Origin of the sequence: Allokutzneria sp. NRRL B-24872 (genome assembly GCF_002155965.1) — a bacterium.
Classification (GTDB): domain Bacteria; phylum Actinomycetota; class Actinomycetes; order Mycobacteriales; family Pseudonocardiaceae; genus Allokutzneria.
The window spans coordinates 1-55733 of the sequence record NZ_MUMH01000069.1; the positions used below are offsets into that span (position 1 = coordinate 1).

Sequence of the window (55733 nt, forward strand, 5' to 3'; positions counted from 1 at the left end):
CGAGGGCGCGCCCTCGGCGTCCAGCTCGTGCCCGAGCAGGCCGAGCAGGGCCAGCGCGACCGCGCACTCCAACGCGTGCGAGGAGGACAACCCGGCACCCGCGGGCACGTCACCCGCGATGACCAGGTCCGCCCCGCCCACGGCGCCGATGTCGAAACCCTGGCGGCGCAGCGCCCACGCGACGCCGCTCGGGTACGCGGGCCAGCCGGTCACCGAGCCTGGCTCCAGGTCCGCGACCGCGACCGGCTCGGCGGGCTGGGCCCTGCCGTTGTCGGAGATCGTGGTGACCGCGAACAGCCCGTCCGCACGCGGCGCGGCGGCGACCGCGATCCGGTGCGGCAGCGCGAACGGCAGCACGAAACCGTCGTTGTAGTCGGTGTGCTCGCCGATCAGGTTCACCCGGCCGGGAGCCGACCACACGCCCAGCGGCGCGCGGCCGTAGTGGGCCAGGAAGGCCTTCGCCGCGCGGTGGGCCTGACTCACCGGAGGCGGACCAGCACCGCGTGGGCGATGTCCACGGTCAGCTCCGCCGAACCGTGCTCCCCGCGCACCGTGAGCGTCTTGTTCGCTCCCGACGCGAGCACCTCGACGTCCTTGCCCGGCACCACGCCCGCGTTCTTCAGCTCGGCCATCAGGTCCGGGTCCGGCTGCACGTGCTCGGCGATCCGGCAGATCTCCACCCGGCCGCCGCCCTGCTTGGCCACGTCGTTGAGCCTGCGCAGGTCGCGCTCCACCGGAGGGGCGGGCTCGCCGACCCCGAGCTTGTCCAGCCCGGGGATGGGGTTGCCGTACGGGGAGGTCGTGGGGTTGCCGAGCAGCTTGACGAGCTTGCGCTCGACCGCCTCGCTCATCACGTGCTCCCAGCGGCACGCCTCGGCGTGCACGTGCTCCCACTCCAGGCCGATGACGTCGACCAGCAGGCGCTCGGCGAGCCGGTGCTTGCGCATCACCGAGATGGCGCGGGCGCGGCCGGACTCGGTCAGCTCGAGGTGCCGGTCACCGGCCACCACGAGCAGGCCGTCGCGCTCCATCCTGGCGACCGTCTGGCTCACCGTGGGACCGCTCTGCTCCAGGCGCTCGGCGATTCGGGCGCGCAGTGGGACCACGCCCTCCTCTTCGAGTTCGTAGATGGTGCGGAGGTACATCTCCGTCGTGTCGATGAGGTCGTTCACACCGCTCCCCTTCGTCCACCGCGATGTTAGTCCTAGTGGCTGACATCGAACGTGGGCGGCCGCTGTGCCCATCCGCGGTGAGCGTGCAGTATGGGCGCGTGTCGCCCTTGATCACACCCGCCCAGCTCGCCGCGGCGCGCGCCACCGAGCCCGGCCCCGTCGTCCTGGATGTCCGCTGGCGCCTCGTCGGACCACCAGGACGCGAAGACTACGACCAGGGCCACCTGCCCGGCGCGGTCTTCGTCGACCTCGACCGCGAACTGGCCGCGGAGCCAGGCGCTGGCGGACGCCATCCGCTGCCCGAACCGGACGCGCTCCAAGCCGTGCTGCGCGCGGCTGGCGTCACCGCTGACCGCGACGTCATCGCCTACGACGCCGGAGACGGCTCGGTCGCCGCGCGCGCGTGGTGGCTGCTGCGGTGGGCGGGACACAGGCGCGCCGCGGTGCTCGACGGCGGGTTCGCCGCGTGGAGCGCGGAGCAGCGGCCGGTCACCACGGAGGTGCCGGTCCCCGTTCCGGGTGACTTCGTGGTCAAGCCCGGCTCCATGCCGGTGCTCGACGCCGGGCAGGCCGCCGAGCTGGCCAGGGCGGGCACGCTGCTCGACGCCCGCGCGCCGGAGCGCTACCGCGGCGACGTCGAACCGATCGACCCGGCAGCCGGGCACGTGCCCGGCGCCCGCAACGCGCCGTTCTCCCGGCACCTCGGCGAGGACGGGCGGTGGCTGTCCACCAGCGAGCTGGCGCAGCGGTTCTCCGAGTTGGGCGTGCGGCCCGGCGAGCCGGTCGGCGCGTACTGCGGCTCGGGCGTGACCGCCTCCTCGGTGGTGCTCGCACTGGAGGCCGCGCGGCTCACCAGCCAGGAGCGCCCGGCGGCCCTGTACGCGGGGTCCTGGTCGCACTGGTGCACCGACCCGGAGCGGCCGGTGGCCACCGGGCCGAACCCGTGAGTTCGCCGGTCCCGTTACCGGAGCCGGTGCCCTTGCCGGACCCGGCTCCGTCTTCCGGCTCGGGTCCTGCGTCGGGCTCCGTTTCCGTGTCTGGCGCGGGTTCGGTGACCGGCTCGGTTTCCTTGTCGGGCAAGCAGAACCGGCGTCCGCTCGGAGTCGCCGACCTGGTGTTCTTCGTGGTGGCCGCCTCCGCCCCGCTGACCGTGGCGGCGGGCGGCGTGCCGCAGGTCTACGCGGCGACCGGAGTGCTCGGCCTGCCGGTGCTGTACCTGGTGCTGGCGGTCGTGCTCGCGGTGTTCTCCGCCGGGTACGCGGCGATGAGCAGGCACATCGTCGACGCGGGCGCGTTCTCCGCCTACGTCGCCGAAGGCCTCGGTGCTCGCGTGGGAACGGGTGCGGCGACCGTGGCGCTGATCGCCTACAACTCGATGCAGGTCAGCCTCTACGGCCTGTTCGGGGTGGCGGCTTCCGGGCTGCTCGCCAAGCAGGCCGGCTGGACCGTGCCGTGGTGGGCGTGCGCCCTGGTGGCGATGGCGCTCGTCGCGGTGCTGGGCTACCTGCGGGTCGACCTCAACGCCCGCGTGCTCGCCGTGCTCCTGCTCGTGGAGACGGTCGCCGTGGTGATCTTCGACGTGGCGGAGCTGGGCACGGGCGGCTCCGAGGCGGTCCAGGTGCTGAGTCCCGCCGCGGTGGCGACCGGGGCCGCGGGCGCGGCGTTGTGCTTCATGATGGGCAGCTTCGTCGGCTTCGAGTCGGCGGCGATCTACGGCGAGGAGTGCCGCGACCCCAGGCGCACGGTCGCGCGAGCCACCTACATCTCCGTGGCGTTCATCGGCGTCGGCTACGCGGTCACCGCGTGGGCCTTCGCAGCGGGCACCGGCGTGAGCGGCCTCATCGGAGCTTCGACGGAGCACGGGCCGGAGCTGTTCTTCGTGCTGGCCGAGCGGAGCGTCGGCACGTGGTTCGTCGACCTCACGCGGGTCTTCTACGTGACGAGCCTGTTCGCGGCCCTGCTGTCCTTCCACAACGTGGTGGCGCGCTACTTCCTCGCCATGGGGCGCAAGGGAGTTCTGCCCCGCGCGCTGGGCAGGACGCATCCGCGCCACGGTTCGCCGCACATCGGGTCGCTGGCGCAGAGCGGCTTGGCGCTGCTCGTGGTCGGCGGGTTCGCGCTCACCGGGATGGACCCGATCACCACGTTGTTCACCTGGTTGACCAACGTGGGCTCGCTCGGCGTGATCTTTCTGCTGACGCTCACCTCGTTGGCGATCACCGTCTTCTTCGGGAAGCGGCCTCGCGAGCGCTGGTGGTCTCAGCGGGTGGCGCCCGCGCTGGGCACGCTGCTCCTAGGCGTGATCCTGGTGCTGTCGATCAGCCAGTTCGACGTCCTGCTCGGCTTGTAGCCTGCGGATTGTGCCCGCACTCCGTTCGCCCTGGCCGTTGCGCGGTCGGGCCGCCGACATCGCCGTCACCGGTGGTGTCGCGCTGCTCGTGGTCGGCGGCGCGGTGGGAGGGCAGATCGCTTCGCGTGATCCGGTCGGGCCGGGCGTGCGGGGCTGGCTGCTGATAGCGGCCGGGTGCGGGGCGCTGTGGTTCCGCAGACGGCATCCGGTGGCGGTGGTGCTTCTGACGCTCGCCGTCGCGGGTGGGTTCTACCTGTCGACCAGCGCTAGCAGTCCGCTGCTGCTGACGTTCGTGGTCGCCTTGTACACGGCTTCGGCCGAAGGGCACGTGGTGGCTTCGGTGCTCGTCGTGGTCCTCACGTTGGTCGCCGTGGGCTTGGGAGAGCTGGTTTCGCCGACGCGGCACATCGACAACCTCGCGTTGTTCATGCTCGCGGGGTGGCTCGTCGCGGTGATCGCGGTCGGCGGCGTGAAGCGCAACCGGCAGGCGTACCTGGCCGCGACCGAAGCGCGCGCGGCGGAGGCGGAGCGGAGCCGGGAGGAGGAAGCGCGGCGGCGGGCGAGCGAGGAGCGCCTGCGCATCGCCAGGGAACTGCACGACGCGCTCGGCCACAACCTGTCGATGATCCACGTGCAGGCCAGCGCCGCGCTGCACGGCGCAGACCCGGCGCGTGAGCACCAAGCGCTCGAAGTGATCAAGCAGGCGAGCAAGGAAGGGCTCCGCGAACTGCGCACCACGCTCGGCGTGCTCCGTCAGGTCGACGAGGTCGGGCTGGCACGGCTCGGCGAACTGGCCGAGCGCGCGCGGGGGAGTGGGCTCAGCGTCAGCGTGGAGGTCGACGGGACGGAGCGCCCGGTGCCGCCACAGGTCGACCTGGCCGCATACCGGATCGTGCAGGAGGCGCTGACCAATGTGGCCAGGCACGCGAACGCCAGCTCGGTAGCGGTCCGCGTGCACCACAGCGAAAGCGTTGTGCGCGTGGAGATCCAGGACGACGGCACAGGGGGAGCGGTGGCTCCGGGCAACGGCATCCGCGGCATGGCAGAACGCGCGCGCCTGCTCGGCGGAGAGTTCAGCGCAGAGGCGATGGAGGGCGGATTCCTCGTCACCGCAACGCTTCCAGTGGGGGAGAACGCATGATCCGCGTGGTGCTGGCCGATGATCAGACGCTGGTGCGAGCCGGATTCCGGTCGATCCTGGACGGCGAGCCCGACATCAGCGTGGTGGGCGAAGCGGCGGACGGGGCCGAAGCGGTGCGCCTGACCCGCGAGCTGGCGCCGGACGTGGTGCTCATGGACATCCGCATGCCGGAGGTGGACGGCCTTGAGGCCACCCGGCGCATCGTCGCCGCTGACGAGCAGGCCAGGGTGATCATCCTGACCACCTTCGACCTGGACGACTACGTGTACGGGGCGCTGCGCTCCGGGGCGAGCGGGTTCCTGGTCAAGGACACCGAGCCGATGGAGCTGATCCACGGCATCCGCGTGGTGGCGCGCGGAGACGCGCTGCTCGCGCCGTCGGTGACGCGCAGGCTCATCGCGGAGTTCGCCACGCGCGTGGTCAAGCCCGCGCCGAACCCCCGCCTGGCGGCGCTGACCGAACGCGAGCGCGAGGTGACGACCCTCGTCGCGGCGGGCCTGTCCAACGACGAGATCGCCGCGCGCCTGGTCCTGAGCCCGGCGACCGCCAAGACCCACGTCAGCCGGATCATGACGAAACTGGCGGTTCGCGACCGCGCGCAGCTGGTGGTGCTGGCCTACGAGACGGGCATGGTCACCCCGGGGTGGACACAACCCCGGTAGTACGGGAACGCCCCTACGGGACAACCGCGGCGGTAGCGCGGATGTCCACTGTGGCCGGACGATCGAGATCTCCTTACCCCGCAAGCTTCATCGAGGAAGCGAAGGGGGATGCGGTGCCGAAACGATCTCGCCAGCTGCTGGTCTGGCTGCACGTCATCACCTCGGTCGGCTGGATGGGCCTGACCCTGGTGCTGTTCGCCCTGTTCACCTTCGGGTTGAGCACGGAAACGCCCGGGATGCGGGACAGCGCGGACGCCATGGCGCACCTGCTGGACAAGCAGGTCCTCGCGCACCTGGCCAACGCGTCGGCGTTCACCGGCTTCATGCTGTCGGCGCTGACGCAGTGGGGGTACTTCCGGCACTGGTGGGTGCTGGTCAAGTTCGTGATCACCGTGGTGCAGCTGGCGCTCGGCATCTTCGTGCTCGTCCCGGTCGTCGCGGGGATCAACGTCGCGGCCACCGCGCTGATGTGCTCGGCGATCGCGTTCCAGGCGTGGCTGTCGGTGGCCAAGCCGGGCAAGCGCACGCCGTGGACCCCGACGGGGAAGGTGCCGACCGGCCCCGCGTGGATGTTCGGGGTGGCGCTCGTCGTGCCGGTGATCGACTTCGCCGTGGGCTTCGGCCTCTTCGGGCACCCGATGCCGGTGGTGTCCCTGCTCGTCGTCGTCGGCTACGCCATGAGGCATAAGCCAAAGGATCTCAAGATCGTTTCGCGGCAAAGATGACCTTCGCTCGCGATCGGCGGATGCAATCCGTTGTGCGAGGTGGTGGCTTCGCGGTCGGCTTTTCGCGGGGGTAGTTTGCCCGTATGGGTGAGCGCGTCGCGGTGGTGTGGGACGAGAGTTTCCTCGGGTACGACCTCGGTGGAGACCACCCGCTGAACCCCGTCCGCCTCGACCTCACGATGCGCCTGGCCACCGAACTCGGCGTGCTCGACGGGGTGGAGCTGGTGAAGCCGCGACCGGCCACCGACGACGAGATCGAGCTGGTGCACGACCCGAGCTACCTCGCGGCGGTCCAGGCGGCGCCGTACTCCGGCTGGGACGTCGGTCACGGCCTCGGCACCGCCGACAACCCGGTCTTCGACCGCATGCACGAGGCCTCCGCCCTGGTGGCGGGCGGCTCGCTGGCCGCGGCCGAGCTGATCGCCTCCGGAGCGGTGGACCGCGCGGTCAACATCGGTGGCGGTCTGCACCACGCCATGGCCTCGCACGCGGCCGGGTTCTGCGTCTACAACGACTGCTCGATCGCCATCGCCTGGTTGCTGGAGAACGGTTTCGAGCGGATCGCCTACATCGACGTCGACGTGCACCACGGGGACGGCGTGCAGGCGTCCTTCTACGGGGACCCGCGCGTGCTCACGGTCTCCGTGCACCAGCACCCGATGACGCTGTGGCCCGGCACCGGCTACCCCCGCGAGCTGGGCACGGGCGGCGCGGAGGGCACCTCGGTCAACCTCGCGCTGCCACCCGGCACGAAGGACCCCGGCTGGCTGAGAGCCTTCGAGGCCGTCGTTCCCGCGGCGCTCGCCGCCTTCCGGCCCCAGGTTCTGGTGACGCAGTGCGGCGCGGACACCCACCGCGAGGACCCGCTGGCGGACCTTTCGCTCTCCGTCGACGGACACCGCGCCACCTACCAAAGGCTGCGTGAGCTGGCCGAACAGCACGCGGGCGGCAAATGGCTGGCCCTGGGCGGCGGTGGGTATTCGCTCTTCCGGGTGGTTCCGCGCTCGTGGACGCACCTGCTCGCTACGGTGGTCGACCGCGACCTGGACCCCGACACCACCGTCCCCGCCGGATGGATGGCCCACACCGCTCCCCTCGCGCCGGGCACCGCGTTGCCGACCTCGCTCTCCGACGGCGGCGACACCGCGTTCGCGCGCTGGGACGGCACGGCCGAAACCCAGCTCGACAACGCGATCGTGGCCACCAGGCGCGCTGTCTTCCCGCTCATCGGCCTCGACCCCGACGACCCGCGCGACTGACCAGGAGAAGTCCACAGTGGACACGAAAACCAGTGACCCGCACGACTTCCCCCGGCACTGGGAAGCCGATGTCGTGCTCTCCGACGGCGGAACGGTGCGGCTGCGCCCGATCGTGCCCTCCGACGCCGAGGAGCTGCTGGCCTTCCACAGCCGGATGAGCGAGCGCACCCGCTACCTGCGCTACTTCGGCCCGTACCCGCGCATCCCCCCGCGCGACCTCGAACGCTTCACCACCGTCGACCACCGCGACCGGGTGGCGCTGGTGGCCCAGCTCGGCGACGACATCGTGGCGGTCGGCCGCTTCGACCGGCTGCCCGGGCGCTACGTCGCCGAGGTCGCCTTCGTCGTCGAGGACGCCCACCAGGGCCGCGGCCTCGGCTCGATCCTGCTGGAGCACCTCGCCGCCGCGGCCAAGGAGACCGGGCTGCGCGGCTTCGTCGCCGAGGTCCTCGCGGAGAACGGCCAGATGGTGCGGGTCTTCCGCGACGCGGGCTACTCCATCTCCCGCGAGATCGAGGAGGGCGTGCTGCACCTGGAGTTCGCCATCGACCCGACCGAGCGCTCCATCGAGGTCGCCCACGCCCGCGAGCAGGCCGCCGAGGCGCGCAGCATGCACAACGTGCTGCACCCGCGCTCCATCGCGGTGATCGGCGCCTCCACCGACCGCGCCAAGATCGGCCACGCGGCGCTGCGCAACCTGCTCTACGCCGACTTCGCCGGGCCGGTCTACCCGGTCAACGCCGAGTACCGCTCGGTCAGCGGGGTCCGCGCCTACGCCTCGGTGCTCGACATCCCCGACGACGTCGACCTCGCCGTGGTCGCCGTGCCCTCCACCTCGGTCGAGGGCGTGCTCGACGACTGCCTGGCCAAGGGCGTCAAGGCGCTGGTGATCGTCAGCTCGGGCTTCGCCGAGACCGGGCCGAAGGGTGCTGAGCTGCAACGCAGGCTCGCCACGGAGGCCCGCGCGCACGGCATGCGCGTCGTCGGCCCCAACGCGCTCGGCGTGATCAACACCGATCCCGGCGTCCGGATGAACGCCACCCTGGCACCGAGCCCGCCGGAACGCGGCCGCACGGGCTTCTTCTGCCAGTCCGGCGCGCTCGGCACCGCGATCCTGGCCGCCGCGACCGAACGCGGCCTCGGCCTGTCCACCTTCGTCTCCGCGGGCAACCGCGCGGACGTCTCCGGCAACGACCTGCTCCAGTACTGGGAGACCGACCCGTCCACCGACGTGGTGCTGCTCTACCTGGAGTCCTTCGGCAACCCGCGCAAGTTCGCCCGCGTCGCGCGCAGGCTCGGCCGCACCAAGCCGATCATCGTGGTGAAGTCCGGCAGGCACGCCGTGCGGCCCGGGCTCGCCGCGACCTCGGTCAGCGTGGACGAGACCAGCGTGCAGGCGCTCTTCGAACAGGCGGGCGTGATCAGGGTCGAGTCGCTGGCCCAGCTCTTCGACACCGCGCTGCTGATGGAGTACCAGCCGCTGCCGCGCGGCCAGCGGATCGTGGTGGTCGGCAACTCCTCGGCGCTGGGCACGCTGGCCGCCGACGCCGCGCTGGCCAACGGCCTCGAACTCGCGGGCGACCCGGTGGACGTCGGCCCCGGCGCCGAGCCGGAGATCTTCGCTGCGGCCATCGGCGAGGCGGTGCGGCGCTCCGACGTGGACGCGCTCATCGTCGTGTTCGTCCCGCCCGTCGCCGTGCCGGGCACCGCATACGCCAGGGCGCTGCGCGAAGCGGTGGCCGGTGTCGGAAAGCCGATCGTGTCAACGTTCCTGGCCGTGGAGGGCATCCCGGCGGAGCTGGCGGTGGAGGGCGGACGCGGCTCGATCCCGTCCTACCCGAGCCCGGAGCGCGCGGCGCTCGCGCTGGCCCGCGCCGCGCGGTACGGCCGCTGGCGCCGTTCACCGCAGGGCAGTGTCGTGCGCCCCAAGGGAATCGCGACCGACCAGGCGCGGCTGCTGGTGGAGGAGTGGTTGGGCGAGGCGGAGGAGCGCGTGCTCACCGACGCGGAGACGCTGCGCCTGCTCTACTGCTACGACATCTCGATCGTGCCGTACAAGCTCGTCTCGGACATCCACGAGGCGGTGGCCGCGGCGGACGAGCTGGGCTACCCGGTGGTGCTGAAGACCATCAGCGAACCGTTGCGGCACAGGGCCGATCTCCTCGGCGTGCGGCTCGACCTCGACGGTCCGGCCTCGGTGCGCGGTGGGTACTCGGCGCTGCACGAGGCATCCGGTGTGGACGACGTGTACGTGCAGCGGATGGCGCCGCGCGGGGTCTCGTGCGTGATAGGGCTCCAGGACGATCCGTCCTTCGGCACCCTGGTGTCCTTCGGGCTCTCCGGCGTGGTGAACGACCTGCTCGGCGACCGCGCCTACCGAGCGGTGCCGCTGACCGACGTGGACGTGGCCGACATCGTGCTCGCGCCCAAGGCCGCCCCGCTGCTCACCGGCTACCGGGGGACCGAGCCGGTGGACCTGAAAGCCTTGCAGGACCTGGTGTTGCGGGTGGCGACGCTGGCCGAGGACCTGCCGGAGGTGCGCTCGCTGACCCTGGAGCCGGTGCTGGCCTCGGCCAAGGGCGCCTTCGTCAGCAGCGCCCGGATCACCCTCGGCCCGCCCCCCTCGCGCGGCGACACGGGGCCGCGTCGCCTGCGCTGAGGGGGCTGGCTCGGCGTGATCAGGCCCCGGTGCGGACCTCGGTCACGCCGATCGGGCCGGTGATCGCGGCGGGCCACGCGGTCGCCACGCGCTCGGAGCTGTTCGGCAGCGTCAACTGGAGCTTGGTGGCGGGCTGGCGGTCACCCTCCAGCCGGGTGCGCACGATCACGTGCGCCGGGGTGCCGGGGGAGACGGTCACGGCGGGACCGGTGGCGGGCTCGCCGGCCTCGCGGTCGAAGGCCAGCGCGGCGCCCTTGGCGTCGGAGAAGACCAGGTTGGTCGGGGCGCCCTGGAGCGTGCAGGTGGCGCCGGTGGAGGCGAACTCGACCCGCCAGTGCGCCTTGCCGAAGCCGGAGTCGCTGTAACTGGCGGTGACGGCCAGGTCCTTCGCGCCGCACTGCGCCGCCCCGATCGGGGAAGCCTGGGCGGGCGCGGCCAGCGCCAGGGCGCCGCCGAGAACGGTGGCGACGGCCGCTGCGGACACCAGGCCGCGGCGAGTGGTGGAAGACATGGGGTGCTCCTTCTCGTCAGGTAGGGGCTGTTCAAGCCCCTGATCAAGACGACGGAACAGCGCGATTAGTTGCACCAGGTGGGCCAGGTCACCTGGACCGAACGGCCTAGTTCGGCGGCCGAATGGCCGTCACGCAGCGCTTATAGAGATCTTTTCTGCGGCCTCTATGGAGTGGTTTCAGGGCACGGTGAATCGCCCCAGGCGACGCGGAGCTTGTCGCAGATCTCACCGAGCTGCTCCACCTCGCGCGCGCTGAGCGGGTCGAAGACGAGCTTGCGGACCTCGCTCACGTGCCCGGGGGCCGCCGCGACCAGGCTGGCCATGCCCTCGTCGGTCAGCTCGGCGAGCTGGCCGCGCTTGTCGGTCGGGCACGACTTCCGGCGCACCCAGCCGAGCTTCTCCAGCTTCGACACCGCGTGCGAGAGCCGGCTGCGCGAGTACTCCGACTGCTCGGCCAGCTCGCTCATCCGCAGCTCGCGACCGGGCGTCTCGGAGAGCCGGACCAGGATCTCGTAGTAGGTCAGCGGAATCCCGGTGTCGCGCTGGAGCTGGCGGTCCAGCTGCTCGTTGAGCCTGCCCATCACGGAGACCAACGCCCGCCACGTGTTTTGTTCGCCGGCGTCCAGCCACCGCGTGTCGCTCATGGGGACCATCCTACCCGTCATGGTTGAACTCTCAACCAAAGTGGGCTAGTGTCTTGTTGAGAGTTCAACTACGAACGGTTCGACGACGAGAAGGACGACGCCATGAGCACCGCACTCCAGATCCCCGGTTACGTCGCTGGCACCTGGGCCGTTGACCCGGTGCACTCCAGCGTCGAGTTCAGCGTGCGGCACATGATGGTGAGCAAGGTGCGCGGCCGCTTCACCGAGTTCTCCGGCTCGCTGGTCACCGCGGAGAACCCGCTGGAATCCACCGTCACCGCCGCGATCGACCTCACCTCGATCAACACCAACAACGACCAGCGCGACGCGCACATCCGCTCGAAGGACTTCTTCGACGTCGAGACCTTCCCGGAGATGACCTACCGCTCCACCGGCGTGCGCGCCGACGGCGAGGACTTCGTGGTCTCCGGTGAGCTGACCCTGCACGGCGTGACCCGCGAGGTGCCGCTGAAGCTGGAGCTCAACGGCTTCGGCCCGGACGCCTACGGCGGTACCCGCGCCGGTTTCTCCGCGACCGCGACCATCAGCCGCAACGACTTCGGCATCGACATCGCCATGCCGATGGACGGCGGCGGCGTCGTGGTCGGCGACAAGGTGCAGATCTTCCTGGAGATCCAGGCCGTGCTCCAGCAGGGGTGATCACGGTTCGGCACGGCGAAGCCCCGCGCGAGCCGCGCGGGGCTTACGCTTGTCCGAGATCCGTGCGCCGGATGGGGTGATCAGATGGCCTTCACCGCCGACTTCCTCGCCCGTCTCAAGGAATGTGTCCTCGGAACCGGCCCCGTCGAACTGGCGAGGCCCGACGCCGTCGCCGAGTTCGCCGACTACCTCAGCCACCTCCCCGAGACCGACCGCAGGCTCCGCTACCTCACCACCGTGGACGAGGTGTCCTCGGTGTTCTGGAACAGCGAGGAGATCTGGTCGGAACTGGTGCCCGACTTCGGCGTCGAGGACCGCGACTGCGAAGCCCTGCTCGACAGCCTCGTCGACGCGACCATCGCCGCCGAGGTCGACTCCATCGAGCTGGGCCTGCAAGACCCCGGCTGAGCCCGCGCGCGGGCTCATGCCGCATTGGTTACAACTTCCCGCGCTGGTGGGCCGGGGTGGCAGGCTGTGGGCGTGGTGAGCGTCGTCGCGTTCGGAGTGGCCTGGTGGCTCGGGTTGTACCTGGTCGCAAGAGGGTCGAAGAAGCCTGCGTTGGTGCGCGCGGGGCTCGGTCTTGTGGCCTACGCGGCGGCGCTCGCGGTCGAAGCGCTCCTGCCGCACTCGCAATCCCCGGACGTGCTGCGCGAGGTCCAGGGTGTGCTCGTGTGTCTGCCGCCGATCGCGTGGAGCGGGGCCGCGGTGGCGCTGCTGCCGCACCGCTACCGCCGGTGTCGGCGGATCGGGTTGGTGCCGCTGAGCCTGCTGGTGCTCGCGCCGGTGGTGGTCGACGCCGACTGGGCCGGTGTGCTGCGCGCGGTGGGCGTGCTGGTGCCGTTGGCGATCAGCCTCGGACTGCTCGTCAAGCACCGCGACCGGATCAGGCCCGCGCCCGTGCGCGTGACGCTGCTCGTGGTGAGCATGTTCCTGGCTCTCTCCGCCGTGCTCGTGGTGCTGCCGACCTCCTTCCTGCCGTCGTGGCTCGTGGTCGCGGCGATGGGCGCGGACCTGGTGCTGCTCGGCGTGGGCATCGCGGCCTTCGACGCCTTCGACGAGGGGGAGTCGATCGGCGCGGACATGCTCCGGTCGGTGCTCACCGCCGCCGTGATCGCGGCCGTCTTCGGCGGGCAGGTCGGCCTGGCGATGGCGCTGTCCTCCGGCGCGACCCTGCCGTTGACCGCGCTGCTGCTCGGCAGCGTCGCCGCGGCGATCGCCGTCCAGGTGCTCGCGAATCCGCTCCAGGCGTTGCTCGATCGGGTGGCGTTCTCCGACGCGCCCGAACTGCGCCAGGCCCGGGTCGAGTTGCGCGAGGCCGAGGGGGCTTTGCCGCGCCGCGCGAACGATCCGGTTCTCGACGGGATCGACGACGCGGAGTTCGCGAAGCTGACGCGGCGGGCGCTCGGCAATTACGGGGATCTCGGCCGGTTGGTGAGCAGTCCGCTGACGATGTTGCCCGGAATCACGGAGAGCCTGGCCGAGAAGAACCTTCCCGATCAGCCCCTGGAACGCGCCAACGAACTGAAGCGGTTGTTGCTGAACGGCATTGTCCGGCTCAAGCCGAACGAGGGCGATTTCGGCACGAGCGATGAGTGGCGCTACTACAACGCGCTCTATTTCCCGTACGTGCTCGGACTGCGCCCGTACAGCCGCCGTGATCGCAACGACAAGCTCGACGACACCACCAAACGCGCCCTCCAGTGGTTCTCGCGGACCGTTCCGGAACGCACGCTCTACAACTGGCAGAACGCGGCCGCCAAACTGGTCGCGGCCGGGCTGCGCCAGGAAACTCCCAGGTGAGCTGCTGAAACTGGCAGTGGATGGCAGTGCCACGTCTGCTGTTGGCAGTGGTTTCCGGCCTAACTTGGCTCTCGTCGAGACGACGTCACAGCCCAGGAGGACGGACACATGAGCACGATCACCAACACCCGCAAGGACGCTTTCCTTCGCCTCATCATGAAGCTCGACGCGGTGGTGACCGGAGCGAACGGGATCGCCTATCTGCTCGGTGCCGCCCTCATCGGCCCGCTGCTCGGCCTCCCGGCCGGACTGCTCGTTCCCGTCGGGATTTTCCTGACCTGCTACGCGGTCGCCGTGTGGTTCATCGGGACCCGGCCGGAGATCAACGTGAAAGCGGCGTGGGGTGTGGCGCTGGTGAATCTGGTGTGGGTGGTGGACAGCCTCGTCGTCGCGTTCAGCGACTTCTACCCGCTGACCGGTTGGGGCGTGCTGTGGATCGTCGCCCAAGCGGTGGTGGTGGACGCCTTCGCGGTGCTCCAGGTGATCGGATTGCGGAAGATCACCCGCTAAGGTGATCAACTCACGACGGCGGCACCCCGGTCGGGGTGTCGCCGTTCGCCGGGTGGCGCCTCGGTGATCAGGTGATTGCCGGTCTTCGCTCGCCTCAGCGTGTCCACCACCCGGTCGGGTGCGCTATGTGCTTGGGGTACGTCTTTTCGGCCCAGCCGGGTCGACCACCAACCGGGTGACTCCGGTTGACCGGGCGGCCTGGCATCCGTGACAAGGGAGTGACACCATGAACGACGGTCCCAGGATGCGAACGTGCCCGGTCTGTCTGGGCTCGGGTGTCATCCCCGAGGACGACTACGCGACATGTGGGAGATGCGGTGGACTTGGCGAGATCCCCGGGTGAGCTCCACGACGGCGCCGCCTGCCGTCTGTGCGAGGGAACCGGCGACATCGTCTGGACCCAGCCCGTCCCCGTCTCCGGCAGCTACGAGCTCCGCGAGATGCGCCACCCCTGCATCAACGGCTGCTCCGGCTGGTGGCACCCGCGCAGCGCCGAGCAGGACCGCGTGGTCGAGTCCATCAACGCCCCCGCTCTCGAAGCCTGAACGCACGACAAGGGCGCCCCGGCTGACCGGGGCGCCCTTGCTGCGTCCGGGGGACTAGCCCTTGACGCAGACCACCTGGCGCAGCTTCGCGACGACCTCGACCAGGTCCTTCTGGTTCGCGATCACCTCGTTGATGTTCTTGTAGGCGCCCGGGATCTCGTCGACCACGCCGGAGTCCTTGCGGCACTCCACGCCCGCCGTCTGCTCGGCGAGGTCCTGCGCGGTGAAGCGCTTGCGCGCCTGGTTCCGCGACATCCTGCGGCCCGCGCCGTGCGATGCGGAGCAGAACGACTCCGGGTTGCCCAGCCCGCGCACGATGTAGGACCCGGTCCCCATCGAGCCCGGGATGATGCCCATGTCCCCGTGCCCCGCCCTGATCGCGCCCTTGCGGGTCACCAGGACCTCCTCGCCGAAGTGGGTCTCCTCGGCGACGTAGTTGTGGTGGCAGCTGATCGCCTCGTCGAACTTCACGCGCGGGAACTGCTTGCGCACCACGTCGTAGACCAGGCGCATCATCACGGCCCGGTTCCTGCGCGCGTACTCCTGCGCCCAGTACAGGTCGTGGCGGTAGGCCTTCATCTGCGGGGTGTGCGCGAGGAACACCGCGAGGTCGGGGTCGGGCAGCGCCTGGTTGTGCTGGAGGCCGCGCGCGACCTCCATGTGGTGCTGGGCCAGGATGTTGCCGATCCCGCGCGAGCCGGAGTGCAGCATCAGCCAGACCGCGCCGTCCTCGTCGAGGCAGACCTCGATGAAGTGGTTGCCGCCGCCGAGGCTGCCCATCTGCATCAGTGCCCGCTCCGACTGACCGCGCACCGCGGGGGTGAGGTCCTCGAAGCGCGCCCAGAAGCGGTCCCAGCCCGCCTTGTCGTTGTCCGCGTCACCGGCGCGGAAGGCCACGTCGCCGCGGTGCATGCCGAAGCCGACCGGGACCGCCTTCTCGATGCCGGAGCGCAGCCGTCGCAGGTCGTCCGGCAGGTCGGCCGCGCGCAGCGATGTGCGGACCGCGGACATGCCGCAGCCGATGTCCACACCGACAGCCGCGGGCGAGACAGCGTCTCGCATCGCGATGACCGAACCCACCGTTGCGCCCTTGCCGTAGTGCACGTCCGGCATCACCGCGACGTGCTTCACCACCCAGGGCAGAGCCGCGATGTTGTGCAGCTGGCGCATGGCGATGGGTTCGACATCTTCCTCACGGGTCCAGAGGCGGATGTCCGCCTGCTGACCGGGAATCGTCGTAATCGCCATGCGCCACAACGTACTTGGCGCGCAGTGGGGCCGCACGGCATTTACGGAACTACGAGCACACCGTCCTCGCGGCGGGGGATGCCGAGCGGGTTGGCGTCCTGGAGCTCCGGGGGCAGCAGCGCGTCGGGCCACGACTGGTAGGTGACCGGGGCCAGCCAGCGGCGGATGCTCGTCGCACCCACCGACGTGTGCAGTGGGGACGTGGTCGCGGGCCAGGGACCGCCGTGGTGCATCGCCCAGCTCACCGCGACGCCGGTGGGCCACGCGTTGAACACCAACCGCCCGGCGAAGCGACGGATCTCCGCCAGCACGGAGGCGGCGAGGTCGTGATCGTCGGGGTCGGCGTGGACGGTCGCGGTCAGGCTGCCTTCGAGGGTGCGAAGGACCTCCGGCAGGTCGGCCGGATCGTCATAGGTGACAACGATTCCGGCCGGGCCGAAGCACTCCTCGGTCAGCTTCTCCTTGTCGGCGACGAAGTCCTTGAGCGACACCTCGTAGAGCCGGGGCGTGACGGTCCAGCCCCCTTCGGAGTCCGAGCCGGTCGCGACGAGGCGGACCGACGCGTGCGCGGACAGGCTGTCCACAGTGGACTCGTAGGAGTCGCGCATCCGCTCGGTCAGCATCGCGCCTCCGCCGACCCCGCCAACGGCCTCCGCAAGAGCGTCCACAATGGACGAAGGTGCGAACACGAGGCCGGGGTTGGTGCAGAACTGGCCGACGCCCATGGTCAACGACTGCGCGAAACCCGTTGCCAGCTCAGCGGAACGGTTCGTCGCGGCCGAGGGGAGCACGACGACGGGGTTCACGCTGCCCAGCTCGCCGTAGAACGGGATCGGCTCGGGGCGGCCCTGCGCGAGGTCGAACAGCGCGCGCCCGCCGGAGGTGGAGCCGGTGAAGCCGACCGCCTTCACCAGGGGGTGCTGCACGAGCACGCGACCGGCTTCGGTGCCGTAGACGATCCCGAAAACGCCTTGTGGCAGCACGGAAGCGACCACGCGCGCGGTCTCCCGCGAGGTCTGCGGGTGCGCGGAATGCGCCTTCACCACGACGGGGCACCCCGCCGCGAGCGCCGACGCGGTGTCCCCGCCAGCGACGGAGAAGGCGAACGGGAAGTTGCTCGCGGAGAACACCGCGACCACGCCGAGTGGTTGCAGGATGCGGCGCAGGTTGGGGCGCGGCGGGATGATGTCGGGATTCGGCGAGTCGATGGTGGCCTCGCGGTAGCTGCCCTCGGCGAGCACGCTCGCGAACAGCCGCAGCTGGTTGGTGGTGCGTTTCAGCTCAACGGTCAGCCGCGGCACGCCGAGCGCGGTTTCGGTGTCAGCGGTGGAGATCAGCAGCTCGGACTCGGCGTCGAGCGCGTCGGCCAGCCGCTCCAGCACCGCGCCGCGCTCGGCGGAGGCCAGCCCGGACCACGCAGGGAACGCCTGCGTCGCCGCGTCGACGATCTCGCCGACACCGCTGTCCGAAGTGGACGGAATCGGGTCGCCGAAAGCCTTGCCGGTACGGGGTTCGTATCCCTGAACGCCTTGCGTGCTCATCGGCCAGCCTCTTTCCGCGCAGTGTCCATGTCCGGTCCGCACCACGCGCCGCCGACGAAGCGGTGCGGGTCCTCATCGAGCTTGGGCTCGCCGTGCTCGGCGATCAGGTCGGCCGCGTACACCTCGGAGTCGTCCTGCGGGAGGTAGCCGATCGCCTTGGCCTCGTCCAGGCTGAACCACCCGCGCGTGTTGTTCGAGACGCCCCACACCACGCGGTAGCCGGGGTTCGGCGTTGACAGGCACGCCTCGAACAGCCGCGCGCAGTCATCCGGTGACATCCACGTGGACAACATCCTGGTGTCACGCGGTTTCTCGAAGCACGAGCCGATGCGCACGCTGATGACGTCCAAGCCGTAGCGGTCGGCGTAGTGCGACGCGATGGCCTCACCCGCGACCTTGCCGACGCCGTAGTTGGTGTCGGGGCGCGGGAACGCGTAGTCGCCGACCACGCCCACCGAGCGCGGCACGAAACCGACGGCGTGGTTGGAGCTGGCGAAGATCACTCGCCGGACGCCCTGCCTGCGCGCCGCCTCGAAGACGGTGTGCGTGCCGTTGATGTTGACGTCGAGGATGTCCTTCCACGGCGCTTCAAGACTGTGCCCGCCGAGGTGCAGGACCGCGTCGACGCCCTCGCAGGCGCGCTCCATCGCGTCCATGTCGGTGACGGAGGCGCGCACGACCTCCTCCGACTCCGGCTCGTCGGCCGACAGCGCGGCGATGTCCAGCAGGCGCAGCACGCGGCCGGGCTTGGCCAGCCGGGGCCGCATCAGGGTGCCGACCCCACCGGCGGCTCCGGTGAGCAGAATCCGTTCTGACACAGGGAGAAGACCTTCCTAGAGACTGGTGAGACCGGGCTGGCGGAGCAGTTCGCTCAGGGTGCGCGCGGCGTTGAGCAGGGCGCCGATGACCTGGCGCTCGTGCTCGTCGTCCAGGCGCGCGACCGGGACGGAGCAGCTGAGCGCGTCGGTGACCGGGCTGCGGTAGGGCAGTGCCACCGCGAAGCAGCACAGGCCGGGCGTGTTCTCCTCGCGCTCGAAGGCGTAGCCCAGCGAGCGGAACTCGGCCAGCTGCGCCCGCAGCGCGTCCGGGTCGGTCACGGTGTTCGCGGTGAGCGGCGCCATGTCCTTGGGCAGCAAGGACTCCAGCTCCTCGGGCGGGCGCGTGGACAGCACGGCCTTGCCGAGCGCGGTGCTGAACGCGGGCAGCCTGCGGCCGACGCGGGAGACCACGCGCAGGTGGTGCTCGGACTCGCGGCTGGCCAGGTAGACCACGTTCGGCCCGTCCAGCCGCGCGAGGTGCACCGTCTCGTTGATCTCCAGCCGGATCTGCTCCATCAGCCGGATCGCCGTGCGCACAACGGGATCGTGGTCGAGGTAGGAGGTTCCGACGAGCAGCGCGCGCACGCCGATGCCGTAGGTGCCGCGATCGGGGTCGACCTCGATCCAGCCGCGCGCGACCAGCGTCTGCAACAGCATGTACAGGCTGGACTTGGGATAGCTCAGCTCGCGGTGCAGCTCGGTCAGCGTCATCCGGCGGTCGAAGGAGGCCAGCACCTCCAGCAGCTCCACCGTGCGGTCCGCCGACTTCACCGCGGCCGGACGGCTCGGGTTCCCCGCGGCCGATTCGGTCATGACCGCCTCCTCGATTCCCCAGGCGCCGACCTCTTGACAGCGCGTGGCACCGATTCTTACAGTCCTCCCATCTGGTTCACAAGTACGACTCGCGTTCATAACCGTGAACTCAACTGAACTCACCGAGGAGGCGTTGATGTCCGGAATCCGGCGTTCCGCGGCTGTTCTGGCGGCGGCCAGCCTCCTCGTGGCGGGCTGCGGGACCGGTGCGCCGCAAGGCGATCCGAACGCCCCGCTGGAGGTGTGGACGCGCAGCCTCGACGACACCGCGAAGGTCTACGAGAAGATCTTCGCGGACTTCACGGCGAAGACGGGTATCAAGATCGACTACAAGCCCGTCTACAACGACTTCGACAAGCGCATGCAGGAGCGGGCCGCCTCGAAGGACCTGCCGGACCTGGTGGTCACCGACGTCAGCGCGCTCGGCGTCTACCAGTCCCAGGGCATGGCGACCGAGATCGACCGGGCCGGGTTCGCGGGCGGTGCGGACCTGGTCGAACGGGCGTGGGGCAACGCGAAGGGCTCGGACGGCAAGTACTACGGCGTCCCGATCAGCACGCAGGCGCAGGCCACCTTCATCCGCAAGGACTGGCGGGAGAAGCTGGGCAAGCCGGTGCCGACCACGTGGGCCGAGATGGTCGACCTGGCGAAAGCGTTCACCACGGGCGACCCGGACGGCAACGGGCAGGCAGACACCTACGGCATGCTCGTGCCGGGCTCGACGGATCGCGGTTATCTGGCGTGGTGGGCCTCCTCCTACATCTGGCAGGCGGGCGGTGACATCCTCGCCGAGGACGGTGGGAAGTACCGCGTGGCGGTGGACTCGCCGGGAACCGTTGCCGCGGTGGAATGGCTTCGCGGGATGTTCTGCGAGAGCAAGGTAGTGCAGCCCGGCGCGCTCACGACGATCACCAACGACGCGCACACGTTCTTCGAGCAGGGCAAGGCCGGCATCTACCTGACCGGGCCCTACATGATGGGGCGCTTCGACAAGGCGCCCGGCAAGGACAAGTACGAGGTCATCGCCTCGCCCAAGGGCCCAAACGGTTCCGCCGTGCTCGGCGAGGGCGAGAACATGTACCTCATGGCGGGCTCCGCGCGGCCGGCCGACCAGAAGAAGCTCGCCGAGTTCCTGGTCTCGCCGGACGCGCAGAAGGCTGGTATGCAGGGAGTTCCGCGTCCGGTCGTGCGCCTCCCGGTCAACACCAAGGTCGACGTGAACGCGGTCTACAACGACCCCAGGTGGAGCACGGTCGCCAAGGTCTACGCCGACGACGCCCGCCCGTTCCCGAACGTGCCGAACTTCCAGCCCTTCCGGCAGCAGACGGCGGAGACGCTGAACGCGCTCTTCGCCCGCTGCGGCAGCGACGTCCGCGGTGAGCTGGGCAAGCTCGCCGCCAACCTGAACAAGGAACTGAAGGCCCAGGGGATCGCGAAGTGACCACCCTGGCCACCCAAGACGTGGACCCGGCGGCTAGTGGCGGCGGTGCCGTCGGGCTCCACCCCGTGAGGCGGCGGCACCGTCGCCGCCTCACGGGAACCCTTACACCATGGCTTTTCCTGGCCCCCGCACTGCTCATCTTCCTGCTGTTCAAGTACATCCCGATGGCCGAGGGCATCCGGCTGAGCCTGTTCAACGTGCGCCCGTTCCTGGGCGACCTGTGGGTGGGGCTGGACAACTACGTCGCCGTGCTGACCGACGAGCGGTTCCAGTCCGCGTTGGGGCGCACGCTGATCCTGGCCTTCGGGCAGACGATCGGCTCGATGGTCCTCGGGTTCGCGTTGGCGCTGCTGCTGGAAGGCTCCGCGCGGTCGCTGTGGTTCGTGCGCTCGGCGGTGTTCCTGCCCGTGGTGGCGGCGACCGCGGTGGTCGGCGAGATCTGGCGGCTGCTGTACTTCCCGGCCGACGAGGGCTTCCTGAACTCGGTGCTGAGCTGGTTCGGCATTGGGACGCAACCGTTCCTCGACAGCCCGGACACCGCGCTCTGGTCGGTGATGGGCGTCGGCATCTGGAAGGGCGCCCCCTACGACATGGTGATCATCCTGGCCGGTCTGGCCGGGATCGACCGCCAGCTCTACGAGTCCTCCGCGATCGACGGAGCCACGACGCTGCAACGGCTCCGCCACGTCACGCTGCCCGCGCTGCGCCCGGTCATCACGATTCTGCTCACCCTGGCGGCGATTCGCGGCCTTCGGGTGTTCACCGAGGTCTACGTGCTGACAGGTGGCGGCCCCGCCGGTTCGACGGACGTGTGGATGACACGGGTGTTCTCGTTGGGCTTCGAGCGCAACGAAATCGGCGTCGCGTCGGCGGGTTCGGTGATCTTGTTCCTGGTGACCCTGATGCTGACTCTGCTCGTGCAGTACTACCGGCGGCGCAAGGAGGCTGCGTGAGTACGGGAGTCGCCCAGCGCTGCGACACGGCCCTCGGCTGGGGATCGGGTCGCGTCGGCATGGTGGGGCGTGCGGCGATGTGCGTCGCGGCGCTGCTGGTCTTCTGCGGCCCGTTGATCACCGTGTTCTCCGGAGCCTTCGACAACAGCCCCGATCCGACGAAGCTCTCGTTGCTGCCCAACAACCCCTCGACCATCAACTTCGAGGTCGCGGGCGAGCGCGGGATCTGGGGCTACCTGGTCAACTCGCTGGTGATCGCGGGCGGTGGCCTGCTGCTCCAGGTCTCGGTGAGCGTGTTCGCCGCGTACGCACTGGCGCGCAAGAAGTTCCGCGCGCAGGCGCTGGTGATGCTCGCCGTGCTCACCACGATGATGCTCCCGGAGGAGGTCATCGCCATCCCGCTCTCGCTGACCATCGGGCAGCTCGGGCTCAAGGGAACGCTGCTCGGCGTGATCCTTCCTCTGGGCGCGTGGGGTTTCTCCATCTTCGTCATGACGGAGTTCATGAAGGAGATCCCCGTCGAGCTCGAAGAAGCGGCCAAGGTGGACGGCGCCAGCGAACTGCGGATCTTCGCGCAGATCGTCGTCCCGCTGTGCCGCCCCGCGCTCGGCGTGGTCGCGGTGTTCGGCTTCACCATGATCTGGGACCAGTACCTGCTCCCGCTGATCGTGGCCACCGAGCCCGCCGACTACACCCTCACCGTCGCGCTCGCCTCGCTGCGCTCTGACGACCAGGTCGGACCCGGCGTGGTGCTCGCGGGCGCGTTGCTCGCCCTGGTGCCCAGCCTGCTGGTGTACCTGTCCCTTCAGAAATCCTTCCTTCGCGGCATCACCTCCGGTGCGGTGAAGGGATGACTCGCGTGAGGTCTCACATGCAGCTGGATGGAGTGCTGTTCTTCCCGGTGACGCCGTTCACCGGGACCGGCGAGCTGGCCGAGGGGGTGCTGGCCGAGCACGTGAAGCACGGGGTGGACGCGGGCCCCGGCGGCGTCTTCGCGGCCTGCGGCACCGGCGAGTTCCACGCGCTGGAGCCCGAGGAGTACGAGCGCGTCGTCCGCGTCGCGGTTGAGGCAACGGCGGGCAAGGCCCCGGTCTTCGCGGGGGCGGGCGGCCCGCTCCCGTTGGCGCGCAAGTACGCGCAGATCGCCCAGCGCGCCGGTGCTGACGGGCTCTTGCTGCTGCCGCCGTATCTCGTGGGCTCGCCGCCGGACGGGCTCGTGGACTACGTCGAGCAGGTGGCCTCCGCGACCGACCTCCCGCTGATCGTCTACCAGCGCAACAACGCGGTGTTCACGCCGGAAAGCGCTGTGCGGGCGGCGAAACTGCCCACCGTGGTCGGTTTCAAGGACGGGCTCGGCGACCTCGACCAGATGCAGCGCGTCGTGCTCGCGGTCCGCGACGCCGTGCACAAGCCCTTCCAGTTCTTCAACGGCCTGCCCACCGCCGAGATGACCGTGCCCGCCTACCGGGGCATCGGCGTCGAGCTGTACTCGTCGGCGGTCTTCTGCTTCGCGCCGGAGATCTCGCTCGCCTTCTACGACGCGGTCACCTCCGGGAACACCGCGCAGGTCAACGCCTTCCTCGGCGAGTTCTTCCGCCCGCTGGTCGAGCTGCGCGACACCGTGCCCGGCTACGCGGTCTCCCTGGTGAAGGCCGGAGTTCGCTTGCGGGGCCTGGAAGTCGGCTCCGTGCGCGCGCCGCTGGTCGACCCGACGCCGGAGCACGTGCGCGAGCTCGACCGGATCATCGCCAAGGGCCTGGAGCTGCTGTGAAGATCCGCGAGGTCCCCGTCATTCGCGATGTCACTGTCACGCCGATCGCCTTCGCGGACCCGCCACTGCTGAACTCGGCCGGAGTGCACGAGCCCTGGGCGCTGCGCAGCATCGTCGAGGTGATCACCGAGGACGGCGTCTCCGGACTCGGCGAGAGCTACGGCGACCAGGGCCACCTCAACCTGCTCAACGCGGTCGCGCCGCAGCTCGCCGGACTCGACGTTTTCGCGACGAACGCCTTGCGCGCCAAGATCTCCAGCGTGCTCGGCGGGGCCAGCAACTCCGACCGGCACGGCCTCACCGGGCAGATCACCGCAGAGGGCACGGTCGACCGCGTGCTCTCGCCGTTCGAGGTGGCGTGCCTGGACATCCAGGGCAAGATCCTCGGGCGCCCGGTCAGCGACCTGCTCGGCGGCGCGGTCCGGTCCGAAGTCCCTTACAGCGCTTACCTTTTCTACAAGTGGGCTGGTCACCCGGGGGCGGCCGATGACGAGTGGGGCGAGGTGCTCGACCCCGACGGCATCGTCGCCCAGGCGCGCAAGATGATCGACGAGTACGGCTTCGGGTCGATCAAGCTCAAGGGCGGTGTCTTCCCGCCGGAGCAGGAGATCGAGGCCGTCCGTGCGCTGAAGGAAGCCTTCCCGGACCACCCGCTGCGCATCGACCCGAACGCCGCGTGGACACCTGAGACCTCCGTGCGCGTCGCGTCCGAACTGGCCGGGGTCCTGGAGTACTTCGAGGACCCGACGCCCGGCATCCCCGGTATGGCAGAGGTGGCGGCGAAGGCCGGGATTCCCTTGGCCACCAACATGTGCGTCGTGGCGTTCGAACACCTGCCGGAGTCCGTCTCGCTGAACGCGGTGCAGGTCGTCCTGTCCGACCACCACTACTGGGGCGGGCTGAACCGCTCGCGTGAGTTGGCCGCGATCTGTCGCACGTTCGGCATCGGCCTGTCGATGCACTCCAACTCCCACTTGGGAATCAGCCTCGCCGCGATGACCCACCTCGCGGCTGCCACGCCGAATCTGGGCTTCGCCTGCGACACGCACTACCCGTGGAACGCGGCCGACGACGTGGTGAAGCCGGGCGTTCTGTCCTTTGTGGACGGAGCGGTTCCCGTGCCGACAACACCCGGGCTCGGCGTGGAGCTGGACCGCGACAAGCTGGCGCTGCTGCACGAGAACTACCTGAGTTGCGGCATCCGGCAGCGTGACGACACCGGCTACATGCAGCGCTTCGAGCCGGACTATGAGAGGAAGCGACCGCGTTGGTGACGAAGATCCCCTACGCCTACACCTGGGACGTCGTGGGCGATCCGGCCGCAGCCGAGCGCATCGCGAGCCTCGGCGCGGACGCGGTGGCCCTCGCCGCGTCGTATCACACAACGCGGGCCGCGACTCCGTTCCACCCGCAGCGCCGCATGGTCAACGCCGCGCACGCCGCCTGTTACGTCCCCGTCAGGGAGGCGGAGTGGAAGGGACGCTTGACGCCGCCCGCGCCGAGCTGGGCTCCGGGCGATTCTTTCGGCGAGGCAAGGAAAGCACTCCGCTCGGCTGGGCTTCCCGTGCACGCGTGGACGGTCCTGACGCACTCGACGCACCTCGGCTCCGCCAACCCGGATCTCGTGGTGTCCAACGCGTTCGGCGATCTGTACCCGTACGCGCTGTGTCCGTCCAATGAGGACGTTGTCGAGTACTGCGCGACCCTTGTGCGCGAGGTCGTCACGCTCGGCGAGCCGGAGGGTGTGATCCTGGAAGCCTGCGGGCCCTTGGGTTTCTTCCACGGCGGGCACCACGAGAAGACCGACGGTGCGGACTGGGGCAAGGTGCAGCAGCAACTGCTGTCGTTGTGCTTCTGCTCCGGCTGCCTCGCGCGCTACGCCAAGGCCGACATCGACGCCTCGCGGCTGCGCGCCGTCGTCAAGTCCACTGTGGATGGACCGGCGCCGTCCTCGGTGGAGGAGGCCCTGGGTGAGGTCGCCGCGCAAGTCCGCGATGTGCGCACGGGCATCGCGGCCGACCTGAGGTCGTTGCTGGTCAAAGAGATTCGCGCGCTGAGCCCCGATGCTTCGATCTCCATCCACGGCAACCCCGACCCGTGGGCGGCCGGGCCGTTCGCGACGATCGCCCCGGTGCTCAATGAGGAGATCGACACCGTGGTGGTGACCTGCTGGCCCGGCCCCGAGGCGAGCGTTCCCGGCATCGAGGCCGCGCGCGCCATCGCGGGGCCCGATCGCGGACTGGCCGCCTACGTCCTCGCCCTGCCGCCCCGTCCGGCCGACGCGGACACCCTCCGCGCGGAGTTCGAGCACTACCTGGCGGCGGGCGTGGACGAGCTGCACGTCTACCACGCGGGCCTGGCCTCCCCGGCTCGGCTGACCGCGATCCGCGAGGCGTTGAGTTCTCTCTGAGCCTGTGCGGTTGGAGGTCGTCATCGGGGGTAAGCACCTCCGTGAGGCGCACTGACTGAAGGCCCGTTCGTCGAGCCCCCCGAGCTCGGCGGACGGGCCTTCTCCATGTGCGGGACTTGGTATATATCGCAGGGCGATATATGGTGGCGGTGTGGCGTCCGAGACGATGAACGAACAGACGTTCCTGGTGCTGACCGCGCTGGCGGAGGAAACCCTGCACGGCTACGCGATCGTGCGCGCGGTCGGCGAGCTGACCGAGGACCGCGTGCGGTTGCGCGTGGGCACGCTGTACGGCGTGCTGGACCGGCTGGTGGCCTCCGGCCTGGTCGAACACGACCGCGACGAGGTCCACCAGGGCCGGCTGCGGCGCTACTACCGGCTGACCAACGAGGGCGCGCGCGCACTGCACGCGGAGATCGCGCGGCTGGAGAGCAACGCCAGGGCAGCGGCGACGCGCCTGCGGGCGTGGGGTTTCGAGGGAGGACCGGCATGACCGTGCTGGAGCGGCGTTACCGCAGGATGCTCGTGGTCCTGCCGAAGTGGTACCGGGCCGAGCGCGAGGAGGAGATGGTCGCGGCCTTCCTGGAGGACGTGGACCGGGACCCCGACTCCGACCTCCGGCACGACTTCGGTTGGCCGGGCTGGGGCGAGTTCGGCAGCCTCGTCGCGCTGTCCGCGCGAACCCGCTGGCCCGGCCGCACCGGCAGCCCCCGCGCACAGGTCAGGGGCGAGGTCGTCCGCGTGGTCGGGCTGATCGGCCTGCTGCTCGCGTCGGCGTCCGCGCTGAACCAGTGGCTTTCCCGGATCGCACCCGAGCTGTACGCCATCCACTACATCGGCACTGACGGCCGCATGGGCGCCTACCAGGGACCGATCCCGCCCATCTGGGACTGGCGCTTCGTGCTGGACGCCTTCCTGGACGGCACCGCGGTGCTGACGTTGCTCGCCCTGCTCTTCGGCGCTTGGCGCTTGGCGAAGGCCGGTGCGTCGGTCCTGCTGGTGGTGCTCGTCGCGTTCATGGTGCACGACCTGACGGGCTGGGACTCCGTCATCACGTCCGCGTTCCTGTACCACCTGATCTGCGTGCTGTACGCCGTGTGCGTGCTCGTCGGGTTCCACTCCGACGTCGAGCCGGTGAAGCCGAAGTGGTGGCTCGTGGCACTGGTGGGCATCACCGCGCTGTGGATGAGCCTCGGCTGGACGATGTTCTTCGCCTTGGACGTGTACGTGCTGGTCGGCGCGGTCGCCTATCTGGTCGTGCACCAGCGGCGGCTGTGGCGCGCCCCGGCGGCCGTGCTGCTCGCGGTCGCGGCGGTCTGCGCGCTGCTGGCCCTCGAACGGCTCGTGTGGACGCCTCCGTACTTCCTCAGCGACAACGTGTCGTGGGGCTGGCTGGCGTTCACCTGCGCGGAAATCGCCGGGCTGGTCGGGATGGCGGTGTGGCTGCGGGCCCAGGCGGTCAAGGTGCTGCCGCCGGAGACCCGCAGCCCGCTCAGCGTCGCGAGCTGATCAGCCCTCCCGAGGCGTGTACATGGCGCACAGGCGGTCCAGCAGCGGATCGTCGGCCAGCTCCTCCGGCACCCGGGGGGCGCACGAGAGCAGCAGGTGGAAGCCGAGGTCGTCGGCGATCGGCAGCAGCGGGCTCAGCCAGGACAGGCCGACCGGGCCCGAGCCCACGCCGTCGTAGTCGTCGACGACCAGGTACAGGTCGGGCCCGCTCCACCAGCTGCGCTCGCGGACCGCTTCGGCGGGCACCTCAACCGAGGGCAGCCTGTTGCGCAGCAGGGCGTGCAGGTCGCGCAACATCTCCGCGCCCGTCTCCGGGTCGTCCGCGTAGCCGACGAGGTGGTCGCCCAGCTCCTCGGCGGTGTCGCGCAGCTCGCTGCGGTAGTCGAAGAGCAGCACCTTGCTCTGCGTCGCCGGGTGCCGCTGCGTGACCTCGCGCATCAGCGCGCGCAGCAATCCAGTGCGCTCCGGCCCGGCCTCGCCGAACACCGCGAAGTGCGGGTTCTCCGCCGGGTCCCAGGTCACCGTGGCCCGCGTCAGCGGAGCGGGAGGCTCCGGCTCCGGCTCCGGCAGCGGTTCCGGTTCGGGCAGCGGCGGTTCCTCGACGGTGACGGCGGGCTGCGGGGACACCGCGCTGAACCGCGACAGGGTCGCCGCGAGCGTCGGCAGATCGGGGCAGCCCTGGATGCGCGGGCGCGCGACCTGGATGTCGTGACCACCGGCCTCGACGCCCCGCCCCGCCTCGTGCAGCTCCAGGGTCGTGCCCAGCTTGGAGCGCATCTGCCGGTCGATCGCCTGCCAGCTGTCGGTCGCCAGCGCCACGTGCACGCCGTAGAGCGGCCCCGAGTCCACCAGGTGCTCCACCAGCGGGACCAGGTCGGGGAAGCGCTCGCGCAGCTGGGGCCAGCCGTCGATGAGCAGGAACACGTCCGACGGCCAGTCGTCCAGCGGCTCGCCGTGCAGCCTGCGCTGCCGCAGCACCTCGATCGACTCGATGCCCGCCGCGGAGAACAGCGCCTCCCGCGAGCGCAGCACCTGCCCTGCCCGGTACACCAGCTCGGTGACCTGCTCGGGCTCCTCGCCGTTCGCGGCGCCCAGGACGTTGCCCAGCCCGCGCAGCGTGCTCAGCGGCCCAGCACCCGGATCGAGGTCCACCAGCAGGCATCCGACCTGGTCAGCGGGGTGGCGCAAGGCCAGTGAGGCCAGCAGCGCGCACAGCGCCGTCGAGGTGCCCGAGCCCGGCTGCCCGTAGGCGGCCAGGTGCCCGTGCGGCCCCGCGAAGTCGAACAGCAGCGAGTAGTGCGCCAGCGCCCCGGGATCGTCGAGCACGCCGATCGGCGTGGACAGCCGCTCCTGCGGGGAGAAGTGCGTGTGCTTGGCCAGCAACCGCCCGTCGTCGGTGATCACCAGCGGGTAGAGCACGGTGTCCAGGTCGTGCGGGGCGGGCGGGGGCAGCCACGCGGTCGGCGGCGGCGGGCTCCATCCGGCCAGCGTCCTGACCAGCCGCGACGCCGAAGAGCCGCTGGTGAGGGCCTGGAACTCGGTCATCCCGGTCATGCCGGTGCGCAGGAACCCGGTGCCGGGCTCGATCCTGGCCGCGTCGTGCGTGCCGAGCGCGATCCGCGAGGTCTCCTCGTCGGTGGTGCGCAGGGCGATCCGCCACGCCAGGTGGCTGTAGAGGCCGCGGAACTGCTCGGTGTCGATCTCGTTGGTGCTCAGCACCAGGTGCAGCCCGCCGCGCGGACCGGCCTTGGCCGCCCACAGCAGCGTCTCGCGCAGCGCGGGATCGGCCGCCAGCACGTCGTAGCCCGCCACCGCGCAGACGATCGCGGGCAGCTGCGGCAGGTTGTCCCCGGCCTGGATCGCCTCCTGGTAGTCCAGGAACCTCGGGTGGCCGCCGTCCAGCTGGAGCTGGTGCCTGCGGTCCACCTCGCCCTGCAACTGCTCGGTCATCCTGCGCCGCTGCCGCGGGTCGTGCGCCAGGTCGAGCGCGGTGCCGAGCACGTGCGGCAGCCCGGCCACCTCCTCCAGCTCCGGCGCGCCCCGGTGCCCGAGCAGCACGAAGTTCACGGCCTCCGGCGGGTGCGTCAGGGCCAGCCCGAGCAGCACGTCGCGCAGCAGCTCGTCGCGGCCGCTCCCGTCCGCGCCGACGATCAGGCCGTGCGGGCCGAAACCGCCCGCCTCCACCTGCTTCAGGTCCAGCACCACCGGCGCCCCGGCCGGGTCGAGCCCGATCGGCGCGCGCAGCCTGCGGTCGTAGGGGCGCGGCGGCCACGCGGGCTGCGGGTGCAACGCCTCGATCCCCGGCACGCCGAGCATGCGCAACAGCTCGGGAGCGGGACCGGGCGCGGGCGCCTGCGGCTCCGGCGCGGGGTCCCACTGCTGGGGTTCGGCGGCCATGGGGTGATCGCGCATGGGGACGGTCTCGGGGTTCATCGCAGTGCGTCCTCCTCCGCGAGCGGCGGTTGCCAGACGGCGTCGGTGTCGCACGCGGTCTGCACCAGCGTCGAGTTGCCGTCCGGGCCGATGAGCACCGCGCGGCCCGGCGGCAGCGGGCTCGGCGCGACCGGCCCGAACAGCGGGCCTTCCTGCGGGTCACCGGAGAGCAGCACGCCGGTCGCCCCGGCCGCGCGCACGGCGGTGAGGATCGGCCCGGAGTGCGCCTTCGCCGCGCCCGCCGTCGAGCGCGCGAGCACCACGTGCAGCCCGATCCGCCCGCCCTCGGGCAGCAGCGGCAGCAGGGGCAGCAGCGGGTCGTGCGTCGGGCCGCTGAGGTGGTCGTAATCGTCCACGATCAGGAAGATCTCCGGTCCCGCCCAGCCCTGCCCGGTGCCCTCGGCCGCCGCCGTGTCCGCCGCCGCCAGGCGCGCGCTCATCGCGGTGCACAGGTCCTCGACGATCGGTTGCAGCGACTCCGGGTTGGGCGCGAAACCGGCCAGGTGGTTGCCGAGCTTGGTCGGCAGGTCGGCCAGCCCGCCCCGGTGGTCGGTCAGCACGATCCGCGCCGCCCCGGGATCGCAGTTCTCCGCGATGCCCAGCATGAGCAGGCGCAGCAGGTTGGTCCGGCCGCTGCCCGGCTCGCCGTAGATCAGCATGTGCGCGGTGCCGAACGGGTCCAGCGACACCGGCGCCAGCGCCTCGTCGACGCCGATCGGGAACGCCGAGCCCGGCGCGGGCGGCAGCTGCTCCGGGCGCACCAGCGTCGGCATCGGCTCCAGCCTCGGCACGCTCATCCCGGTGCCGAACTGGCTGATCAGCGCGCAGGTCTCGGCGGGCGTCGACGTCCTCGGCAGCACCGGAGCGGCCAGCTGGAAGTGCCTGGGCACCCCGGCGGCGCCGTCCGGTCTCGGGTCGAGCAGCACGCCCCGGCCCGGCACGTCCAGCGGCACCTGCTCGGCCAGCCTCGGCTCCACCAGCGAGCTCTGCGGCTCGTCCAGGCGCAGTTCCAGGCGGGTCGGCACCAGCTCCACCAGCTGCGGGGGCAGGGCGGCCCAGCGGTCGGTGGTGAACACCAGGTGCACGCCGACCAGCGACCCGCGCGTGGCCAGCTTCAGCAACGCCGCCTCGGCGCCCGGGTGCTCGTGCAGCAGGCGCGGCGCGTTGTCGATCACCAGGAAGATCTCGCGGGGCAGCGGGCCCTGCTCGCCGGCCTCCAGCAGCTGCCGGAACCCCGTCGGCGAGTTCACGCCGTTGGCCCGGCACAGCTCCGTGCGCGCACGCGCGATCCTCGTCAGTTCGCCGAGCACGCGGCGCACCAGACCGGCGTCCTCCGGCCCGGACACCGTGGCGGTGTGCGGCAGCCCGTCCAGCTCGGCGAGCGCGCCACCGTCGAAGTCCAGGCAGTAGAACCCGGCCTCGCGAGGGGTGTGGGTGACCGCGAGCGTGGTCAGCAGCGTCAGCAGCGCGGTGCTCGTGCCCGAACCCGACCGCCCGCACAGCGCGAGGTGCCCGCCACCGCGCGCCAGGTCCAGCTCCAGCCGGGGCAGCTCCCCGTCCGGGCCGCTCACGTGGTGGTCCAGCCTGCCGAGCGGCACGCTCATCCGACCCGGCTGCCACTGGTCCGTGGACAGCCCGCGCTCCGGGTCGATCGACAGCCAGCCGACGACCTCGGCCAGCGGCATCGGCCGCAGCGGCGGCGGCCACAGCGCCCTCGGCCGGGGTGGGGCCCAGCTGGCCACTCGGTCGGCCACCGGCTGCACCAGTCCGGACTGGTCAGGGGCCTGGAACAGCACGGTCCCGCCGACCGGGCCGGTCAGCAGGCCCGCACCGGGCGGCAGGCCGTAGGCGTCCTCGGTGCCCAGCAGCATCCGCGATTCGGCCGGGGAGGAGGTGCTGAGCACGATCCGGCAGGACAGGCTGCGCTCCAGCCCGCCGAGCGCGCCGGGGTCCAGCCGCTCGCCGGAGACCAGCAGGTGCATGCCCAGCGCCTCGCCCTGCTCGGCCAGCCGCAGCAGCGCGTCGCGCACTTCGAGGGACTGGCCGACCAGCGCGTCGTAGTGGTCGACGGCGATCACCATCGGCCGCATCGGCTGCTGCTGGGCGGCCTTGCGGGCCTGGTTGTACTCCTCCATGCTGCGCGCGCCCAGCGCCCCCATCCAGCCCAGCCGCTCATCGGCCAGCCAGTGCAGGAACCGCCCCAGCCTGGCGAACAGGCTCGGGTCGATGTCGAAGCGCGCGGGGTGCGGCGGGTACTGGCCGACGACGCCGAGCACCTGCGGCAGCCGCTCCAACCCTCGGAAGGAGCCGCCGAGGTGGTCCACGAGCAGCAGTTCCAGCTGCGCGGGGTGGTGGTGCACGGCGAGGCCGAGCACCAGCGAGCGCAGCAGCTCCGTCTTGCCGGAGCCCGCCGCGCCCACGAGCAGCGCGTGCGGTCCGTTGCCGCCGTGGTGGCTGGGGTTGAGGTCCAGCGTCACCGGGGTGCCGCCGCCGTCGAAGCCGATCGGCACCCGCAGCATCCGCTCGGGCGGGCGCGCCGCCCAGCACCGCTCCGGGTCGAGCTGGTCAACGCCGACCACGGCCTGCTGGCGCGGGGGCTCCGCCTCTGCTGCGCCGGTCATCACAGTCCTCCGGGGAAGGGGCGCCTGCGCTGCCGGGCATCATCCACAGTGGCCAGACGGCCACCCACCCGGATCAGCTTTCGTTGGCATTTCACTGATTTCTGGTTCCGAGCAACCCGGCACCGGGGAGCTACCGTCTCTAGAGCATGAGACGCATTGCAACCGTAGTCGGCACCGGAGCACTGTTGCTCGCCATGGCGGCGTGTGGCTCGGAGGTGGGTTTCGGCGGCCAGCCGTCGAACCAGCCTCCCGCGTCCAGTACTCCTGGTCAGCCGACCTCCGAACCGAACATCGCCATCCCGAAGCCGCCGGAGGGCGGCACCGCGATCGCGGACAAGCAGCTCGATCCGGCCAGCCAGGACATGGACGGCTACAAGCGCCTGGTCTGGACGAAGGACCAGGGCGCCACGGTCGGCACCTACGGCCGCGAAGGCGGCTGCAGCAAGGTCACCGGCGAGGCCGTCGAGCAGACGGACAAGAGCGTCAAGCTCCTGCTGACCGAGACGGTTCCGGCCAAGCCCCAGGCGTGCACGATGGACATGCGCTACCCCCCGGTCGAGGTCAAGTTGGCCAAGCCGCTGGGTGATCGCATGGTCACCGTGGAACAGAAGACCGAGAAGAAGTAATGCCGCGTTGAGGGCGGCGCGACCGGCAGCAGGGGCCGGAAGCGCCGCCTTCCGCATCTCGGTCACTCGCCGAACACCGCGGTCAGCGCGCCGACGGCGACGAGCAGGGTCAGCACGGTGACCAGCGTGTTGGCCCACCGCCACGGCTTCGAGCCGGACCAGAGCACTTCGGTCTCCGGCTCGGCGGGCACGCCCAGCGGCGCGAGGTCGGAGCGCATGGGCGCCACGTGCAGGTCCGTGCTGGACGCGCACACCAGCAGCGCCGCTCTGGCCACAGTGGACAGTCCCGGCCTCGGCGCGGTGATTTCCGGCGTGCCAACCTCGGCGAGCTTTTCCTTCAGCGCCAAGGCTTCCAGGCGTTCCGTCCACCGCTTCGACCACTCCGTCAAGCTCGGTTCTCCGTGGTCCCGCTCCACCTGCGCGGCGAGATCCGCCCGCAGCGCCGCGAGAACCCGCTCCTCGCCAAGCCGGTGAAGCTCCACTGTGGACAGTCCGTCGAGCCGCGACGGCCAGCACCGCGTCAGTCCGAGTTCGAGCACGTGGTCGACCTCGTCCGGCGGTGAGTTCTCCGCGAAGACCGTCTCCAGCATCGCTGCCGTTGCCACCCCCGCGTGCGCGATCGAGCGCAGGTCCTGCCTGGTGATCCGCAGGTCCAACGGGATGAGCGCCGCCGTGCTCTCCGGCTCCCGCTCCACACCCAAGTCGCGGAACACCGCTTCCCGCCACTCCGGCGGCACCGGACCCCAGAACGCCCCGGCCGCGTCCCACGCGATCACGAGGTCGGAGAAGTTCGGAACGTCCTCGACGTCGTCGTCCACCGGGAAGCCGTAGGAGCCGGGATCGCGACCGCTCGCCGCGATGACGCCCGCCGCCGCGGCGAGCACCGCCCTCGCCCGCAGTCCCTGTGCCACCGAGACCGCCGAGGAGTCCAGCCAGATCGCGGACACGCCGCGCGGGGTCGAGGTCTCCAGCAGGCCGACCTTGCCGTCCTGACGCGCGAACCAGGTCATGTCCCACGGCGCGATCCCGTTGCGGCGCGTGAAGAACGCGAGCACCGCCAGCACCAGCGCCGCGACGGTGAGCACCCACCACGGCGGCGCGAACTCCGGGTTCACCACCGGCCCGAGCACCGCGCAGACCGCCGATGCGGCGAGCAGCGTCCAGCGCGCGAGGGGCAGCGCCCGGTCGCCGAACTCGCTGGAGATCGGCAGCGCGTAGGCGGGGAGCCAGGGGAACCGGTTCACGGTGTGGAGTATCGCCGCGCGAACCCGATCCGTCGCCTGTTTTGCCCTGCCTGAACCGGATCAGGGCAGTATTGCCAACCCCGCAACGACCAGCAGCGCCCCGGTCAGCGCCAGCACCGCGTTGTCCAGCAGCCGCCAGCGCCGCGCCGACGAGCCGCGCAGCACGGGCAGCGTGGACGGCTGCTCCGGGACGCCGAGCGTGATCAGCTTGGGGCGCAAGGGAATCGTGCTCACATCGGTCTCCGAGGCCACCAGTCGCACGGCGACGCCCGCCGTCTCGGACAGCTCGCACCTGGTCGTGCGCACCTCGGCGGGCGGCACGCGCGGCAGCCCCCGTTCGTAGGCGATCGAGTCCAGCCGGTCCTGCCAGCGGCGCGCCCAGTGCTCGACCCGCAGCTGCTCCTCGCGGTTCTCCGCGGCCAGCTTCTCGTCCAGCGCCACCTGCAACGCGAGGTCCGCGCGCAACGAGCTGACCAGCACGGCCTCCGCCAGCTCCGGGTGTCCGTCCACTCTGGACGGCCAGCAGCGCGGATAGCCCAGCCCCAGCCGCTCGTCGGTCGCCACCGGCGCGGCGAAGTCGCCCAGCAGTTCCTCCAGCCGGTGCCCCGGCGCGATCCCGGTGGTGGCGATCGTGCGCACGTCCTCCAGCGTGATCCGGCCGCCCTGCCACTGCGGAGAGGAGTCGGAGAACCAGCTCAGCACCTGCTCGCGCGCGCGGGAGAACCGCGTGATCCCACCGCTGAGCCCGATCCTCGGCGTGAGCACCTGCCCGGCGCTGTCCCGATCGGCCAGCACCAGCTCGGCGGGCTGCGCCTGGGCGAGTGCCAGGAACTGCTCCTCCTCGGCGTCGCGGCCCGCGCAGCGCAGCAACCTGACGGCGGTCTCGCTCACCGGACGGGCGCGCTGCTCGGACAGCACGGCGGTCATCTCCGGGCCGAACCAGGTCAGCGAGCCGATCCTGGGATCGCCGGGAACGGGGTAGCCGGTGCTCAGCAGGCCGACCCGGTGCCCGTCGTTGACCGCCCAGGTCACGCCCTCCGGCACCCGGCTGTTGCGGCGGCCGAGCACCGACAGCACCGCGAGCGCCACCGCGACGGCGGGAACCGCCCACCTCGGCGGCTGCGTCCCGAACACGCGCACGTCGACGAGGGTGGACACCAGGACGACGACCGCCAGCAGCGCCAACCTGACCAGCGGCAGCACCCGCACCGGTGTGTGGTGCAGCGCCACCGCTTCTCCTGGCAACCAGGGAAAACGGAGCCAGGACGCGGCGGGTCGAATCATGCTGATCAGTATCAGCGCTCTCGCTCAACCCGCCTCCTCAGAGACTCTTATTTCCGGAAGGAGATGCGCAGCGTCGGCTGCGAGGTGCCCGCGAAGAAGTCCTCACCCTTGTCGTCGACGACGATGAACGCGGGGAAGTCCTCGACCTCGATCTTCCACACGGCCTCCATGCCGAGCTCCGGGTACTCCAGGACCTCGACCTTGCGGATGCAGTCCTGTGCCAGCCTGGCCGCCGGACCGCCGATGGAGCCCAGGTAGAAGCCGCCGTGCGCCTGGCACGCCTCGGTGACCTGCTTGGAGCGGTTGCCCTTGGCCAGCATCACCAGCGAGCCGCCTGCCGCCTGGAACTGCTCGACGTAGGAGTCCATCCGCCCGGCCGTGGTGGGGCCGAACGAACCGGACGCGTAGCCCTCCGGCGTCTTGGCCGGACCGGCGTAGTACACGGGGTGGTCTCGAAGGTACTGCGGCATCTCGCCGCCCGCGTCGAGCAGATCCTTGATCTTGGCGTGCGCGATGTCGCGCGCCACCACCAGCGGACCGGTCAGCGACAGCCGGGTCTTCACCGGCAGCGCGGACAACCTCTCGCGGATCTCGCTCATCGGCCGGGTCAGGTCGATCTTCACGACCTCGTCGGAGAGCTGGTCGTCGGCCACCTCGGGCAGGTAGCGCGCGGGATCGCGCTCCAGCTGCTCCAGGAACACGCCGTCCGGGGTGATCTTGGCCTTGGCCTGGCGGTCGGCCGAGCAGGACACCGCGATGCCGACCGGGCAGGACGCGCCGTGCCTCGGCAGCCGGATGACCCGGACGTCGTGGCAGAAGTACTTGCCGCCGAACTGCGCGCCGATGCCGAACTGCCTGGTCATCTCCAGGACCTGCTGTTCGAGGTCGACGTCGCGGAAGGCGTGCCCGGTCGCGGAGCCCTCGGTGGGCAGCGTGTCCAGGTAGCGCGCCGAGGCGAGCTTGGCGACCTTCAGGTTGTGCTCGGCCGAGGTGCCGCCGACGACGATCGCCAGGTGGTACGGCGGGCACGCGGCGGTGCCGAGGCTGCGCAGCTTCTCGTCGAGGAACTTCGCCAGGCGCGAAGGGTTCAGCAGCGCCTTCGTCTCCTGGTAGAGGAAGGTCTTGTTGGCGCTGCCGCCGCCCTTGGCCATGAACAGGAACTCGTAGTACGGGTCGGTGCCGGGCTTGCTGAACAGCTCGATCTGCGCGGGCAGGTTGGTGCCCGTGTTGCGCTCGTCCCAGAAGGTGATCGGGGCCAGCTGCGAGTACCGCAGGTTCAGCTCCTGGTAGGCGTCGAAGATGCCCCTGGACAGGGCCTTCTCGTCCTCGCCCCCGGTGAGCACGCTCTCGGTGCGCTTGCCCATCACGATCGCGGTGCCGGTGTCCTGGCACATCGGCAGCACCCCGCCCGCGGCGATGCAGGCGTTGCGCAGCAGGTCCATCGCGACGAAGCGGTCGTTGCCGCTGGCCTCGGGGTCGTCCACGATCGCGCGCAGCTGCGCGAGGTGCGACGAGCGCAGCAGGTGCTGGATGTCCTTGATCGCCTCGCGGGCGAGCAGGGTCAGCGCCTCGGGGGCGATCTCCAGGAACCGCCTGCCCGCGGCCTCGACGACCCGGACGCCCTCGCTCGTGAGCAGGCGGTACTCCGTGTTGTCCGGCCCCAGCGGCAGCAGGTCGGTGTACTGGAACTCCGTCGTGGTGGTGGCGGTCACGTGGGCGTGCTCCCTTGCGCGCTTCGGGTACGCGGGGGACGTTACCTCTAGCCGCCGACAGTCCCGTCGTGACCGGGGTGTGATGCTTCTCAGCCGCGCGGCGCCATCCCGCTGACCTGGTAGATCCGATCGATCACGCGCATGTTGGCGATGGCGTCGGCCCCGCCGGTGACCGGCGCGGGGCCGCCTCGGAGGGCGTCGGCGAAGGCCGCGAGCTGGCAGTCGAACGTCGTCGGCAGCTGGTCAACGGCCTCCGGTTCACCCCCGTTCACGCTGATCAGCGCGCCCGCCTGGGGGAGCGTCGGGTTGGTCACGTGCACTCGCCCATGCTCGCCGACGACGGTCAGCGTGATCTCCGGTCCGGCCGTCATCGAGCAGCGCACCTCAGCCGCACCACCACCCGGAAGAGCGAGGCTTGCGGCCATGGCAACGTCCACGCCCGGCACCTCTTGGACGGCCTCCGCACGCACGACCTCGGGCTCCACGCCGGTCAGCGTGCGGATCAGGTGCACGGGATAACAGCCGAGGTCCATCAGCGCGCCGCCCGCGAGCGCCGAGTTGTGCCGGAAGTCGGAGCGGTCGGGGATCGGCACGTTCGACACGGCCTCGATCGTGCTGATCGCGCCGAGCCCCGCGACGAGGTCGGCCAGCCGCGCGGTCAGCGGGTGGTAGCGGTAGTGGAACGCCTCCATCAGCACGCGGTCCCCGGCAGCGGCGACCATCGTTTCGGCTTCGCGGGCGTTCGAGGCGAAAGGCTTCTCCACCAACACGTTCCGCCCGGCGCGGAGTGCGGCGATCGACCACTCGGCGTGTGCGGACGGCGGCAGTGCGACGTACACGGCGTCGAGCGACGAGTCCTTGACCAAGGCCGTGTAGTCCTTGTGCGCCTTGGCAATTCCGTGCTTTCGCGCGTAGTCCTGCGCGCGTTCGTGGTCGCGGGCGGCGATGGCGGCGACCTCGAAGCCGTTCGCTCGCGCGGGCGCGATCACGGCCTTCTCGGCGATGCGGCCCGCGCCCAGGATGCCGATGCGGAGGTCAGGCACGGGTGCTCCTCAAAGAGACGTAGTCGGTGGCGACGCGGTCGTCGATCGCCGTGGGCACTGGCACGACGCAGGATTCCGGCCCGACCACCCCTGTTGCGACGGCTTCGAGGCAGCGGCTCTGCAACGCGAAACCCAGGTCCATCGACTCCACGGAGTTGCCCAGCGCGCGCGGCCCCGCGAGGTTCACCATGTGCCCGCCGCCGAGCAGGAAGAGCCGTTTGCCGTCGCGCAGCCGCACGCTGTCGATGCCCTCCGCTCCCGGCGTCACCACCGCGTCGCCGAGGTCGATCTCGTCGGGGAAGTGACCGGCGTTCGCCAGGATCGTGTCCGCGTTGAGCAGCGCCAAGTCCTCCGGCCCCAGCACATCGCGTGCTCCGGTCACCGTCACGACGACCTCGGCGGTGCTCAGCGCGGCGGCTCGATCCAGCACGTCGAAGCCGTCCAGGTGCGCGCGCAGCCGGGCCACCGGGTCGACCTCGATCACCGAAACCACCGCGTGCGCCTGCCGGAAGCACTCCGCGACGCCTCGCCCGCACGCTCCGTACCCCAAAATGGTGACACGCGCGCCGTGCGGCGTCCGGTTGGTGATGCGCAGGAACGACTCGAGGACGCTGAGCCCGACCGCGCGCGTGTTCTCCGCGAACTGCTTGATCGGGCTGTCGTTGACCACGAGCACCGGCTTGTTCAGCTCCGCCCGCAGCGGTTCCAAGCGCATCCGACCCGACGTGGTCTCCTCGGTGCCGCCGAGCAGCCGCTCGTACGGGCGCGCCAGGTAGCGCTCGAGCAGCTCGCCACCGTTGTCCAGCACCAGGTGTGGCTCCGCGTCGAGCACGCTGTCCAGCTCGGCGAGGTGGGTGTCGTGGTTGGTCGTGGTGCTGCCGACCACGCGAATCCCGTGCTCGCGGAGGTACTCCACGGTCTCGGATTGCGTGCTGTTGAGGTTGCCCGCCGCGACGATCTCGGCACCGCCCCTGCGCAGCGCCAGCAACAGCGCGGCCGTCTTGGGTTCGAGGTGGATGGCGGTGCCGATGACCATGTGCGCGAAGGGGCGTGTGCGGTCGAACTCGTCGCCGATCGCCGACAGCAGGCCGCAGCTGCCGACCACCCAGGGGATACGTGAGAGCACGAGCGGAGCGTGCGGCGTCAAACGTTTGACGTCAAGCGTGTGACCTAAGCTGCGCCAATGGTTCGTGAGGGCAGGATCGGCGCGCGCGAGGTCGCTGAGCACGCGGGGTGCTCTGTCTCGGCGGTGTCCCTGGTGGTCAACGGCAAGGACTCCGGCCGGATCTCGGCGGAGCTGCGCGAACGCGTCCTCGCCGCGGTCACCGAGCTGGACTATCGGCCGAACCGCTCCGCGCGAAGCCTGGTCACCGGCGACTCCGGCACGATCTGCGTGGTCCTGCCCGATCCCGCCAACCCGTTCTTCGGCGACGTCCTGGCCGGGCTCGGCGCCGCGATCGGTGACGGGCACACGCTCGCGCTGGTGCTGCCGACCTCCGGCACCGACTACGACCAGCGGACGGTGCTGCGCGCGTACTCGCTCGACTCGGCGGGGGTCGTGCTGATCAGCCCGGGCGAGCCGGTCCTGCGCGGCCTCGTGCCGAGGTGCCCGACGATCGTCGTCGACGCTCCCGGGCGCACTCCGGCGCTGCCCCGGGTGGACCTGGACACCGTCGCAGCGGGCGAGCTGATCAGCGACCACCTCACCGGGCTCGGCCATCGCGGTTTCGGCTACATCGGGCCGAAGAGCGACAAGCCGACCTTCCGCACACGCCGCTCCGCGTTCCTGGACCGGGTCGCCGACGCCGACGTGGTGCGCACCCTCGACCTGCCCGACTGGGACCCGCTCGCCGCCGCCGTGACGACGGCGGCGGTGCTGCCGGGCTGGCTGGAGTCCGGCGTGACGGCCGTGGTCTGCGCGGACGACCTGCTCGGCTACGGCGTGCTCACCGCGCTGGACCGGCTCGGCCGCACCGGGATCGCCGTGGTCGGGATGGGCGATCTGCCGTTCTCCCAGCTGTGCCGCCCGGCGCTGACCTCGGTCGACTTCGGCGGGCGCCGAGCGGGGGAGCTGGCGGGCCGGTCACTGCTCTCCTGGATCGATACGGGGGAGCGGCCCCGCCGGGTTCGGGTGCCTGCCAAGCTGATCGTCCGCGCTTCCAGCGACAAGGGATGACTGAATGACTGAGCTGGCCAACGCCAGGGACCTCGGCGGCCTGCCAACGGCGGACGGGCGCACCACGCGGGCGGGCGTGCTGTACCGCTCCGACGCGCCGCACGAGGGTGACGGCGGACCGGGCCTGCCGAACTGGCCACCGGCCCTGGTGATCGACCTCAGGGCCACCGCGGAGCACTCCGGGGCCGCGCACCCGCTCGCCGGGCCTGACACGTCCGTGCGGCGCATCCCGCTGCTCGAAGCCGTCGTCGCCGACCTCAACGAGCCCTCCACCCCGGTCTCGCCCGCCGCCAAGGACCTCGCCGCCGTGTACGTCGGCATGCTCAAGGCCTCCGCCGCCGAGTTCGTCGAGGTGCTGCGCCTGATCGCGGTGGCGGAGGGACCGGTGCTCGTGCACTGCGCCGCCGGCAAGGATCGCACCGGGGTCGCCGTGGCCCTGGCGCTCTCCGCTGTCGGTGTTGACCGCGAGGCGATCGTGGCCGACTACGTGCGCACCCAGGCGAACATGGAGGCGGTGATCTCTCGGATGATGGGCGGCGTGCTGTTGCCCGAAGGCATGGACTTCGAGCCCGTGCGCCACCTCTTCGAGGCTCCCGCTCGCGCCATGGAGGCCGTCCTCGACCGCCTGCAAGCACATCCGGACGGTCCCCGGGGCTGGCTCGACGAACAGGGCCTCAGCCCCAGCACCCTCGACCGCCTCACCACCCGCCTCGTCGGCTAAGAGAAGCGAACACCGAACACCGGCGTTGGTCAGGCGCAGCCGGACCACGCTGGTTCGGAAGGAACTCGCACCGTAGGGGGTTCGGGGGAGTCGCTCCCCCGAAGTCATCACCGCCCGACCCGGGCGAGCGCTCTTCGCGAGCACGCGTCGCCTAGTCGGAAGGCCGGACCCGCCCCCGACGGGTCCGACCTCCCGGGGTGAGCGAACGCCCGAGCAGAAGCGCGGGTGTCCGCGAAGTTCGTGTCAGGCAATCGTTGACTTTGCCGTGACTCAGGTCACACGTCAACGCTGCCGTTGGGGTGGTTCCCGTGCTCAACGACGGCGAACCCCACCCCTGCCGCGGGGTTCGCCGTCGTTGAAGTCCCGGTCTAGCTGGCGTAGGCGCGCAGCTTCTCGGCGCGCTCGCCCTGGCGGAGCTTGGACATGACCTCGCGCTCGATCTGCCGCACCCGCTCGCGGGAGAGGCCGAACAGGCGGCCGATCTGGTCCAGCGTCTTGGGCTGGCCGTCGTCGAGGCCGTAGCGCAGCCGGATCACGTGCTGCTCGCGGTCGTCCAAAGTGGACAGAACACGGCGCAGGTCGGCCTGCAGCAGCGTGGAGATGACCGCGCTCTCGGCGTCAGTGGCATCGGAGTCCTCGATGAAGTCGCCCAGCGGGGCGTCCTCCTCGGTGCCCACCGGCATGTCCAGGCTCACCGGGTCGCGCGCGTGGTCGAGCAGGTCGGAGATCTTGCCCTGCGGCAGCCCGGACTCCGCGGCCAGCTCCTCGTGCGTGGCCTCGCGGCCCAGCTGCTGGTGCAGGTCGCGCTTGATCCTGGCGAGCTTGTTCACCTGCTCCACCAGGTGGACGGGCAGCCGGATGGTGCGGCCCTGGTCGGCCATGCCCCTGGTGATGGCCTGGCGGATCCACCACGTGGCGTAGGTGGAGAACTTGAAACCCTTGGTGTAGTCGAACTTCTCCACCGCGCGGATCAGACCCAGGTTCCCCTCCTGGATCAGGTCCAGCAGCGGCATCCCGCGACCGGTGTAGCGCTTGGCCAGCGAGACCACCAGGCGCAGGTTCGCCTCCAGCAGGTGGTTCTTGGCGCGGTGGCCGTCCCGGATGAGCGCCTTGAGGTCCGCCTTGCGCTGCGGCGCAAGGGACTTCGCGGTCTCCAGCATGTGCTGGGCGAAGACCCCGGCCTCGATCCGCTTGGCCAGCTCGACCTCGTCGGCGGCGGTGAGCAGCGCTGTCTTGCCGATGCCGTTGAGGTAGACCCGGACCAGGTCGGCTGCCGGTCCCTGCGCGTCGAGGTCGATCTCGGTGTGCGCGTTGAGTTCGGTTGCGGTCTGCGGGACGGTCATCGGGCTTCCTCCCCGGTAGGTGGCTCCTGGCGGTGCAACGCCGTGGCGCGGCGCGCTGTGTGCGGCGCCTGCGCTCCCTTGCGCGGCGAGCCTCGGCAGGTCGGGTCCCCCCTGGGGTATCCGCGCTGTCTCGGCTGGACACTTGGAGAACGACCACGATCTCGTTTTCGTTCCCGTGTCTCGCAATTAGCAAGACGCGACTTCGAGTCGCGCGGTTGCCCAGCCGAGCCTGAGGATTGTCTGAGAGAACTCCGTCCCTCTCTCAGGACGCGCTCAGATGTCGAGCATGACGGTGAACGGACCGTCGTTCACGCTCTCCACCTCCATGGCGGCGCGGAAACGCCCGGTGCTCACTCGTGCGCCGCGGCTGAGAAGATCCTCAGTTACGGCCTGTACCAACGGTTCCGCGTGTTCAGGACGTGCGGCGGCGGTCCACGAAGGACGGCGGCCCTTGCGCGTTTCCCCGTAGAGCGTGAACTGACTCACCACCAGAAGTGGCGCTCCGGTGCTCGCGCAGGACTGCTCGTCGCGCAGCACCCGCAGCTCGAACAGCTTGCGTGCCATGGTCGCGGCCTGCTCCGGCCCATCGGTGTGCGTGACCCCCAGCAGCACCAGCAGTCCCGGCTCGTCGATCTCTCCGACGACCTCGCCGTCCACCGTCACCCGCGCGCGAGTGACCCGCGTCACCACAGCCCTCATTCACCGATCCTTCCACGGGGTTCACCGGAATCCGCGGCCGTGTCCGGGCGTGATGTCGTCCTGAGGGGTTACACCGGAGTGGTCCGGAACGACAGGGGAGGCATGACTGTGCGGATCGACCACCACGAACTGGGCGGCATGCCGTGGGTGGTGGCGCGGGGGGACCGGCAGACGGTGTTCAGGGCGCTCGGGACGGAGTTCGCGGAGCGGGTGCGGGCACTGGTGCTCGGCCTGCCTGAAATGCCCGGTGTGCGCCGCTTCGAGGCCATGGGGGACGGAGCGCGCGAGCTGGACGAGCTGATCCGGCTGACGGAACAGGGGGCGCCACAGCAGTACGCGGAACTGGCCGCCTTGGCCGAGGGCGCGGACATGCCGCTGCGCACCCTTCTCTTAGCCAACCTGCGCGGTGATGTGCCCAACGAGGTCACCACCGCCGGGTGCTCCGACGTGCTGTGGCGTGGACAACGCTCAGTGCTCGCCCACAACGAGGACGGCGCGGCGGGGCAGGAGGAGCAGTTGGTGCTGCTGACCCTGCACTTGGACGACGAGCCCACCGTCACCGCGCTGTGGTACCCGGGTTTCCTGCCCGGCAACGCGTTCACCCTGACCGGCCTGGGCATGGTGTTCGGCCTCGACCACATCCCGCTCGTGCGGCCGGAGCCCGGCATCGGCAGGCACTTCGTCGCGCGCGGGCTGCACGGCGTGCGCGGTGTCGAGGACGTCGTGCGCTTTCTCGGCCGGAACCCGAGCGCGGGCGGCTTCGCCTACAACGTCGGCGACCTGGAGACCGGGCGCCTGCTCCAGGTGGAGAGCGCCAGCGGTGACATCGCCATGCACGAACCCGACGCCGCCAAGCCTTGGGCGTGGCACACCAACCACCTGCGGTACCTGACCGAACGGCCGGACAGGGCCAGCCCGTCCAGCGTCGCCAGGGCGCAGGCGCTCACCAGGCTGCCCGTGCCGAAGACCGAGCCCGACGCGACGTGGTTCCTCGACGTCCTCACCAGGCCCACTCCGCGCGGCGTCTACCGCGACCCGGTGCCGGGCGACCCGTCCGCGACCCTGTGCTCCTTCGTCGCCGACCTGACCGCTCGCGAGGTCACCATCGCGCTGCGCGGCGGCACCCCCGTCACGGTCCCCGTCGACCGCCTGCTCAGCGGCCCCTGAAAAGACGGCGGGGGCGACCGGCGAGAACGCCGGTCACCCCCACTCCGTTCGGCCTGACCCCTGCCGTCAGGCCGAACGGCGCACGAGGGAGCGGAGGCCGCCCCGGTGCGGGTTGAAGGGGTGCAGCGCGGCCGGCGCCTTGCCGGTCACCATCTGCTCGGCGAGCAGCTGACCGGTCAGCGGGCCCAGGGTCACGCCCCACATGCCGTGCCCACCGGCGACGTACACGCCGGGCACCTTGGTCTCACCGATGAGCGGGAGGCCGTCCGGGGTGACCGGGCGCGGGCCGACCCAGGTCTCCGCCTGCTCGGTCCAGTCGACGCCGGTGAGCAGCTTGCGGGCGGAGTTGACGATCGAGGTCACGCGGCGCGGGTCCAGCGGGGCGTCGGCGTGGCGGAACTCCATGGTCCCGGCCACCCGCAGCCGCCCCTGGTACGGCGTGCAGGCCACGCGCACGGCCGGGAAGTACACCGGGCACGGCACGTCCTCGGTCACCGGCACGCTGAAGGAGTAGCCGCGGCCCGCGCGCACCGGCATCTTCACGCCGAGCGGCTTGGCCAGCTCGTCCAGCCAGGAACCGGTCGCCAGCACCACGGTGTCGGCGTGCACGGGGTCCCCGGCGTAGGCCTCGACGGTGACGCCCTTCGGGCCGTGCCGCAGGGTGCGGGCGGTGAAGCCGGTGCGGATCTCGCCGCCGCGCTCGCGCACTGCGTCGGCAAGCGCCTGGGTGAAGGCGCCCGGGTCGATGTAGCGCTGGCCGTCCAGCCGCAGCGCCAGCTCCACGTTGCCGCTGACCTGCGGGACCGCCTTGCGCACCTCGGCGCCGGAGAGTTCGGTGAAGTTGATCTCCTGGCCCGCCTGGTTGATCAGCTCCAGCTCGTGGCGCAGGTCGGCGGCCTGCTCGGCGCGCTCGAAGGCGGCCATGATCGGCGCGTCCACGGTCTTGGCGGCGACACCGTTGTTGGTGAGCACGTCGAAGGCGTCCAGCGCGCCCGCGTTGACCGGCAGGTAGTGCCGCATCGCCTTGCGCCACTGGGGCATCGTGCAGTGCGCGGCGAAGCGGGTGAGGAACGCCCACAGCTTCGGGTCCGGCTTGGTGGGCACGTACAGCGGCGCGTCCGGGTCCATCAGCGAGCGGAAGCCGTAGCGCAGCACGCTCGGCTCCGGCAGCGGGATCGCCAGGCCGGGGGAGATCCAGCCGGCGTTGCCCCACGACGCGCCCGCGCCGACCTCGGAGCGCTCGACGACGGTCACCTCGACGCCGTGCTCCTGGAGGAACCAGGCGACGGAGAGGCCGACGATGCCTCCGCCGACGACGACGGCGGTGCGCGGCTGTCCAGCTGCGGTCACGGTGGCCTCCCTCACGTGTTCTGGCCCGATGGCAGAAACTATGAGCTGGGAAAACACCGAAGACACTGGCACGTCCGGACAAATATCGGCGCCCGGTTTGTGCTCTCAGAACAACGTCGTCGCGGTGAGCGCGATGGCCAGCGCGAGCCGCTGTTCGGGGTCGTCCAGCCGCACGGTGGTCAGCTGTTCGATCTTGCGCAGCCGGTAGCGCAGGGTGTTCGGGTGCACCGCCAAGCGCTGCGCAGCCGCCCGCGCGTCGCCCTGCGCGGCCAGCCACGCCCGCAGCGTCTCGGCGTAGGCGGTGCCGTGCTCCTCGTCCTGCCGCAGCAGCTCCGCGACCGGCCCACGGCTGGGCAACCGCCCTGCCTCCGCCACCGCCGCCAAGCGCATCAGCAGCACCTGGGACCACGCTTCGTCGTAGGAGACCGCGGTGCCGGGAGTGGGCAGAACCGTTGACACCGCAAGGCATTCGTCGGCTTCGTGGCGGCTCGACGGCAGCTCTGCCGTGGTCGCGGCGCCGCCGATGCCCGCGTGCAGCACCACCTCGGACGGCAGCTCCGAAGCGAGCGCGCGCACCCAATCCCGCGCTGTGTCGGTGTTCTCGCCGCACGGCAGCACCGTGTAGAGCACGTTGCCCAGCAGCGCGCTCCGGCCGGGCCGAGACCACCCGAAGCCAGCCGTGGCGCGCTCGAAGGCCAGCAACGCGGCTCCGTGCTCTGCCTCCCCGGCGTCCGCGCGCAGGGCGATCACGCGCAGCCCCGCTGTCGGCAACCCCAGCCGCGCGAGCACCGCGGGCGCGTCCGCGTCGCCCTCCACCAGGCGCAGCACCAGATCGCTCTCGCCGCGCCGCTCCAGGTCCGAGCTGGCGCGCGCCCGCAGCAGGTGCAGCGCCGCGGTCCTGGCGCCGTCCACCAGCCCGGCCATCCGCTGCGGCGAGATCGGCGGCTCGGCCTCCACCCACACCGACCCCAGCAGCTCGCGCCCCGCGCGGATCGCCACGACGAGGCGAGCGCCCAGGCTCGGGATCAGCGACGGCACCACCAACGGCTCGTCGGAGACCGCGAGGTGCTTGAAAACTCCCTGCTCCCGCAAGGCTTCGAGGACGTCGGGCGGCACGCGGCGGCCCAGGATCGTCTGAATCCGCGCCGCGTCAACGGCTTCCTGGCGACCCGAGTACGCCAGCACGCGCGACTGCTGGTCCTCGATCGTCACCGCGCCGCCCACCACCGCCGCGATCGCGTCCGCCACCGCGAACAGGTCCCCGGGGTGCTCGCGGCTCGCCGAGGTCCCGCCGAGCACCAAGGTGTGCACGACGCCCGCGAGATGGCTCCACGGCACGCCGGGGTCCACCAGCAGCACCGCGACCCCCGCCTTGCGCGCCGCGGCCGAGATCCGTTCGTCCAGCGGCTGGCGCCCGTGCAGCACGAGCACCGCCGCGTTCGTCGTGCCGATCAACCGCACCGCCGCCGCGACCGTCTTCGTACCCAAACCGAGCAGCACGTCGCTCGGTGCCGTGGGGTACTCCTCCGTGGGGTCGTGCAGCGCGACCCCGCGCAGGTCGACGTCCCGGCCCCGGGGCGCCGCGCACAACACGGCCCCGACTCCACCGAGCACGTCGACGAGGCGATCCAGGGCGACCATCACGACCCCTCGTTGTGTTCACATCGCGCGGACGGTGGAAGTATGGGGTGTGGAGGTGGGACGTGAACGGTTCCCAACGGGACGACACCCCGGTCCTGATCACCGAGGCCGCTCCTTCGTACGAAGATCAGTACGCCGCTCGCAAGCGGAAGTACCTGCTCATGATGTCCATGCGCATCCCGTGCCTGATCCTGGCCGGGGTCTTCTACCAGACCTGGTGGCTCGCGCTGGCGTTCGTGGTGATCTCCGTGCCGCTGCCGTGGATGGCCGTGCTCATGGCCAACGACCGCCCACCGCGCAAGGCCGAGGAGCCCAACCGCTACCGCGCGCCCTCACGCACCCGCCAGATCGAATCCCGCGAACACCCCGTCATCGACGCCTGACCCCTCGCGCTCCGCTCCACGCTCAAGCCCTGAACGACCCGTTTGCACACTTGAACGCACCAAACGACCCGTTCAGCGCGTCCAGCGCACCAAACGACCCGTTCAGGGTTTAAGCGGTGCCTGGCGGACGTGGGGACCGCGTGTCACCGCACTCCGCGTCACCGCACTCCGCGTCACCGCACTCCGCCCGCTCGCCCCGCGCTCCGCTCTAGGTAACCGCGTTTTGGCAACAACTTGCGCGGGAGAGCGCTCCCGAATCGCATCGCGTTGCCAAAACGCTCGGGTCAGGAGCGGAGGGGCTGAGCGCCGACGTGCTGGACGGCGGTGGCGCCGGCGCGGACCCCGGCCAGGAGGAAGTCCTCGGGCGGGTGGCCGGAGAGCCAGCCGCTGAGCAGGCCCGCGTCGAAGGCGTCGCCGGCGCCGGTGGTGTCGACGCACTCCACGCGGGGTGACTCGACGGAGACGATCCGCTCGGCCTCCACCCACGAAGCCCCGTCGCCACCGGCGGTCACGGCGATCGCTCCGACGACGCCGAGGAGCTCGCGCGCGGCCTCGGGCTCCTTCGAGCCGGTGAGCGCGACGAGCTCTTCGGTGTTGGGCAGCAACAGGTCCACGCCGCGGATGTCCTCCACGAACGCCTCGACACCGCCCGCGACGATCAGCGCGGCGGCCTGCGGGTCGACGGAGGTGGTCTTGCCCGCCTCCCTGGCGACGCGCAGCGCGGCCAGCCCGGCATCCCGCGACGACGGGTCGAGCAGCACGTAGCCGGACAGGTGCAGGTGATCCACCTCGGCCAGCAAGGCGGGGTCGAGGTCGTCCGGGGACAGCCGAGCGTTGGCGCCGCGGTCGGGCAGCATCGTCCGCTGGCCGTCGTCGTCGACGAGCACCACTACGCAGCAGGTGTTCGCCACGGGATCGAGGGTGAACGCGCAGCGCACGCCGACCGCGTTCAGCTCAGCGGTCACCTGCCGCCCGGCCGCGTCGGCGCCCACACGGCCGACGAGCACGACCTCGGCACCGCAGTGCGCCAGCCACGCGGCGGTGTTCGCGCCCGCGCCGCCGGGCTGCAAGGTCACGGTGGAGCGCACGTCACCGCCGTGCACGACCGGCCCGTGGTGCCTGGCGACGACGTCGAGCCCGGCGTCGCCGACGACGAGAACCCTCGGTGTCATGCCCGCTCCGCCAGCGCGACCGCGACCTCGGCGGCGACGCGCACGTTCGACTTCACCAGCTCGACGTTGGCGGTGAGGCTGACGCCCTCGCTCGCGGTGTGGAAGTGCTCCAGCAGCACCGGCGTGACGTCCTTGCCGCGCACGTCCTCGCGCTCCAGCTTCGCCAGCCCGCTCGCGAGCAGTCGGTCGTGCAGGTCGAGGTCCATCTCGTGCTCGACCGGGATCGGGTTCACCAGCAGCACGCCCGCGCGGCCCGGCACGTGCGCCCGGTGGGCGGCGATCGCGGCGGCGGCCTGCTCGGCGCCGTCCACCCGCCACGGCACGTCCAGCCCGGAGTCGCGCAGGTAGAAGCCGGGGAAGCGGTCGGTGCCGTAGCCGAGCACCGGAACCGAGCTGGTCTCCAGCAGCTCCAGGGTGGCGGGCACGTCCAAGATCGACTTCACGCCGGAGCACACCACGGTCACCGGCGTCTCGGCCAGCACCGCGAGGTCGGCGGAGACGTCCCAGGTGTCCCGCGCGCCCCGGTGCACGCCGCCGAGACCGCCGGTGCCGAACACCCCGATGCCCGCCGCGTCGGCGATCGCCGCGGTGCTCGCCACGGTGGTCGCACCGTCCACACCCAGCGCGAACGCCGGTCCGAGGTCGCGCCGTGAAAGCTTGACGAGCTTGTTCGCTGGATCGCACACGCGCTGCAGCTCCGCGTCGGTCAGCCCGACGACCGCCGCTCCGTCCAGCACGGCGATCGTGGCCGGGACCGCGCCGCGCTCGCGCACGATGCGCTCCAGTTCACGCCCGGCGGCCAGGTTGGCCGGGGCGGGCAGGCCGTGCGAGAGCAGCGTGCTCTCCAGCGCGACCACCGCGCGCCCCTCCGCGAGCGCGCCCGCGACCTCTTCGCCCACCCGGAGCTGGCTCTGCGCCACCTGCGATCTCCTCAGTCTCAAGCGTCCGAACTTGCTGTCCGGTTGACATCATCGGTGAGGCATCATGGTGTACGTGAGCTTGACGCAGACGCTGCCGGACACCGGAACGCGCCCCGAGAGCACCGACCAGTCGGGCGATGACGCCCCGAAGATGTTCCACTACGTGCGGAAAGCCAAGATCGCCGAGAGCGCGGTCATGGGCACCCACGTGGTGGCGCTGTGCGGTGAGGTGTTTCCCGTCACGCGCTCCGCGAAGCCGGGTTCGCCCGTGTGCCCTGAGTGCAAGAAGGTCTACGAGTCGCTCCGCCCCGGCGGCGACGACGACTAGACCCGGCCCCGGGTTTCCCGTTTCGTACTCCTAGCGGTTGAGGGGAGCGCTCTCTTTCCCGCTAGGAGTACGAAACGGGTGGTGGTGCGCGCGCTACTGCGCGGGCAGGCGGCGGGCCTCGCCGACGGCGCAGGTGATCGCGCCCTTGATCGGAGTGCCGCCCGGAATCCGCTCGGTGACCGTCTTGCCCGGCTCGATGCGGTTCTTCACGAAGCGCGCGTCGCTGACCGGCTTGCCGTCCGGGCCGCTGATGTCGATGCCGACGACGTACTTGGCCGCCTCGGACGAGCTGTTGGTGACCTCGATGGTCACGTCCTGCGTCCACGCGTTCGGCGTGCACGAGGTGATCTTCACGTCGCCCTTGACGTCCACGCCCGCCTTGGCCTTCGACGTGGGGGCCGCCGAGGTCGCAGCGGGGGGAGGTGGCGCGTCAGCGGTCTGCGCCTTGTCCCCGCAGCCGGTCAGCAGCAGCGCGGTGGTGGGCACGAGGATCAGGAGTCGCTTGAACACGGCGCACATCCTGGCACCACCCGTTCAGCCGCGGAGATCGCCCTCCAAGAGGCCCATCATCACCATGTCGTGCCACTGGCCGTCGCGGCGGAAGGACTCGCGCTGGCGGCCCTCCTCGACGAAGCCGACCTTCTCGTAGACCCGCCGAGCCGCCGCGTTGTCCGCGACCACCCACAGCGTGATCCGGTGCAGCCGCATCTTCTCGAAGCCGAACCGGCAGGCCGTGCGCACGGTGTCGGTGGCGTAACCGCTGCCCCAGCGGTCCTTCTCGCCGATGTAGATGTCCAGCTCCGCGTGCCCGGTCTCCGGCTGCGCGTCCCGCAGCACCACCACGCCGATGAGCTTGCCGTCCTCCAGCGCCTCCACGGCGAGCCGGGACTTCTCGTAGGAGTTGGGCTTCCAGTCCGCCATCCGCTTCTGGAGATCGGCGAGCGAGTCGGGGTAGCCGTCCTCCATCCAGCGCATGACCTCGGCGTCGTGGTTCCAGCGCCACAGCGCCTCGGCCTCGGACGGTTCGAACGCGCGCAGCCTGACCAGCTCTCCAGTGGGCATGCCCGGGTTCCTACCAGGCGCCGCACGGGTGCGCCCAGCGAGTTTCCGCGCGGCAAACCTGATCGCGGGGCCGAACGGGCGCCGGGTAGTTTGAGCCGGTCACGGCACTTCTAGAAGAGGACAACGGTGAAGATCGACAACAGCCCCGCGAGGGGCACCCGAGACCTGCTCCCGGCGACCGTCGCCCGGCGCGATCACGTTCTCGCGGCGATTGTCGAGGTCTACCACCGCTTCGGCTACCAGCGGATCGAGACGCCCGCGCTGGAGAACCTGGACCGGCTCACCTCCGGCCAGGGCGGGGAGAACGAGAAGCTGCTCTTCAAGATCATGCGCAGGGGCCTTCCGGACGAGCCCGAGCCCGGCACGCGCACCTCGGAGCTGGCCGACCTGGCACTGCGCTACGACCTCACCGTGCCGCTGACCCGGTTCTACGGCGCCAACCACGCGACGCTGCCGTCGCCGTTCCGCAGCCTGCAGTACGGCCCGGTCTGGCGCGCGGAGCGGCCGCAGAAGGGGCGTTACCGCCAGTTCGTGCAGTGCGACATCGACATGATCGGTGAGGAGTCGGTGCTCGCCGAGGCCGAGCTGATCGAAGCCACCACGCAGGCGCTGGCCGCCGTCGGCCTGACCGGGGCGACCGTCCGCGTCTCCGACCGCCGCTTCGTCGCCGCGCTCGCCCAGGCCGCCGGGCTGGACGAGGCGGTCTGGCCCGCGTTCTTCATCGGCCTGGACAAGCTCGACAAGATCGGTTGGGACGGCGTCCGCACGGAGCTGGAGACCAAGGGGCTGCCCGCTGACAAGGTCGGCGACGCCCTTGAGCGCATCCAGAAGCTGCGCGAGCTGCCCGCGACCTCCATCGCCGATGCGCTGGCCGACGCCGTGCCCACGCTGGCCGAGGACGTCATCGCCGACCTGGCCACGACCACCGCGAGCCTGGCCGAGTCCAGCGCGGTCAGCTGGGAGTTCGACCCGACGCTGGTCAGGGGCATGGGCTACTACACCGGCCAGATCTTCGAGGTCATGCACCCCGGGATGAACTCCTCCATCGCCGGTGGCGGCCGCTACGACCAGCTCATCGGCCGCAGCCTCGGCAAGGACGTGCCCGCCTGCGGGTTCAGCATCGGCTTCGAGCGGATCGTGGACCTGCTCGGCGACGCCCCGGCCAAGGACTCGGTCGCGGTGCTCTTCGAGAAGGACGTTCCGGCGGCGCGCGCGATGGCCGTGGCGCGCGAGCTGCGCCAGGAAGGCCGCACCGCCACCGTGCTCGGGCGGCGCGGCAAGTTCGGCGCGCAGCTCGGCAGGCTGGAGGAGTGGGGCTTCACGTCCTTCGTCCACCTCCGCGCCGACGCCGACCCGGCCGCCCCGCTCGACGAACGCCCCCTCGGCGCACGTTCCTGAGGCGGTCAGGGGCGGAGCAACGCGCCGACGCCTTCGAGGAGGTCGGGGTCGGCGGTCACCAGGTGCAGTGCGGCGCCGGAGGCCACGGCCGCCATGACCAGGGCGGAGTCCGCGCGTTCGCGGGCCAGGTGCGGCACGCCGAGCGCGCGCAGCTCCGCCTCGTCCACGGCGATCTGGGTCGGTTCCGCGCCGATCCAGATCGTCCGGTCCGCCGTGGCGTCACCGTCGAGCAGCACGGTGTCGGCGCGGCCCTCGCGCAGCGCTGAGACGACCGCGCGGAGTCCTCGCGCCACGTCGATTCCGCCTCGGCCCAGCGCCACGCGGAAGCGGTCAGCGGCGTTGTGCCCCAACGCGTCCGCCCGCTGAGCGATCAGCTTGTGCACGGCTCCGTCCACAGTGGACCAATCGGCGTCCGGGAGCTCTTCCGCGATGGCGGCGGAGTTCTCCGGCAACGCCATGCGCACTGCCGTCCTGGCCTGGACCTCCCCGGTCAGGACGAGCAGGCGCGCGCTGAGCCGCCGCGCCATGCGGTCAGCCGATTCGGCGAGCGCGACCGCGTTGTCCTGCTTGATCTTCTCCACCAGGGTGCCGTCGCTGTCGAAGCCGAGGACTTCGTCACCGAAGACGACCACGTGCGGCAGGTCGGCGTCGGCCCGCGCCAGCAGTGGCGTCAGGTAGGGCAACGCCGACCACCGAGCCAACGGCTGGGCGGGCGGTTCAGGCAAACGCCGGTCCAGCAGCACCTCGCCCGCTGACGCGATGAGCGCGCGTCCAGCTCCGTCCAGCTCGTCCGCCAGCGCATTGTCCACACTGGACAGTGTGCGCGCGTCGGCACCCTGTTCGGCCAGCGTGGCGCGCACGTCGGCCCAATGCGGCTCCGCGCCGTCCAGGTACACCGACACGAACGGACCGGGCACGGCGACCAGCCCGCGTAACTGCGTCAGATCCATGTCCGCCCACCTCCACCAGTCGGGCTACCCGCCTCCGCCGCCGGTCACACCGGTGGTTGGCCGCCGGGCTGCTGGGTAGCCCGAAGGTCATGAGCACGCCAAGGGAAGAGGTCTCCGAGGACCTGGACGAGGACCGCATCGGCGTGGACCCGGTCCAGGAGGGCGTTGACGCGCCCGACAGCTGGAGCGGCGTCGACCAGCACGGCACCACCCCGAACGAGCAGCGCGAGGGCGAGCCGCTGGACGAACGCCTCGCGGAGGAGAACCCCGACGTCGAGCCGGAAGCGGTGCCGGAGCGCCCGCGCGCGGCGACCCCGGACAGCGAGCTGGACGAGACGATCGACGACGACCCACCAGCCGAGGAAATGCCCGAGCCGCAAGAGGAAACGGGCTGATGGCCGACGACTTCAACCAGCTCGTCCGCACCGCGGTGCGGGTGGTGAGCGCGCTGCGCGAGGCCGAGGTGCCGTTCGCGCTGACCGGCGGCATCGCGGTCTGGGCGCGCGGCGGCCCCGAATCCGAGCACGACGTCGACGTGCTCGTGCGCGAGGAGGACAGCGCCCAGGCCGTTCGAGTGCTTGTCGCAGCAGGGATGCGCGCCGCCGAACCACCGGAGCAGTGGCTCACCAAGGTCTACGACCGCGACCACCTCGTGGACCTCATCCACGAGCCGGTGGAGTCGCCGGTGACGGCGGAAACCCTCGCCCGCGCCGAGTGGATGCGCGTGGGCTCGGTGCAGGCACCGGTCGCCCCGGCGACGGACCTGGTGGTGGACAAGATGCTTGTGCTGGACGAGCACCGCTGCGACTTCGCGGTCCTGCTACCGATCCTGCGCGCGCTCAGAGAACAGCTCGACTGGGCCGAAGTGGCGCGCAGAACGGCGAACTCGCCATACGCGGAGGCGTTGTTGCTGGTGGCGCACCGGCTCGGCATCACGACACTCGCACAGCAATCAGGGAGGCAAGCCCATGACACCGGACCAGGAGCCGCCGCAGTACGCGGTGGCCCGCCTGCGTCGCGCGCTGGCTGAGGACCCCAGGACCGCCGAACAGGGCGTTCGCGTCGACCTGCGCGGCGAGCAGGTCTACCTCAGCGGTGACGTCGCGAGCGAGGAGCGCAAGCACCAGCTCGACGCGGTCGTGCACGACATCGCCGCGAATCTCAAGGTGCACAACGACGTCCACGTGGTCGAGGCGCAGGCCCCGGTCGGACGGGAGGAGCTGCGATGATCAGGATCGCCGCCGTCGGGGACGTGCACCTCGCACCGGACGCCAGCGGCCACCTCCGCCCCGCGCTGGAGGAGCTGGGCGACTGCGCGGATCTGCTGCTGCTCGCGGGCGACCTCACCAAGCACGGCACGGTGGAAGAGGCCGAGGTCGTCGCGCGCGAGTTCGGCGGCCTCGCCGTCCCGGTGGTCGCGGTGCTCGGAAACCACGACCACCACAGCGATCTGGGCGACGAACTGTCCACTGTGCTCAGTGACGCCGGGATCACCGTGTTGGAGGGTAACGGGATCGTGCTGGACGTCAGCGGCACCAAGGTCGGCGTTGCAGGCGTCAAGGGCTTTGGCGGGGGCTTCGCGGGCAAGTGCGCGAGCGCCTTCGGCGAGCGGGAGATGAAGGCGTTCGTCAACCACACCGCCGAGGTCTCCGACCAGCTCGGCAAGGCACTCGACGGACTCGATGCTGACGTCCGCGTCGCGCTGACCCACTACGCGCCGGTCAAGGAGACCCTGCGTGGAGAGCCGCTGGAGATCTACCCGTTCCTCGGCTCCTACCTGCTGGCCGAGGCGATCGACAAGGCGCACGCCGACATCGCCTTCCACGGTCACGCCCACGCGGGCACGGAGCACGGAATGACCGCTGGCGGGGTCCGCGTGCGCAACGTCGCCCAGCCGGTGATCCGCTCCGCTTACAAGGTCTACTGCCTGGAGCCCGCCGAGCTGCACCAGGCTGTCAGCTGATGTTCGAGGGCTTCGAGCTGGAGCAGATCGACATCGGCGACATTCGGCTGAGCGTCCGGCACGGTGGTTCCGGGCCGCCGATCTTGTTGCTGCACGGGCATCCCAGGACGCACACGACGTGGCACCGGGTCGCGCCGTTGCTCGCGCGGGAGCACTCCGTGGTGTGCCCGGACATGCGCGGCTACGGCCAGTCCGCCAAGCCGTCGACCCGGCCCGACCACAGCCAGCAGTCCAAGCGAACCGTGGCGAACGACTGCGTGCAGCTCATGGAAGCATTGGGGCACAAAGAGTTCGCGGTGGTCGGCCACGATCGTGGCGGCTACGTCGCACATCGCCTCGCCGCTGACCACCCGGA

Annotated in this window: 56 protein-coding genes (1 of these 56 running past the window's edge); 32 read left to right on the forward strand and 24 right to left on the reverse strand. The window is 70.9% G+C overall.

Annotation, left to right across the window (positions count from 1 at the left end; genetic code table 11):
• Together CCN37_RS19135 and CCN37_RS19140 are read right to left on the reverse strand one after the other, a co-directional pair.
• Nucleotides 1-483, reverse strand: a 483-nt coding sequence (locus CCN37_RS19135) for a galactokinase family protein (RefSeq protein ID WP_305764716.1), incomplete at its 3' end; no start/stop codon positions are given.
• Nucleotides 480-1172 (reverse strand): metal-dependent transcriptional regulator, encoded by a 693-nt coding sequence (locus tag CCN37_RS19140; protein WP_086822736.1) that lies wholly within the window; start codon nucleotides 1170-1172, stop codon nucleotides 480-482. The genes CCN37_RS19135 and CCN37_RS19140, both read right to left, overlap by 4 nt.
• A 98-nt stretch (nucleotides 1173-1270) precedes the next feature.
• Here CCN37_RS19140 and CCN37_RS19145 point away from each other — a divergent pair, with 98 nt between their 5' ends.
• The 7 genes from CCN37_RS19145 (at nucleotide 1271) to CCN37_RS19175 (ending at nucleotide 9968) form a co-directional block, all read left to right on the forward strand.
• Nucleotides 1271-2119 (forward strand): sulfurtransferase, encoded by an 849-nt coding sequence (locus CCN37_RS19145; RefSeq protein ID WP_086822930.1) that lies wholly within the window; start codon nucleotides 1271-1273, stop codon nucleotides 2117-2119.
• 86 nt (nucleotides 2120-2205) lie between these two features.
• Nucleotides 2206-3522, forward strand: coding sequence for an APC family permease (locus tag CCN37_RS19150; protein WP_168200743.1), 1317 nt, complete (start codon nucleotides 2206-2208; stop codon nucleotides 3520-3522).
• A 10-nt stretch (nucleotides 3523-3532) separates the two neighbouring features.
• On the forward strand, nucleotides 3533-4663 hold the full coding sequence (locus tag CCN37_RS19155) for a sensor histidine kinase (RefSeq protein ID WP_246843141.1): 1131 nt from the start codon (nucleotides 3533-3535) through the stop codon (nucleotides 4661-4663).
• Nucleotides 4660-5325, forward strand: coding sequence for a response regulator transcription factor (locus tag CCN37_RS19160; RefSeq protein WP_086822744.1), 666 nt, complete (start codon nucleotides 4660-4662; stop codon nucleotides 5323-5325). The genes CCN37_RS19155 and CCN37_RS19160 overlap by 4 nt, the downstream gene beginning before the upstream one ends.
• 113 nt (nucleotides 5326-5438) lie before the next feature.
• Nucleotides 5439-6050 carry a hypothetical protein gene (locus tag CCN37_RS19165; protein ID WP_086822747.1) on the forward strand — a complete coding sequence of 204 codons (612 nt, stop codon included), beginning with the start codon at nucleotides 5439-5441 and terminating at the stop codon, nucleotides 6048-6050.
• An 83-nt stretch (nucleotides 6051-6133) separates the two neighbouring features.
• Nucleotides 6134-7309 carry an acetoin utilization protein AcuC gene (locus CCN37_RS19170; protein WP_086822750.1) on the forward strand — a complete coding sequence of 392 codons (1176 nt, stop codon included), beginning with the start codon at nucleotides 6134-6136 and terminating at the stop codon, nucleotides 7307-7309.
• Nucleotides 7310-7325: 16 nt separating this feature from the next.
• Nucleotides 7326-9968: a bifunctional GNAT family N-acetyltransferase/acetate--CoA ligase family protein gene (locus CCN37_RS19175; RefSeq protein ID WP_086822752.1), complete on the forward strand. Its 2643-nt coding sequence runs from the start codon at nucleotides 7326-7328 to the stop codon at nucleotides 9966-9968.
• 19 nt (nucleotides 9969-9987) lie between these two features.
• On the opposite strand, the gene CCN37_RS19180 is transcribed toward CCN37_RS19175, so the two are convergent.
• Nucleotides 9988-10479: a DUF4232 domain-containing protein gene (locus CCN37_RS19180; RefSeq protein WP_086822755.1), complete on the reverse strand. Its 492-nt coding sequence runs from the start codon at nucleotides 10477-10479 to the stop codon at nucleotides 9988-9990.
• Between the two features lie 164 nt (nucleotides 10480-10643).
• The gene (locus CCN37_RS19185; protein WP_168200744.1) at nucleotides 10644-11123 is read right to left on the reverse strand and encodes a MarR family winged helix-turn-helix transcriptional regulator; all 480 of its coding nucleotides are present in this window, start codon (nucleotides 11121-11123) and stop codon (nucleotides 10644-10646) included.
• A 102-nt stretch (nucleotides 11124-11225) separates the two neighbouring features.
• Between CCN37_RS19185 and CCN37_RS19190 the strand changes: the two genes are divergently transcribed.
• The 5 genes from CCN37_RS19190 to CCN37_RS19210 all read left to right on the forward strand — a co-directional run bounded on the left by CCN37_RS19190 (nucleotide 11226) and on the right by CCN37_RS19210 (nucleotide 14638).
• On the forward strand, nucleotides 11226-11783 hold the full coding sequence (locus CCN37_RS19190; RefSeq protein ID WP_086822761.1) for a YceI family protein: 558 nt from the start codon (nucleotides 11226-11228) through the stop codon (nucleotides 11781-11783).
• 84 nt (nucleotides 11784-11867) lie between these two features.
• Nucleotides 11868-12191, forward strand: coding sequence for a hypothetical protein (locus CCN37_RS19195; protein ID WP_086822764.1), 324 nt, complete (start codon nucleotides 11868-11870; stop codon nucleotides 12189-12191).
• 72 nt (nucleotides 12192-12263) lie between these two features.
• Nucleotides 12264-13583: a hypothetical protein gene (locus CCN37_RS19200; protein ID WP_210408110.1), complete on the forward strand. Its 1320-nt coding sequence runs from the start codon at nucleotides 12264-12266 to the stop codon at nucleotides 13581-13583.
• Between the two features lie 108 nt (nucleotides 13584-13691).
• A complete protein-coding gene (locus CCN37_RS19205) occupies nucleotides 13692-14093 on the forward strand; it encodes a hypothetical protein (RefSeq protein WP_086822770.1) in 402 nt (133 codons plus the stop codon).
• A 317-nt stretch (nucleotides 14094-14410) separates the two neighbouring features.
• Nucleotides 14411-14638 carry a hypothetical protein gene (locus tag CCN37_RS19210; RefSeq protein ID WP_086822773.1) on the forward strand — a complete coding sequence of 76 codons (228 nt, stop codon included), beginning with the start codon at nucleotides 14411-14413 and terminating at the stop codon, nucleotides 14636-14638.
• A 54-nt stretch (nucleotides 14639-14692) separates the two neighbouring features.
• On the opposite strand, the gene CCN37_RS19215 is transcribed toward CCN37_RS19210, so the two are convergent.
• Genes CCN37_RS19215 through CCN37_RS19230 form a run of 4 tightly spaced genes read right to left on the reverse strand, consistent with a single transcriptional unit; the run spans nucleotide 14693 to nucleotide 19058 of the window.
• Nucleotides 14693-15886 carry an RtcB family protein gene (locus CCN37_RS19215; protein ID WP_086822776.1) on the reverse strand — a complete coding sequence of 398 codons (1194 nt, stop codon included), beginning with the start codon at nucleotides 15884-15886 and terminating at the stop codon, nucleotides 14693-14695.
• 41 nt (nucleotides 15887-15927) lie between these two features.
• The gene (locus CCN37_RS19220) at nucleotides 15928-17427 is read right to left on the reverse strand and encodes an aldehyde dehydrogenase (NADP(+)) (RefSeq protein WP_086822778.1); all 1500 of its coding nucleotides are present in this window, start codon (nucleotides 17425-17427) and stop codon (nucleotides 15928-15930) included.
• Entirely contained in the window at nucleotides 17424-18245 is an 822-nt protein-coding gene (locus CCN37_RS19225) for an NAD(P)-dependent oxidoreductase (RefSeq protein WP_086822781.1), read from the reverse strand. The genes CCN37_RS19220 and CCN37_RS19225 overlap by 4 nt, the downstream gene beginning before the upstream one ends.
• 15 nt (nucleotides 18246-18260) lie before the next feature.
• The gene (locus CCN37_RS19230; protein ID WP_086822784.1) at nucleotides 18261-19058 is read right to left on the reverse strand and encodes an IclR family transcriptional regulator; all 798 of its coding nucleotides are present in this window, start codon (nucleotides 19056-19058) and stop codon (nucleotides 18261-18263) included.
• Between the two features lie 103 nt (nucleotides 19059-19161).
• Between CCN37_RS19230 and CCN37_RS19235 the strand changes: the two genes are divergently transcribed.
• The 8 genes from CCN37_RS19235 (at nucleotide 19162) to CCN37_RS19270 (ending at nucleotide 27142) form a co-directional block, all read left to right on the forward strand.
• The gene (locus CCN37_RS19235; protein WP_210408111.1) at nucleotides 19162-20499 is read left to right on the forward strand and encodes a sugar ABC transporter substrate-binding protein; all 1338 of its coding nucleotides are present in this window, start codon (nucleotides 19162-19164) and stop codon (nucleotides 20497-20499) included.
• Nucleotides 20496-21452, forward strand: coding sequence for a carbohydrate ABC transporter permease (locus tag CCN37_RS19240; protein ID WP_210408112.1), 957 nt, complete (start codon nucleotides 20496-20498; stop codon nucleotides 21450-21452). The genes CCN37_RS19235 and CCN37_RS19240 overlap by 4 nt, the downstream gene beginning before the upstream one ends.
• Entirely contained in the window at nucleotides 21449-22306 is an 858-nt protein-coding gene (locus tag CCN37_RS19245) for a carbohydrate ABC transporter permease (RefSeq protein WP_246843143.1), read from the forward strand. The genes CCN37_RS19240 and CCN37_RS19245 overlap by 4 nt, the downstream gene beginning before the upstream one ends.
• A gap of 17 nt (nucleotides 22307-22323) precedes the next feature.
• A complete protein-coding gene (locus CCN37_RS19250) occupies nucleotides 22324-23223 on the forward strand; it encodes a 5-dehydro-4-deoxyglucarate dehydratase (RefSeq protein ID WP_086822793.1) in 900 nt (299 codons plus the stop codon).
• A complete protein-coding gene (locus CCN37_RS19255) occupies nucleotides 23220-24497 on the forward strand; it encodes a glucarate dehydratase family protein (RefSeq protein ID WP_246843144.1) in 1278 nt (425 codons plus the stop codon). Before CCN37_RS19250 ends, CCN37_RS19255 begins: the two co-directional genes overlap by 4 nt.
• On the forward strand, nucleotides 24494-25633 hold the full coding sequence (locus tag CCN37_RS19260) for a hypothetical protein (RefSeq protein WP_246843145.1): 1140 nt from the start codon (nucleotides 24494-24496) through the stop codon (nucleotides 25631-25633). The genes CCN37_RS19255 and CCN37_RS19260 overlap by 4 nt, the downstream gene beginning before the upstream one ends.
• 166 nt (nucleotides 25634-25799) lie before the next feature.
• Nucleotides 25800-26126, forward strand: coding sequence for a PadR family transcriptional regulator (locus CCN37_RS19265; protein ID WP_086822941.1), 327 nt, complete (start codon nucleotides 25800-25802; stop codon nucleotides 26124-26126).
• A complete protein-coding gene (locus tag CCN37_RS19270) occupies nucleotides 26123-27142 on the forward strand; it encodes a hypothetical protein (RefSeq protein ID WP_086822799.1) in 1020 nt (339 codons plus the stop codon). Before CCN37_RS19265 ends, CCN37_RS19270 begins: the two co-directional genes overlap by 4 nt.
• On the opposite strand, the gene CCN37_RS19275 is transcribed toward CCN37_RS19270, so the two are convergent.
• Both CCN37_RS19275 and eccCb read right to left on the reverse strand, forming a co-directional pair.
• Nucleotides 27143-29575 (reverse strand): FtsK/SpoIIIE domain-containing protein, encoded by a 2433-nt coding sequence (locus CCN37_RS19275; protein WP_086822802.1) that lies wholly within the window; start codon nucleotides 29573-29575, stop codon nucleotides 27143-27145. It abuts the gene before it with no gap.
• Nucleotides 29572-32196 (reverse strand): type VII secretion protein EccCb, encoded by a 2625-nt coding sequence (gene eccCb / locus CCN37_RS19280; RefSeq protein ID WP_086822805.1) that lies wholly within the window; start codon nucleotides 32194-32196, stop codon nucleotides 29572-29574. The genes CCN37_RS19275 and eccCb overlap by 4 nt, the downstream gene beginning before the upstream one ends.
• Before the next feature lie 146 nt (nucleotides 32197-32342).
• Here eccCb and CCN37_RS19285 point away from each other — a divergent pair, with 146 nt between their 5' ends.
• On the forward strand, nucleotides 32343-32822 hold the full coding sequence (locus CCN37_RS19285) for a hypothetical protein (protein ID WP_143261681.1): 480 nt from the start codon (nucleotides 32343-32345) through the stop codon (nucleotides 32820-32822).
• Nucleotides 32823-32884: 62 nt separating this feature from the next.
• On the opposite strand, the gene CCN37_RS19290 is transcribed toward CCN37_RS19285, so the two are convergent.
• From CCN37_RS19290 to CCN37_RS19310, 5 genes are all read right to left on the reverse strand, one after another.
• A complete protein-coding gene (locus CCN37_RS19290; RefSeq protein ID WP_086822812.1) occupies nucleotides 32885-34066 on the reverse strand; it encodes a hypothetical protein in 1182 nt (393 codons plus the stop codon).
• 60 nt (nucleotides 34067-34126) lie between these two features.
• Nucleotides 34127-35296, reverse strand: a complete 1170-nt coding sequence (locus CCN37_RS19295; RefSeq protein WP_086822815.1) for a hypothetical protein — start codon at nucleotides 35294-35296, stop codon at nucleotides 34127-34129.
• A 101-nt stretch (nucleotides 35297-35397) separates the two neighbouring features.
• The gene (locus tag CCN37_RS19300) at nucleotides 35398-37062 is read right to left on the reverse strand and encodes a fumarate hydratase (protein WP_086822818.1); all 1665 of its coding nucleotides are present in this window, start codon (nucleotides 37060-37062) and stop codon (nucleotides 35398-35400) included.
• An 89-nt stretch (nucleotides 37063-37151) separates the two neighbouring features.
• The gene (locus CCN37_RS19305; protein WP_086822821.1) at nucleotides 37152-38105 is read right to left on the reverse strand and encodes a Gfo/Idh/MocA family protein; all 954 of its coding nucleotides are present in this window, start codon (nucleotides 38103-38105) and stop codon (nucleotides 37152-37154) included.
• The gene (locus CCN37_RS19310; protein ID WP_143261682.1) at nucleotides 38098-39231 is read right to left on the reverse strand and encodes an adenosylhomocysteinase; all 1134 of its coding nucleotides are present in this window, start codon (nucleotides 39229-39231) and stop codon (nucleotides 38098-38100) included. Before CCN37_RS19310 ends, CCN37_RS19305 begins: the two co-directional genes overlap by 8 nt.
• A gap of 57 nt (nucleotides 39232-39288) precedes the next feature.
• Here CCN37_RS19310 and CCN37_RS19315 point away from each other — a divergent pair, with 57 nt between their 5' ends.
• Nucleotides 39289-40281 (forward strand): LacI family DNA-binding transcriptional regulator, encoded by a 993-nt coding sequence (locus CCN37_RS19315; protein WP_086822823.1) that lies wholly within the window; start codon nucleotides 39289-39291, stop codon nucleotides 40279-40281.
• Nucleotides 40282-40285: 4 nt separating this feature from the next.
• Nucleotides 40286-41002 carry a tyrosine-protein phosphatase gene (locus tag CCN37_RS19320; RefSeq protein WP_086822826.1) on the forward strand — a complete coding sequence of 239 codons (717 nt, stop codon included), beginning with the start codon at nucleotides 40286-40288 and terminating at the stop codon, nucleotides 41000-41002.
• Between the two features lie 368 nt (nucleotides 41003-41370).
• Here CCN37_RS19320 and CCN37_RS19325 read toward each other — a convergent pair whose 3' ends face one another.
• A complete protein-coding gene (locus CCN37_RS19325; RefSeq protein WP_086822829.1) occupies nucleotides 41371-42345 on the reverse strand; it encodes a sigma-70 family RNA polymerase sigma factor in 975 nt (324 codons plus the stop codon).
• 273 nt (nucleotides 42346-42618) lie between these two features.
• A complete protein-coding gene (gene dtd, locus CCN37_RS19330; protein ID WP_086822833.1) occupies nucleotides 42619-43044 on the reverse strand; it encodes a D-aminoacyl-tRNA deacylase in 426 nt (141 codons plus the stop codon).
• A gap of 102 nt (nucleotides 43045-43146) precedes the next feature.
• Here dtd and CCN37_RS19335 point away from each other — a divergent pair, with 102 nt between their 5' ends.
• Nucleotides 43147-44211, forward strand: a complete 1065-nt coding sequence (locus tag CCN37_RS19335) for a C45 family peptidase (protein ID WP_086822836.1) — start codon at nucleotides 43147-43149, stop codon at nucleotides 44209-44211.
• Between the two features lie 66 nt (nucleotides 44212-44277).
• Here the strand turns inward: CCN37_RS19335 and CCN37_RS19340 are convergent, their stop codons facing one another.
• Nucleotides 44278-45561 (reverse strand): FAD-binding oxidoreductase, encoded by a 1284-nt coding sequence (locus CCN37_RS19340; RefSeq protein ID WP_086822839.1) that lies wholly within the window; start codon nucleotides 45559-45561, stop codon nucleotides 44278-44280.
• A 105-nt stretch (nucleotides 45562-45666) separates the two neighbouring features.
• Nucleotides 45667-47202, reverse strand: a complete 1536-nt coding sequence (locus tag CCN37_RS19345) for a CdaR family transcriptional regulator (RefSeq protein ID WP_086822947.1) — start codon at nucleotides 47200-47202, stop codon at nucleotides 45667-45669.
• A gap of 62 nt (nucleotides 47203-47264) precedes the next feature.
• On the opposite strand from CCN37_RS19345, the gene CCN37_RS19350 reads away from it, so the two are divergent.
• Nucleotides 47265-47585, forward strand: coding sequence for a DUF3099 domain-containing protein (locus CCN37_RS19350; protein WP_086822843.1), 321 nt, complete (start codon nucleotides 47265-47267; stop codon nucleotides 47583-47585).
• A gap of 284 nt (nucleotides 47586-47869) precedes the next feature.
• On the opposite strand, the gene CCN37_RS19355 is transcribed toward CCN37_RS19350, so the two are convergent.
• Both CCN37_RS19355 and CCN37_RS19360 read right to left on the reverse strand, forming a co-directional pair.
• Nucleotides 47870-48757 carry a carbohydrate kinase family protein gene (locus CCN37_RS19355; RefSeq protein WP_086822846.1) on the reverse strand — a complete coding sequence of 296 codons (888 nt, stop codon included), beginning with the start codon at nucleotides 48755-48757 and terminating at the stop codon, nucleotides 47870-47872.
• Nucleotides 48754-49677, reverse strand: a complete 924-nt coding sequence (locus CCN37_RS19360; protein WP_086822849.1) for a pseudouridine-5'-phosphate glycosidase — start codon at nucleotides 49675-49677, stop codon at nucleotides 48754-48756. Before CCN37_RS19360 ends, CCN37_RS19355 begins: the two co-directional genes overlap by 4 nt.
• A 64-nt stretch (nucleotides 49678-49741) precedes the next feature.
• Here CCN37_RS19360 and CCN37_RS19365 point away from each other — a divergent pair, with 64 nt between their 5' ends.
• Nucleotides 49742-50005: a DUF3039 domain-containing protein gene (locus tag CCN37_RS19365; protein ID WP_086822852.1), complete on the forward strand. Its 264-nt coding sequence runs from the start codon at nucleotides 49742-49744 to the stop codon at nucleotides 50003-50005.
• A 93-nt stretch (nucleotides 50006-50098) separates the two neighbouring features.
• Here CCN37_RS19365 and CCN37_RS19370 read toward each other — a convergent pair whose 3' ends face one another.
• A complete protein-coding gene (locus CCN37_RS19370) occupies nucleotides 50099-50515 on the reverse strand; it encodes a hypothetical protein (RefSeq protein WP_246843146.1) in 417 nt (138 codons plus the stop codon).
• Nucleotides 50516-50539: 24 nt separating this feature from the next.
• On the reverse strand, nucleotides 50540-51067 hold the full coding sequence (locus CCN37_RS19375; protein ID WP_086822857.1) for a GNAT family N-acetyltransferase: 528 nt from the start codon (nucleotides 51065-51067) through the stop codon (nucleotides 50540-50542).
• Between the two features lie 126 nt (nucleotides 51068-51193).
• Between CCN37_RS19375 and hisS the strand changes: the two genes are divergently transcribed.
• Nucleotides 51194-52465, forward strand: coding sequence for a histidine--tRNA ligase (gene hisS / locus CCN37_RS19380; protein ID WP_086822860.1), 1272 nt, complete (start codon nucleotides 51194-51196; stop codon nucleotides 52463-52465).
• Between the two features lie 5 nt (nucleotides 52466-52470).
• Here hisS and CCN37_RS19385 read toward each other — a convergent pair whose 3' ends face one another.
• A complete protein-coding gene (locus CCN37_RS19385) occupies nucleotides 52471-53415 on the reverse strand; it encodes a hypothetical protein (protein ID WP_086822864.1) in 945 nt (314 codons plus the stop codon).
• A gap of 89 nt (nucleotides 53416-53504) precedes the next feature.
• On the opposite strand from CCN37_RS19385, the gene CCN37_RS19390 reads away from it, so the two are divergent.
• The 5 genes in view from CCN37_RS19390 to CCN37_RS19405 are tightly spaced (each overlapping or abutting the next) and all read left to right on the forward strand, a layout consistent with a single transcriptional unit that may run on beyond the window.
• Nucleotides 53505-53810 carry a hypothetical protein gene (locus tag CCN37_RS19390; protein ID WP_086822867.1) on the forward strand — a complete coding sequence of 102 codons (306 nt, stop codon included), beginning with the start codon at nucleotides 53505-53507 and terminating at the stop codon, nucleotides 53808-53810.
• Nucleotides 53810-54445: a nucleotidyltransferase family protein gene (locus CCN37_RS19395; protein WP_246843147.1), complete on the forward strand. Its 636-nt coding sequence runs from the start codon at nucleotides 53810-53812 to the stop codon at nucleotides 54443-54445. Before CCN37_RS19390 ends, CCN37_RS19395 begins: the two co-directional genes overlap by 1 nt.
• Nucleotides 54384-54644, forward strand: a complete 261-nt coding sequence (locus tag CCN37_RS41580) for a BON domain-containing protein (RefSeq protein ID WP_246843148.1) — start codon at nucleotides 54384-54386, stop codon at nucleotides 54642-54644. Before CCN37_RS19395 ends, CCN37_RS41580 begins: the two co-directional genes overlap by 62 nt.
• Complete coding sequence (locus tag CCN37_RS19400; protein WP_086822869.1) at nucleotides 54641-55378, forward strand: metallophosphoesterase; 738 nt, start codon at nucleotides 54641-54643, stop codon at nucleotides 55376-55378. The genes CCN37_RS41580 and CCN37_RS19400 overlap by 4 nt, the downstream gene beginning before the upstream one ends.
• Nucleotides 55378-55733: the beginning of an alpha/beta fold hydrolase gene (locus CCN37_RS19405; RefSeq protein WP_086822872.1), read on the forward strand. The gene runs 517 nt beyond the window's last position; the window shows 356 of its 873 coding nt (coding positions 1-356); the start codon lies at nucleotides 55378-55380; its stop codon lies off the right edge, out of view. The genes CCN37_RS19400 and CCN37_RS19405 overlap by 1 nt, the downstream gene beginning before the upstream one ends.

What these genes read in the sequence shown, in the direction of transcription:
- CCN37_RS19160 (WP_086822744.1), top strand. Translation starts at nt 4,660, where the DNA reads ATGATCCGCGTGGTGCTGGCCGATGATCAGACGCTGGTGCGAGCCGGA.
- CCN37_RS19170 (WP_086822750.1), top strand. Translation starts at nt 6,134, where the DNA reads ATGGGTGAGCGCGTCGCGGTGGTGTGGGACGAGAGTTTCCTCGGGTAC.
- CCN37_RS19180 (WP_086822755.1), bottom strand. Translation starts at nt 10,479, where the DNA reads ATGTCTTCCACCACTCGCCGCGGCCTGGTGTCCGCAGCGGCCGTCGCC.
- CCN37_RS19185 (WP_168200744.1), bottom strand. Translation starts at nt 11,123, where the DNA reads ATGAGCGACACGCGGTGGCTGGACGCCGGCGAACAAAACACGTGGCGG.
- CCN37_RS19190 (WP_086822761.1), top strand. Translation starts at nt 11,226, where the DNA reads ATGAGCACCGCACTCCAGATCCCCGGTTACGTCGCTGGCACCTGGGCC.
- CCN37_RS19195 (WP_086822764.1), top strand. Translation starts at nt 11,868, where the DNA reads ATGGCCTTCACCGCCGACTTCCTCGCCCGTCTCAAGGAATGTGTCCTC.
- CCN37_RS19205 (WP_086822770.1), top strand. Translation starts at nt 13,692, where the DNA reads ATGAGCACGATCACCAACACCCGCAAGGACGCTTTCCTTCGCCTCATC.
- CCN37_RS19215 (WP_086822776.1), bottom strand. Translation starts at nt 15,886, where the DNA reads ATGGCGATTACGACGATTCCCGGTCAGCAGGCGGACATCCGCCTCTGG.
- CCN37_RS19220 (WP_086822778.1), bottom strand. Translation starts at nt 17,427, where the DNA reads ATGAGCACGCAAGGCGTTCAGGGATACGAACCCCGTACCGGCAAGGCT.
- CCN37_RS19230 (WP_086822784.1), bottom strand. Translation starts at nt 19,058, where the DNA reads ATGACCGAATCGGCCGCGGGGAACCCGAGCCGTCCGGCCGCGGTGAAG.
- CCN37_RS19250 (WP_086822793.1), top strand. Translation starts at nt 22,324, where the DNA reads ATGCAGCTGGATGGAGTGCTGTTCTTCCCGGTGACGCCGTTCACCGGG.
- CCN37_RS19265 (WP_086822941.1), top strand. Translation starts at nt 25,800, where the DNA reads ATGAACGAACAGACGTTCCTGGTGCTGACCGCGCTGGCGGAGGAAACC.
- CCN37_RS19270 (WP_086822799.1), top strand. Translation starts at nt 26,123, where the DNA reads ATGACCGTGCTGGAGCGGCGTTACCGCAGGATGCTCGTGGTCCTGCCG.
- CCN37_RS19275 (WP_086822802.1), bottom strand. Translation starts at nt 29,575, where the DNA reads ATGAACCCCGAGACCGTCCCCATGCGCGATCACCCCATGGCCGCCGAA.
- eccCb (WP_086822805.1), bottom strand. Translation starts at nt 32,196, where the DNA reads ATGACCGGCGCAGCAGAGGCGGAGCCCCCGCGCCAGCAGGCCGTGGTC.
- CCN37_RS19285 (WP_143261681.1), top strand. Translation starts at nt 32,343, where the DNA reads ATGAGACGCATTGCAACCGTAGTCGGCACCGGAGCACTGTTGCTCGCC.
- CCN37_RS19315 (WP_086822823.1), top strand. Translation starts at nt 39,289, where the DNA reads ATGGTTCGTGAGGGCAGGATCGGCGCGCGCGAGGTCGCTGAGCACGCG.
- CCN37_RS19320 (WP_086822826.1), top strand. Translation starts at nt 40,286, where the DNA reads ATGACTGAGCTGGCCAACGCCAGGGACCTCGGCGGCCTGCCAACGGCG.
- CCN37_RS19325 (WP_086822829.1), bottom strand. Translation starts at nt 42,345, where the DNA reads ATGACCGTCCCGCAGACCGCAACCGAACTCAACGCGCACACCGAGATC.
- dtd (WP_086822833.1), bottom strand. Translation starts at nt 43,044, where the DNA reads ATGAGGGCTGTGGTGACGCGGGTCACTCGCGCGCGGGTGACGGTGGAC.
- CCN37_RS19335 (WP_086822836.1), top strand. Translation starts at nt 43,147, where the DNA reads ATGACTGTGCGGATCGACCACCACGAACTGGGCGGCATGCCGTGGGTG.
- CCN37_RS19345 (WP_086822947.1), bottom strand. Translation starts at nt 47,202, where the DNA reads ATGGTCGCCCTGGATCGCCTCGTCGACGTGCTCGGTGGAGTCGGGGCC.
- CCN37_RS19355 (WP_086822846.1), bottom strand. Translation starts at nt 48,757, where the DNA reads ATGACACCGAGGGTTCTCGTCGTCGGCGACGCCGGGCTCGACGTCGTC.
- CCN37_RS19365 (WP_086822852.1), top strand. Translation starts at nt 49,742, where the DNA reads ATGGTGTACGTGAGCTTGACGCAGACGCTGCCGGACACCGGAACGCGC.
- CCN37_RS19375 (WP_086822857.1), bottom strand. Translation starts at nt 51,067, where the DNA reads ATGCCCACTGGAGAGCTGGTCAGGCTGCGCGCGTTCGAACCGTCCGAG.
- CCN37_RS19385 (WP_086822864.1), bottom strand. Translation starts at nt 53,415, where the DNA reads ATGGATCTGACGCAGTTACGCGGGCTGGTCGCCGTGCCCGGTCCGTTC.
- CCN37_RS19390 (WP_086822867.1), top strand. Translation starts at nt 53,505, where the DNA reads ATGAGCACGCCAAGGGAAGAGGTCTCCGAGGACCTGGACGAGGACCGC.
- CCN37_RS19395 (WP_246843147.1), top strand. Translation starts at nt 53,810, where the DNA reads ATGGCCGACGACTTCAACCAGCTCGTCCGCACCGCGGTGCGGGTGGTG.
- CCN37_RS41580 (WP_246843148.1), top strand. Translation starts at nt 54,384, where the DNA reads ATGACACCGGACCAGGAGCCGCCGCAGTACGCGGTGGCCCGCCTGCGT.
- CCN37_RS19400 (WP_086822869.1), top strand. Translation starts at nt 54,641, where the DNA reads ATGATCAGGATCGCCGCCGTCGGGGACGTGCACCTCGCACCGGACGCC.